This is a genomic window from Flavobacterium laiguense, assembly GCF_003097655.1.
Taxonomy (GTDB): Bacteria; Bacteroidota; Bacteroidia; order Flavobacteriales; family Flavobacteriaceae; genus Flavobacterium; species Flavobacterium laiguense.
In genome coordinates this window covers 1-57,671 of record NZ_QCZH01000018.1, presented here as the reverse complement: position 1 = coordinate 57,671, position 57,671 = coordinate 1, and the positions used below count along the sequence as shown (strand labels likewise).

Here is a 57,671-nt window from a genome sequence, read left to right as displayed (position 1 = left end):
CGTATTCCTTTCAAATTTTCCGATGGCAACCATCAGTAAATAGGAACTCATTGGTTTTTTCATTCGATAATTCCAATGCGTCAGATCTTTATTTTCGATTTTGTTTTTTAAAATACCGTTGGATAACACTTGATATTTGGAATCAAAAGTAACATCCATATTGAAAATCACTTTCTCATTGACATCGTCAAAACTCGGAAACCAATGACTAGTATATTTTCCTTGTCCTTGTGTCCAGATTTGCAAATTATTTGTGGCTTCTGAACCCACAAAATACATCGTTTGTTTGGGTTTTGCCTCGTATGAAAACCGAACGTAATTTTCACCTTTTTGAAACGGATAAATCAATAGCAATTCTTTTCCATTAGTTATAAATGGAATCTTGCTATCATTCAGTACCACTGCTGAAAAGGTCATGTTTTGTGCGTCAATTTTAATGGTATCAATGGGTTTCAACACTTCAAACGTATACTTTACAGCACCACTAACACTTTTATTATTTGGGTTGATGTTAATATGCCCATTAACGGTTTTAAAATCAACCGATTTGGTTTGTTGTGAGAATGCAAATGTGGATAGAAACAGGAAAAGGTATTTCATTAAAATTGAATTTGACGCTTATGTTATCCAAAGTTACAAAGGTTTGACCAACAAATCGAACTAAAATTGTAAGTTTACTACCGAAATAAATTAACACATTACCATTGAAAAAGAAAGCCCTATTTAATTGGAGCAGCGGCAAAGATTCTGCTTTAGCACTGTATAAAATATTACAAGACGAGGAATATGAAATTAGCTGCTTGTTAACGAGTGTTAACCAACAGTTTCAGCGTATTTCCATGCATGGCGTTCGGGTGGAATTGCTGGAACAACAAGCCCAAAGCATTGGATTACCTCTTGAAATTATGCAAATTCCCGAAATGCCAACGATGGAAGTGTATGAGGCCGTTATGCAAAACACACTCTCCAAATTAAAAGAACAAGGGATTACACATTCTGTTTTTGGAGATATTTTTCTGGAAGATCTTAGAAAATACCGAGAAGACAAATTGGCCGAAATTGGTTTTGAGGGAGTATTTCCGCTATGGAAAGTTCCAACTCTCGATTTGATTCAGGAATTCATTGCTTTGGGATTCAAGACCATTGTGGTTTGTGTCAACGAACGCTTTTTGGACAAAAGTTTTGTGGGTCGGGTGATTGATCAAGATTTCATTAATGATTTACCCGAAAATGTTGACGTTTGCGGAGAAAATGGAGAATTCCATTCGTTTACTTTTGATGGACCAATTTTCTCAAAACCTATTGAATTTGAAGTAGGTGAAGTGGTCTATCGCAAATATGAAAAACCAAAAGAGGAAGATTCTTCAGACACGGCTTGCGATACATCTGCATCGGATGCTTTTGACTTCGGATTTTGGTATTGCGATTTATTAGTTAAATAATTATCTAAAAAAGCTCCGTAGTCGTACGATTACGGAGCTTTTTTAGGCTATTTTGCTGAAAATTCAATTAAAAAGTATAAAAGTTTGTATTTTTACTTTTCCTCATACATTTTTAACAATTGTGTCACGGTATTCCAATTTCGAATCGTTGCCGTTACATTTAGTTTTTTCTCGATGTATTTTTGGTCAAATCTTGTTTTTCCAGCTCCCACAGCATATTTAATATAAATTCTGTTGGCATCTATACTTGCTTCATCGGGTTTAAACTGGCTAATTTTTAAATCATTGATATTGTCGCTTCTCAAAGTTGTAGAAACAAACGCCACATACAGTTTCTTAATATCCAACTCTTTTTCCTTCAAAAAAGGATTGTTCCTTAAGCAGGCTTCCAAATCTTCCCTGCCAATAACCACGATAGGCACTTCGTGTCCAAAAGTCTTGAAAATTTCCTGTTTGATTTGGAATCCGACTTTTGCCGAATTTTCCTCTTCAGTATCCACAAAAACATTCCCGGATTGTATATACGTTTGCACATTTTGAAAACCAATAGCTTCTAAAGTTGCTTTCAAAGCGTCCATTTTTATCATATTGTGACCAGAGACATTAATGCCACGAAGAAGTGCGAGATGAGTTGTCATTTTTATTTTTTTAGTTCTACAAAAGTATTGTGTTTATTGGCAATAAATATGAGATCATTAAATTTTCACCTTTACAACCACTTTTTTTACTTTCGATATTTTACCTGCTTTTACTCCAGGTCTATGAAGATCCTCAGGAAAGAACAGAGTAAACATTCCTTCTTCAACTCTAAGCATTGAAGTATCTCCTTCATAGAAAGTATAATCTTTTTCTAAGTTTTCTTCAACAGAAACCTGATCAGTCAAAGGGGTAAATCCCATAAGTTCGACACCCTGAATAACGTATTGAATGTCAATATATTTGTGATGCCCTTCTAAAACACAATCTTGCTCTTCCTTGGTATCATATTCTTGAACGATTGCAAAAACATCATCATTATCAATTTGGTATTTCCCTGGCTCTATTGTGACTAAATCAGTGTTGGTAATAAATTCAAATCCTTTAGCCATTCTTTTGGTAAGGGTACTGTATAATCTGTAATTTTCAATTTTATCAATTACCATTTTGTGTTTTTTTTGATTTCAAAGGTATTGTGAATTATAAGAATTTCCTAAACAATCTCATTTCCAAATTTCCAAACAAAAAACTATCTTCGCTTCAAAAATTAAAATCCGTTTTCATCAGTCTTTTTGCTTTAGTAAATCCGTTTAATCAGCGTACAAGAAAAATGTCCAATAACCTACTAGAAACTCCCATAGAATTCCTCAAAGGCGTTGGTCCCAATCGGGGCGTGTTGTTGCGTAAGGAATTGGGAATTTTTAAATACAGAGATTTAGTCAATTTTTTTCCAAATCGGTATATCGACCGAACTCGTTATTACAAGATTAATGAGTTGCAAAATAATGTTGCCGAAGTACAAATTATTGGCAAAATCATCAATATCAAAACAGTTGAATTTGGTCGAAACCAAAAACGATTGGTAGCCACATTTGTTGACGATACGGGACAAATGGATCTCAACTGGTTTCAAGGACACAAATGGATTAAAGAAAGTTTGAAGCTCAATGAAGTGTGCGTCATTTTTGGAAAATGCACACAATACGGGAACCAATACAGTATGGCGCATCCCGAAATTGAGTTGTTGAGCGAACACGAAAAAAGTTTGCGTTCGGCGATGCAACCCGTTTATCCTTCGACCGAAACCTTAACCAATCGCGGAATAACGAATCGGGTGGTGAACAAAATGATGCAACAATTGTTTCTGGAAACGCAAGCATTGTATAGCGAAACTTTGCCTGCATATTTGACAAGCGAACTCAAGCTGATTCCTAAAAATGCCGCTTTATTCAACATTCATTTTCCAAAAAGTGCCGAAATTTTGGCGAAAGCCCAATTCCGACTAAAATTTGAAGAAATGTTCTTTATTCAGTTGCAATTGATAACTAAAAATTTGATTCGGAAACATAAAATCAAAGGACATCCTTTCACGACAGTGGGAGACTTTTTTAATGATTTTTATAAAAACCACTTGCCTTTTAAATTGACAAATGCACAAAAAAGGGTAATCAAGGAAATAAGAACTGATATGGGAAGCAATGCCCAAATGAACCGATTGCTGCAAGGTGATGTGGGTTCCGGGAAAACCATTGTGGCTTTTATGAGTATGTTACTGGCTCTAGATAATGGTTTTCAGGCTTGTTTAATGGCACCAACAGAGATCTTGGCCAATCAGCATTTTATAGGATTGTCGGAATTGGCAGCTTCCTTAAATATAAACATAAAAATACTCACGGGTTCGACCAAAATTGCAGCCCGCAGAATCATACACGAAGAACTGGAAAACGGTACTTTGCAGATACTCATTGGTACCCACGCTTTGTTGGAAGACAAAGTGAAATTCAAAAATTTAGGATTAGCGGTTATTGATGAGCAACACCGTTTTGGAGTAGAGCAACGATCCAAATTGTGGAAAAAAAACGTTATTCCACCACATATTTTGGTAATGACGGCCACTCCTATTCCCAGAACTTTGGCGATGAGTTTGTACGGAGATCTAGACATTTCGGTTATTGACGAATTGCCTCCGGGAAGAAAACCCATTCAGACCGTGCATCGTTTTGATTCCAATCGATTGAAAGTTTGGAAATTTATTCGGGACGAGATTGCTTTGGGTCGTCAAATTTATATTGTTTATCCTTTGATTCAGGAATCGGAAAAAATGGATTTCAAGGATTTGATGGATGGTTACGAAAGTATTTCTCGAGATTTTCCGTTGCCACACTACTCTATTTCCATACTTCACGGAAAAATGAAACCTGCCGAAAAAGATGCCGAAATGAAACGTTTCTCTGAAGGTAAAACTAACATTATGGTGGCCACAACGGTTATTGAAGTAGGTGTTAATGTACCCAATGCGTCTGTGATGATTATAGAAAGTGCAGAGCGTTTTGGATTGTCACAACTCCATCAGTTACGAGGTCGTGTAGGACGTGGTGCCGACCAAAGTTATTGTATTTTGATGACTTCTTTCAAATTATCAAGCGACAGTAAAACTCGTATGGAAACGATGGTGAGTACCAATGATGGTTTCGAAATTGCCGAAGTCGATTTGAAACTTCGTGGCCCGGGAGATTTAATGGGAACCCAACAAAGTGGCGTACTCAACCTTCAAATTGCCGATATCGTGCGTGACAGGGATATTTTACTTTTGGCACGTAACTATGCCATTACGATTTTAAAAGAAGATGCGCCTTTGCAAAAACCGGAAAATGCAATCCTAAAAGCGGTTTTCATAGAATTGACCAAAAAGAAAAATATTTGGAATTATATAAGTTAGTTTTTTTGAAGTTGCTAAGACATTAAGTTTCTAAGAGTCTAAGATTTAAGGCAACGTTTCTCAGTTTCTTAGCCACTTAGAAACTTAGAATCTTTCCTTACCCATTAAACCTTTCTACTTTTTTATTGTCTTACCCTTTCAGTCCAAAAGGACTTTTTTGGCTAAATATTAATATTTGTATGTACAAACGTTAAATAAAAATTAACAGTTCTACTTTTCACAATTCTAAAACCTAAATTTGTGTTTTCCTTATTAGAAGGATTTGTCAAATTTCTTATACACTCTTAAATATGAAAATAAAAAATATTGTTTATGCCTTATTAGTTATAGGGTTTGGTGGATTTATCGCCTATAGAATTACTTCTAATAATGCCAAAAATAGTGGTTTAAAAGACACAGAAGGAAAAGACAAACCAATGACTGTAACTGGAATTGTGGTTCACCCTAAGACTTTTGATAATACCTTGTCTCTTTCGGGGTCTATTGAGGCCAATGAACAAATTGAACTTCGTTCGGAAGTTTCAGGGATTGTTGAGGGAATTTATTTTCAGGAAGGTAGTAATGTGAGCAAAGGCCAACTGTTATTTAAAGTAAATGATATTGAATTAAGAGCACAATTGGCCCAAGCCAACACAAAAGAAGGTTTGGCTGCCGAAAATGAAAGAAGAGCTAAACTGCTACTACAAAAAGAAGCCATTAGTCAAGAAGAATACGATATTGCTAGAGCCGATCATAAATCAACTCAAGCCCAAAGCCAACTAATCAAAGCTCAAATTGCAAAAACGTCTGTTCGTGCTCCTTTTTCAGGAAAAATTGGACTTCGTTCTATTTCTCCGGGGACTTATATTACACCAACTGTTTTGGTAGCTAAATTAGTGAACAGCAGCAAATTGAAAATTACTTTTTCAATTCCGGAAAAATATGCTTCTCAAGTAAAGACCAATACCGTTTTAAGTTTTACGGTTGAAGGATCTACAGAAAAGTTTACTGCCAAAGTATATGCTATAGAACCCGAAGTTGCCGTTGCCACTCGAACACTGCAAGTAAGAGCTATTACTGAAAACAGCTATGGAAAATTATTGCCTGGAACTTTTGCGAAAGTCACATTGCCCCTAAGTACTATAAATGATGCTATTGCAGTGCCTACAGAAGCGATTATCCCCGTTCAAAATGGTAAGAAAGTATATATTTCTAAAAATGGAATGGCCAAAGAAGTTATGGTAGAAACTGCTACTAGAACGGATGCCACTATCTTGGTTCTTTCGGGCTTGAAAGTGGGAGATACTTTGTTGACAAGCGGGGTTATGTCCTTAAAAAACGAAGCGCCGGTTAAAGTAATAATTAAATAAATTATCAATTTTTAGGTTCAAGTATTCAATCTAAAACCAGCACTCTAAAATCTAAAATTTTTTAAATGAGTTTATCCACTTTAAGCATAAAAAGACCTGTACTGACCATCGTTATGAACTTAACGATTATTTTATTCGGGATTATTGGTTACACTTATCTGGGAGTTAGAGAATTCCCATCGATAGATCCTGCACAGGTTTCAATTAGAACCAATTATACAGGAGCCAATTCGGATATTATTGAATCCCAAATTACAGAGCCTCTAGAAAAAGCGATCAATTCCATAGACGGAATTCGAAACGTTACGTCTTCAAGTGCTCAAGGAAGCAGCACGATTACCGTCGAATTTAATTTGGATAAAAATCTAGAAGAAGCGGCGAATGATGTTCGTGACAAAGTATCACAAGCAATTCGAAATTTACCCCAAGATATTGATGCCCCTCCAGTTGTTTCAAAGGCTGATGCCAATAGCGATGCGATTATTTCGATGACAGTACAAAGTGATACTCGAAGTGCATTGGAACTAAGTGATTATGCCGAAAATGTGATAGGGCAACGACTTGAAACCATACCGGGAGTTAGCGGAATTCAAATTTGGGGACAAAAGAGATATGCTATGCGATTGTGGATTAATCCCGAAAAGCTAGCGGCTTACGGCTTTACGGTTGCCGAAGTTCGGGAGGCTTTGAATAAACAAAATGTAGAATTGCCTTCTGGAAAAATTACGGGTGAGAATACAGAATTAACGGTAAAAACAGTTGGAAATCTTTCTAAACCAGAGGAGTTTAACAACATTATCATTCGTTCTGAAGGTGAAAAAATAGTTCGTTTCAGCGATGTTGGCACTGCTATATTGGGCCCTGAAAATGTAGAAACCAAAATGACACAATCAGGCACTCCCCTAGTCGGTGTTGCGATTGTACCACTTCCGGGAGCCAATTATTTGGATATTGCAAGTGAATTTTACAAACAATTTGAACGCTTAAAAAAGGATTTACCAAGTGATATTAAATTAAATATTGCCATTGACAATACTGTTTTTGTAAAAAAATCAGTGGTTGAAGTAGCAGAAACATTAGGAATATCAATACTATTGGTGATTTTAATTATCTTTTTGTTTTTTAGGGATTGGGCTATCGCTTTTAGACCTTTAATAGACATTCCCGTTTCCTTGATAGCAACATTCTTTATTATGTGGCTTTTCGGGTTTTCGATTAATGTGCTAACGCTACTGGCCATTGTTCTTGCAACCGGATTGGTTGTGGATGATGGTATTGTGGTAACCGAGAATATTTTTAAAAAGGTAGAAGAAGGAATGACACCTATTGAAGCGGCAATAAAAGGATCTAATGAGATTTTCTTTGCGGTTATTTCCATATCCATCACTTTGGCGGCGGTATTTTTACCCGTTATTTTTCTTGAAGGTTTTGTGGGACGATTGTTTCGAGAGTTTGGTGTCGTCATAGGTGCGGCGGTATTGATTTCGGCTTTTGTTTCTTTGACATTAACCCCGATGTTGAATGCCTATTTGATGAAAAGCGGTGAACAAAAAAAATCAAAATTTTATATTCGAACCGAACCTTATTTTGAAAAACTAAACAGCGGTTATGCTGATGCACTTGCCCGTTTTATGAAAAGAAAATGGTTGAGTTTCCCAATCCTTATCATTTGTTTTGGATTGATTTATTTGTTTTTTAATCTTTTAAAAAAAGAAACAGCTCCTTATGATGACCGAAGTGGTTTCGTGATGCGTATGACTACGCCCGAAGGAGCTTCGTATGACTATACGGATCGTTTTATGCAGGAAATTTCAAAGCTAGTCGATGATTCTATTCCAGAAAAAAAAGTGAGTTTGGTGATTACGTCCCCTGGTTTTGGATCTTCTTCTGTAAATAGTGGTTTTATACGTGTTTCATTAGTACAACCAGATCAAAGAAAAACATCTCAAAAGGAAATTGCAGACAAATTGACCAAATGGACTAGCCAGTATTCTGAGGCCAAAACATCGGTAATTGAACAGCCTACTATCGCCGTAAACAGACGTGGTGGATTACCCGTTCAATATATCATCCAGGCTCCAAATTTTGAAAAATTAAGAGAAAAAATTCCATTGTTTATGGAGGAGGCAGCTAAAAGTGATGTTTTCTCTGTTACGGATGTGAATTTAAAATTTAATAAACCCGAAATCAACGTTTCGATCGATAGAGCGAAAGCGGAAAGTTTAGGGATTTCTGTAAAAGATGTTGCCCAGACTTTACAGCTTTCCTTGAGTGGTCAACGTTTTGGCTACTTTATTAGAAACGGAAAACAATACCAGGTAATTGGTCAATTTGAAAGAGAAGATCGGTCTAAGCCTTTGGATTTAACGTCAATGTATGTCAAAAACAACAAAGGACAACTGATTCAAATGGACAATGTGGTCAAGATTGAAGAGCAAAGTAATCCTCCGCAATTGTATCATAATAATAGATATATGTCAGCCACGGTTTCTGCAGGTCTCGCTCCAGGCAAAAGTCTAAGCGATGGAATTGATGCTATGAATGAGATCAAAGTAAAAGTTTTGGATGATTCATTTACCACTGATTTGGGAGGAGAATCCAGAGATTTTGTCGAAAGTAGTTCAAATACTTCTTTCGCTTTCGGACTAGCGTTATTATTAATTTTTCTAATATTAGCCGCCCAATTTGAAAGTTTTATAGACCCTTTTATAATTATTTTGACAGTTCCAATGGCGGTAGCTGGAGCTTTATTTTCACTTTGGCTATTCAATCAAACGTGGAATATCTTTAGCCAGATCGGAACCATTATGTTGATTGGATTGGTAACCAAGAATGGAATCCTGATTGTCGAATTTGCCAATCAATTGCGAGAACAGGGCAAACCAAAATTAGAAGCCATTTTGGAAGCTTCAGAATCAAGGTTGCGTCCTATTTTGATGACCAGTTTGGCAATTTCCTTGGGAGCGTTGCCAATTGCTTTGTCACTTGGTGCTGCCGCTACAAGTAGAATTGGTATGGGAGTTGTTATCGTTGGAGGAACTATTTTCTCTTTGGTACTTACTTTATTTGTAATTCCGGCTTTGTATTTAATGTGGTCTAAGACTCGTAAACATTATCCTGAATTTGATCACATTGATGAATATGAAAAAGAAGTGAAAAAATAGTTTTGATGCAAAATTAACCGCAAAGGGCACAAAGAATACCGCAAAGTTCGCTAAGCTTTGCGTTCATTGCGATTCCTTTGCGTTCTTTGCGGTTAAAAAAAGCTTAATTAGATTTAATTGAAAAGAAATTCTTAAAAAAGAAAACAACCGATAATGATGAACACCAAACTGTTTTTTAAAAGTCTCCTACTGTTTTTCTTTTGCTTTGCAATAGGAAATGCACAAGAAATATTAACACTCGAAAATGCGATTAAAATTGCCTTAGACAACAATTATGAAATAAAAATTGCGGGTAATAATTTAAAAATCGATCAAACCAATGTAGCAATCGGGAATGCAGGAATGTTGCCTTCCATTAGTGCAGTAGTCACAGACAACAATAGCATTCAAAATACCTCACAAACTCGCTCTGACGGTACAAAGATTGAGTTAAAAAACGCCGAAAATAATAGTTTGAGTTATGGAGTTGGTTTAGATTGGACCATTTTTGATGGTTTGAAAATGTTTGCCAAATACGATCAATTAAAAGAATTGCAAAAAATGGGTGATGCCGAATTAAAAATGACCATCATCAATAAAGTGAGTAGTGTCAATTCGGTTTATTATGATTTGATACAGGAACAACAAAAATTATCCGATTTGGATTCTACGATTGTTATTTCTAAAAAAAGGTTAGAATTTACCAAAAACAGATACACTATCGGAAAAGGATCAAAACTGGATGTGTTGAACGCTCAGGTAGATTTGAATACGGATTTGGGGAATCTATTAAAAGAAAAACAAACTTATGCTAATGCCAAAACGCTTTTGAATCAATTATTAGCTAGAGATTTAAATACAGATTTTAAAGTTTCTGATACCATTAAAGTGGATCGAAAATTACAATTGGCTGAACTAATGTCATTGGCAGAGAAGCAAAATCCAGAATTAGAAATTCAAATAATCAATAAAAAAGTATCGGAATTGCAATTGAAACAAATCAAAGGAGAGCGCTATCCAACGGTTAAATTAAATACAGGTTACAATTTTAATGATACAAAATCGAGTCTTGGGTTTAATACGCAATCGTCTGCTAATGGGTTAAATTATGGTTTTACGGCTTCCTTAAATTTATTTGATGGTGATGCGCAAAACAGAAATGAAAAAATAGCCAAAATGCAAATAGACAATTCAAGTTTGGCTATTGAACAACAAACCATTAGTTTGCGTAGCAATTTAACTGTTGCCTTTCAGATTTATTTGACCAATTTGGATTTGATAGATTTGGAAGAAAACAATACAGCCATTTCAAAACAAAACCTTGAAATAACCGCCGAAAAATTCAAAATCGGAACTATTACTTCTGTAGAGTTCAGAGCTGCTCAATTAAATTATATCAATTCCAGAATTCGTTTAAGCAGTGCACAATTTCAGGCTAAATTGTCCGAAATAACATTACGAGAATTGGCGGGTACTCTTAATTTTTAATTATTTTTGGCACAAAAAAAACAGCATGATTTCGTACAACCCTAAAATTTGGTTCGCTTACATCTTTCGTTTTCACAAATCGGATTCTTTTAGAAACTTATTTCCAATATTGCTTTTAATTGTGGGGTATTCAGGAACTGTTGCTTATTTTGAGATAGACTATTTCAAATTAGAGGAAACCAGTCACGTCAAAAACCTCTCTGTAATCCATACTACATTAGGATTTGTCATCTCCTTATTATTGGCTTATCGAATCAATTCGGCCTATGACCGTTGGTGGGAAGGACGTAAATTATGGGGAGCTTTGGTAAATAATAGCCGAAATTTAGCTATCAAACTTTCAGTTATTTTAAAGGACGAGAAGGATTTGGCTTATTTCAGAAAGCTCATTCCAAGTTATGCGTCGATGTTAAACAAACATTTGAAAGATGAAGAAACCAGTATGCAATTGTTTGAGCATGTTGACTTAGCCCTAGATCATCACAAACACAGGCCCAATCAAATTGCCAAAATGCTGTTCCAAAAGATTAATGATTTGTACATTACCCGTAAAATTTCTGGAGATCAATTGATTATTTTGAATAATGAAATTCAATCCTTTACAGATATTTGCGGAGCTTGCGAGCGTATCAAAAACACTCCAATCCCCTATTCCTACAGTACTTTTATCAAAAAATTTATATTTATTTTCGTCTTAACACTACCTTATGCTTATGCATTTACTTTGGGATATTATGTAATTCCTGTTGTGACTTTTATATTTTATGTATTGGCAAGTATCGAATTAATTTCCGAAGAAATTGAAGAGCCTTTTGGATATGATGACAACGATTTGCCTACCAGTAAAATTGCTGAAAATATTAAAAAGCATATTGAAGAAATTCTATAAAGACAGTATTAGAAAATTGTTAAGCTTAGTTACAATTTTGGTACTAACTAACTTTGAACCTCAAGAAACATTGATTATATTTGCAATCTTGAAAAAAACATAAAATGAAGATATCGTACAACTGGTTAAAACAGTTCATTAAAATAGATTGGAAATCCGAAGAAACATCGGCTTTATTAACGGATTTAGGTCTTGAAGTAGAGATAGTCGAAAAATACCAATCGGTAAAAGGAGGACTAGAAGGTATTGTTGTAGGTGAAGTACTTACTTGCACCCCACATCCAGATGCCGATCGATTAAAAATCACAACTGTTGATTTAGGAGATGGCGTACCTGTATTTATCGTTTGTGGCGCTTCGAATGTAGAAGCAGGACAGAAAGTTGCCGTAGCCACTATTGGAACCGTTTTGTATGACAAAGAAGGAAATCCGTTTACCATCAAAAAAGGAAAAATTAGAGGGAGAGAAAGTTTTGGAATGATTTGTGCCGAAGATGAATTAGGTCTTGGGGAAAGTCATGACGGAATTATGGTTCTTGATGAATTAATTCCAGCTGGCACATTGGCATCTACCGTTTTCAAAATCGAAAATGACGAAGTTTTTGAAATTGGATTGACACCCAACCGTGCCGATGCAATGAGTCATTTGGGAACGGCACGTGATTTGAGAGCTGGATTTTTGCAACGAGGAATCAATGTAGAATTGATTACGCCATCTGTAAGTAACTTCAGGGTTGACAAAAGAACTTTAAAAATTGATGTTGATGTCAAAGAAATTCAATTGGCACCTAGATATTGTGGCGTTACTATTTCTGGCATAACCGTTAAAGAATCACCTGAATGGTTGAAAAACAGGCTAAAAGCTATTGGAATCAATCCGAAAAATAATGTTGTCGATGTTACCAATTATGTGTTGCATGATTTAGGACAACCATTACATGCTTTTGATGCTTCAAAAATCAATGGAAAAATCATTGTAAAAACACTTCCTGGTGGAACTAAATTCACCACTTTAGATGATGTCGAAAGAACTTTACACGAAGAAGATCTGATGATTTGTGACGAAAAAGGACCTTTGTGTATTGCGGGAGTTTTTGGAGGAAAAAAATCGGGTGTGACAGAAACAACCAATTCTATTTTCTTGGAAAGTGCTTATTTTAATCCTGTAAGTATTCGAAAATCGGCCAAAAGACATCAATTAAACACGGATTCTTCTTTTAGATTTGAAAGAGGAATTGACCCAACCATTACAGAATATGCCTTAAAAAGGGCAGCCTTATTGATCCAAGAAGTGGCTGGTGGTGAAATTACATCAGATGTAATCAATATTTACCAAAAGAAAATAGAAGATTTTACCGTATTCTTAAACTTTAAAAATGTTGCTAGAATCATTGGGCAGGAAATACCAAAAGACACCATCAAACAAATTTTAGCTTCTTTAGAAATTAAAATAAATAGCGTTTCGGATGCTGGTTTGGGACTGGTAATTCCTTCTTATAGAGTTGATGTACAAAGAGAAATTGATGTAATCGAAGAAATTTTAAGAGTATACGGTTACAACAACATTATTTTTTCTAAAAAATTAAATGCGACTGTTTCTAATTCTCCAAGAAATGAGGATTATAAAGTACAAAATAGTGTGGCAACTCAATTGAATTCACAAGGTTTTCATGAAATGATGGCCAATTCATTGACTACAGCTTCGTATGTTCAACTTTCAGAAACATTGAAAGAGGAATACAATGTAACGATGCTGAATCCTTTGAGTAGTGATTTGGCTACAATGCGTCAATCTTTACTTTTTTCTGGATTAGAAGCGATATCCTACAATATTAATAGAAAAAATTCTGATTTAAAATTATTTGAATTCGGAAAATCATATCATAAGTTTCTTTCCGGTTACGAAGAAATCAAACATTTGACCCTTTTTCAGACAGGAAATAGAAACCAAGAGAATTGGACAAATGCGCAAAAACCTTCTGATTTCTTTTTGTTTAAAGGATATGTAGAAGGTGTTTTGTCCCGTTTAGGTATTTCAAAAATAAAAAGTTTAGCAGTTACTACCGATGTTTTCTCTGAAGGAATTGCTATAGGTGTTGGGAATGAAATTTTAGTGGAATTTGGAGTGGTTAAGAAATCAGTTTTAAAACATTTTGGCATAAAACAAGAAGTTTTTTACGCTGATTTTAATTGGGCTACCGTTTTAAAATTGATGTCCAGCAAAATAAAATATACTGAAATTCCAAAATATCCTGAAGTTCGTAGAGATTTAGCTTTGTTATTAGATCAAAATGTAACGTATGACAATATTTATACGATTGCAAGACAAACAGAGAAGTCCTTATTGAAAGACATTAATTTATTTGATGTATATGAAGGACAAAATTTACCGGATGGTAAAAAATCATACGCATTGAGTTTTACAATTCAAGATAATACCAAAACTTTAGAAGACGCTCAAATTGATAAAATTATGAGTAAACTGATAAAGAATTTTGAGACTGAACTTGGAGCAAGCTTGAGATAAATTCTTTTTTATAGGCATAAAAAATCCAAATTTTCTATAATTGAAAATTAGGATTTTTTTATGATAGAATATGCATCAGAGTATTCGAAATTATCTTGTGTCCTTCCGACGAAGGAGGAATCATATATAGTTATTCAGATAATGTGATTTCTCCTTCGTCGAAATGACAAAAGCTAGAAATTTTAATTAAGCCTATCGCTTAATCTGTGTTTTTTTTTTACAAATTCTTAATCACAAACTCACTTCTTCTGTTTAATTCATGCTGCTCTTCATCACAGGAATCTTCCGGAATGCATTTTACTATTTGAACGGTTTCTCCGTAGCCTTTGGCAGAAATTCTATTTTTAGGAATTCCCTGTTCCAAAATATAGGCTCTGGTTGCATCGGCTCTTTTTTGGGAAAGGTCCAGGTTGAATTTGTCAGTCCCGCGATTGTCGGTATGGGAACCAATCTCGACCACCATTTCTGGATATTTCTTCATTAATTCAACCACACGATTCAAAATTATTTTGGAATCTTTTCGAATGTACCACAAATTGTAATCAAAATAAATAGGTTCGGTTTTAATTATTAATCGGTCTTTATCTTTTACAACATCTTTTTCCGCTGCAACAATAGCTGCCATTTTTTCTTTTTTCTTGGCAGAAGCCAACGCTGTCGCTTTTTGGTCAGCAGCCAGTTTTTCTTTTTTCAATTGTTGAATGGCTACCAAATCTGCCAATCGTTTTGCTTCAAGAGCAATTGCATCCTCTTTTTTCTTTTGATTCAGTGCATTTGTTTCTGCAATTTTCTTTTCTTTTAGCTCAATAGCATCTGCTTTTCTTTTTTGTTCAAGTGCAACCAATTCGGCAGTTTTCAATTGTTGAGCTATAAGTAAATCTGCTACTATTTTTTTATCCAAAGCTGCTTGTTCTTCCTTTTTGATAATTTCCATAGATCGAATTTCCATAGAACCATCATTGCATTTATTTCTTTCGCTCAAAATCTTGAAAGATTTAGAATTCCCGGTATAATTTTCTTTGGTTACAAATATGGAGTAGTTGGCTTCGCATTCAATTGTAAAACTGAATTTTCCATCTGTAGCAGTAATAGCTTTTTCAATTTCTTGATTCACACTATTCTTTAAAACTACTGTTGCATTTTCTACCGCCAAATGAGAATCTACATCGGTAATAATACCTGCAATATATTGTCTACAATCTTCGATAAGTAAATCTTTGGTTTCCTTCAAAGAGTAAATATCATCCTTACCTTTACCTCCAGGTCTATCCGAAGAAAAATAACCTTCCTTAGTTTCAGAATTTATATAATAGGCAAAATCATCATAACCGGAGTTTACCGGAAGGCCAACATTCACCGCTTTAGTAAATGAATTATTTTGGATTTCTGAAACAAAAATATCCAAAGCACCGTAGCCTTCATGCCCGTTAGAAGAAAAATACAATTTGTTGTCTTTGGAAACAAAAGGAAATTGTTCTCTTTTGGCAGTGTTTATTTTATCTCCAAGATTTATTGGATTTCCGTACGTTGAACCGTTTATGGAAACACTATAAATATCAAAAGACCCCAATGTTCCCGGCATGTCAGAGGCGAAATACAATGTCTTCTCATCAGGGCTTAAAGCGGGATGTTCTACTGAATAATCTGCACTATTAAAAGGTAATGCTGCAATATTATTCCACTTGGCATTCACCAATTCGGCTCTAAAAATCTGTATTGTTGAGATTTTATAAGTGTTCTTTCCTCTTCTTCCATTGTTTGAATTATTTCGGGTGAAATACATCGTTTTTCCGTCTTTTGTAAAAACAGCATTCGATTCATGCATCGCTGATTTCAAATCTTTTGAAAAATAGCTAACTATGGAATCATTTGCGTTTGCATTTTTTACAGGAATACTCACTATATTGAGATAGGATTCATTATTCCATTTATAGGTTTTATCAAAAAGATTGGGTTTCTTTTTGACAGCCGCAAAAATTAAGTTTTTACCTAGGATAACCCCTCCAAACTCAGAATTTACAGTGTTCAGTGCTAAATTGTGAATATCAAATCGTTCCCCAATAGCAGTGACATTTTTTAAGTTTTTGATATCCTTCTCTAATTTTTCCAGAGCCTCTTTGTTATTTGAAGCCACAAAAAAATCACGCATCGCTTTATCTGCTTCGGTGTATTTCCCTTTGGCTTTCAAAGTTTGGGCATACCGAAAATAAAAGTCTTCATTGAGATTTTTACTACTTATTAAATAAGCATATTGTTCTAATGCTTTATCATAATCATTGGTATAATAATAACAGTCCCCCAATTTTTGAACCACTTCAAGAGTTTGGTTTTTGGCATTTACTTTTTCGTATAAAGGAATCGCAGCGCTATAATATGTTTTGTCAAATAAACGGTTTGCTCTTTGCAAATCCTGTTGCTGAGCTTGTATGAATTGGATCGAAAATACGATTAGGAGTATATATAAATTTTTCATGTGGAGTTAATGTTTGTTTTTTTTTAGAAAAATCTAGGTGACTTATCGTATCCCTTGCCCAATAAATCCAAATTATACAATAGTCCAATTTCATGTGAACCGGAATCAAATTGGCTAAGATTTGAAATAGTGTAATCGTAGGAATAACCAATTCTTAAATTAGGGGTTACATTGACATTCAGCAATAGACTTACAGAATCATCAAATCGATAGGCAACTCCAAGTTCGAACTTTTCATCATACAATACATTGGCTGTTAAATCAACAGAGACAGGAGCTCCCGTCACGAATATTGCCATAAAAGCAGGCTTCAATTTAAAGATTTCATTGATATCAAAAACATACCCTCCCGTAAAATAAGTGTGAATTTTTTGGGTACCAAGAGAACTAATTTCTTTTCTTTCTTTGATATGTTCTGCAGATAGTAAGTTAGGAGTCGAAAGTCCTACATAGTAATTATCTGTAAAATAATATGCCCCTATCCCAATGTTTGGCACAGTTTCATTTACATTTTCCGCAAATGCCTTATCGGTAGAAACATCACCACTATTCAATTGAAAACCATTAAAGTTGGTGCTTATCGCAGTGAAACCTGCTTTAACTCCAAAGGATAAATTTTGTTTTTCATCCAACTGAAGAATATAGGCAAAATCAGCAAAAAAGTTAGTTTCCTTTTTAGTGCCATCTCCGATATTATCCGAAATTAAAGAAAGACCCGTTTCTATCTTATTATTTATGGGTGTATGTGCAAACAGTGTTAGGGTTTTTGGAGCTCCTTCAATTCCTGTCCATTGTGAACGATAAAAACTCCCAAAATTCAGAATCGCAGGTGTAGCCGTTACATAAGCTGGGTTTACCGCACTCATGTTGTTCATGTACTGAGTGAAATGTGGATCTTGCTGAGCGCTAACCTTTAATATGGAAAGGAAAAAACAAACCAGAAATATTATTTTCTTCATTAGAATAAATTTATAGGTAAAAAAAGAATTATCGATTTAAATAAAGTTGCCCTTGTTTTGGTGGTAAGTTGTCTTTATTATAATGGATAACATAAAAATAAACTCCTGTTGGTGAATCACCATTGTTAAAGTTTGCATTGGAATTTTTGCCATCCCAAGCTGGTTTATTAATATCTCCTTTGAATAACACATTTCCATATCTATTAAAAATTTCTAAAGAGTAATTTGGAAATAAAAATTCGATATCTATAATTTGAAAAGTTTCATTTACTCCATCTCCATTTGGTGAAAATCCGTCAGGAATCATAAAGTTTTCTGAAGTTGCAGTACAGTCTGTAAGCGATACCGTTACTGCCAATGCAAATGAATTACAGTTTGTAATTATAGAAGTGTCAACTCCATAATACGTAAATCCTTCCTCAAGCAAATCCGTATTGGAAAGTAACTTCCCATTTGTTGCAGCATCATACCATTTTAAATTAGCAGAGGCAATTGTATTATTGGTTAAGTTTTGAATAGTTGGTTTGTCAACACCACAAAATTCTTCTCCACTTGTATTTAAAACTGGAACCGTAATGGTATTGATACGGACACTTATTGGTGTAGCATTTGATTCACAACCAGTATCTGCACTTCCTTCTTTTAAATAATAATTTGCGGTAACCAAAAGTGTGTTTGAAGCTAATAGTGTTGCACTTGTGGCTGAATCATACCATTTATATTGATTTCCATTTGGAATCAAATTAGCTACTGTTGCTAGATTTGTTTCGCAAAATTCTTGATTGCCCGCTGTTGGACTACTTGGGATAATCTGCATAGCAAAATTCTTAGAAACAGAATTGATAATTGTAACACAAGTATTCTCGGTATTGGTTAAATCGGTTATGATCAATGTGTTGTTTCCTGTATTTAAAAGATTGGCAGCAGGAATCAAAAAACTGCTATTTCCGGCACTTACAACCAAAGGAATTGTTTGTGAACCGACTGTGTTTGCCCCAGATACTGCATAACTCAAAGTGATGTTTGTTAAAGCTCCCAATCCAGAAAGTTGCACATTTAAAGGTTGGCTTAGACAGCCATCTTTTACTGTTACCACCATATTGGTAACATCTGGTAAAGTATTTACAACTAAAATCTCCGTTAAGGTCGAAGTATTGGCGCAACCAGTCAAGGTGTTTGTAATATTGGTAATTCTAATTGTAGTATTTCCGGTTTTAGGAATTAAATTAGCAGCAATAGGAAACGAGGCCAATCCGCTAGCTACGGATAAAGTTGCAGGAATTGCATTTGCAAGATTACTTCCTGTTAGATTATAAAGAATATCGTAATTCCCATCCGTAAGATTGGAAGTTCCAGAGAAATTTACATTTGCAGCATTACCTTGGCAAATTGGTGCAATTGTTAATGTTGCATTATTGATTTGTGGTGTTGTATTTATAATTACTGCAATCGTTTCTAAGCTAGATTCACAACCCGTTAGAGCATTGACTTCCTTTACATAATAATTTCCAGTTACTAATGGTTTTGTACTAATTAATGGAACGGTTCCTGTAGCCGAATCAAACCATTGGTATTTAATTCCTTGTGGAATTAAATTGGCAACGGTTGCATTTACTGAGGTGCAAAATGATTGGGGATTGATTACAGAAATAACTGGAATAGGATTAACCGTAAAATCTTTAGGACTTAATGTTGGTCTCGAACATCCCGTTAAAGCATTGGTAACATTTGTAATAGTAAAAGTTGTTGCCCCCACATTTGGTATATCGGTAGTTAGAATATCAAAACTGGTTTCTCCGGCAACTACTGTCAATGGAATAGTCTGAGATGGTACTGTATTGAAATTAGAAATATTGTAAGTTATTGCTATAGAAGTTAAAGTACCTAACCCTGTTAGTTTAACCGTTGTAGGTTGCCCCTGACAAACATCTTTTATTGTAATAGCAAGATTGCTTACATCTGGTAATGGAATTACCGTGAAATTTTTTGAAAGTGTCGATGTGTTGGTACAATTGGTAGTTTTATTCGTGATTTTAGTAATTACAATAGTGTTGTTGCTACCAACATTTGGGATCAAAGCATTTGGTATAATAAATGAACCTAAGCCTCCCGTAATACTAAGAACGGCAGGGATTGCGTTTGCGGTATTAGTGCCACTTAAATTGTAAAGAATATCATAATCTCCATCAGTAAGATTAGATATTCCTGAAAAATTTACTTGTTCATCAAAAGTTTGACATACTGAATCTATAGTAAGTGTTGCATTATTAATTCTAGGAATCGGGTTGATTTTTATTACTCCCGAAATTAAAGGAATTATATTGTTACAAATATTAAGTGTTGTGCCACTAACGATATTAGTAACGGTGATGGTATAATTTCCTGGAAGAGAAAAATTATTGGAAGCAATTGGAAATGTCAAAACATTATTCAAAAAACTGCTGTTTTTTGTTATTGGTGACCCATTACCCGATATAATATAGGTCACAGCATAGGTTCCGTCTGGAATATTTGTAACATTTTGTAAAGAGGCAGAAAAAGTAGTTGCAGCTATTTCATTTTCACAAATTGGTGCATTTACTGTTAAAGTTGCTCCTGTATAATCTAGTAATTTTTCAATTGTAATATCCACATTCGATGTTTGATCATCACAAACATTATTATCTGTGAGTACCTTGTAAGTAAAACGATATGTTCCAGGCCCATTGGTATTGTAAATTTTTTGGATGTCAATAGTGGAATCAGTATCATCATTATCGTCGATTTCATCTGTTCCATTTTCACTCCAAACCCCACCCGAGTCTTCCCCTGATAATTGACCATTTAAATTCAAACTGGTGTAAGCACTTAATTCATTAGAGCATAATTCTAAATCAGTAGGAGCTCCAGGTAATGGTGAACGGTAAATTGTTACATATATTTTAGCATCTGGAGGTGCTGCGCAAGAACCAATAGCGGGTATTGAATACGTATATTCGTAAGTAGTGTCATAATTTAACAATGAAGCATTCAATAAATTTTTGGTTAAGCCTAAATTGGTCGTATTTCCAACCCAAGTACCACCCGATTGAGGAGCTAGAAAATCACCATTAAAAGCCTCAAATAAATTATAGGCACGTTTGGTATTACAAATCGAAGCATTGGGTGCAGGTACTCCAGTATATCCACCAATAGTTATGGTTACAATAGCTGTATTATCAGCACATCCGGAAACACCTGTTACTGTATAAGTATAGTGATAAGTACCACTTTTCTTGATTTGTTGTGCATTTAAGAAACCAGTTACTTTATTCAAACCGCCTGATTTATCATCATCTTTCCATGTTCCTCCAGAAGTTGGACTACCTCCTAACCCATTAAAAAGATCTATAGAGGCACTACTTGGGTCAGTAATAAGACAAACATCTGGCAAAGTGGTGTCATTTCCAGCACACTGAGCATTCACATCAATAGAACAGAAAAAAAGAAAAAAAACACTTAGATAGGTGTATAAATTAAATTTGGGAGGGAGAAGTAATTTTGTTACCATAAACTAACTTTGAATTTATTCAAATATAAACTATTTCGGATAAATTAACACAAAATCACCATCTTTTTGATGAATATATTTAGCAAAATAGAATAGTACTTTTTGTTTAAATAGTATTCAAAAAAAAGCCCCGCAAATTGCGGGGCTTTCTATATTCAAAAAAATCAAGAAATTATTTTTTCTCAGATTTTTCCATTTTAGCTTTCAATGCAGCCAATACATCATTGTTATCTCCTAAAGTTGCAGCTGGTGCATTAGTAGATGATGCAGATGAAGTATTTTCAGTTACAGTTTTCACATTTTTCTCTTCTTCTTCACGGAAGATAGCAGTGTGAGATGCAACAACTCTTTTGAATTCTTTGTTGAATTCAATTACTTTGAAATCAGCAGAATCTCCTTTTTTCAATTTCTTACCGTCTTCTTTTTCAAGGTGACGAGTAGGAATGAAAGCAACGATATCCTCTCCAAATTCTACAGTAGCTCCTTTGTCAACAATTTCAGAAATTTCACCTGTGTGGATAGTTCCTACAGCGAATGAATCTTCATACTGATCCCAAGGATTAGCAGTAGTTTGTTTGTGACCTAAAGATAATTTACGTCCATCAACATCTAATTCTAATACTACTACATCAAGTTTCTCACCAACATTTACAAATTCAGATGGGTGTTTGATTTTCTTAGTCCAAGATAAGTCAGAGATGTAGATTAATCCATCAATTCCTTCTTCTAATTCTACGAAAATTCCAAAGTTTGTAAAGTTTCTAACGATACCTGTATGTTTAGAACCTACTGGGTATTTAGAAGTAATGTCAGTCCAAGGATCTTGAGTCAATTGTTTGATACCTAATGACATTTTACGGTCATCTCTATCTAATGTTAAGATAACAGCTTCAACAACATCTCCTACTTTTACGAAATCTTGAGCAGAACGTAAATGAGTAGACCATGACATTTCAGAAACGTGGATTAAACCTTCAACACCTTCAGCAACTTCGATGAAAGCACCGTAATCAGCGATTACAACTACTTTACCTTTTACTTTGTCTCCAATTGCCAATTTAGCATCTAGAGCATCCCAAGGGTGAGCGTTTAATTGTTTCAATCCTAATTGAATTCTTGTTTTCTCATCATCGAAATCAAGGATTACAACGTTTAATTTTTGGTCTAATTCAAGAACTTCACTTGGGTGGTTAATACGACTCCAAGAAAGGTCAGTAATGTGAATTAATCCATCAACACCACCTAAGTCAATAAACACACCATAAGAAGTAATGTTTTTAACAACACCTTCTAATACTTGTCCTTTTTGTAATTGACCGATGATTTCTTTTTTCTGTACTTCAATATCCGCTTCAATAAGCGCTTTATGAGAAACAACAACATTTTTGAATTCGTGGTTAATTTTTACCACTTTGAATTCCATCATTTTGTTTACATATACATCGTAGTCTCTAATTGGCTTAACATCAATTTGAGATCCTGGTAAGAAAGCTTCAATTCCGAAAACGTCAACAATCATACCACCTTTAGTTCTGCATTTCACAAAACCATTAACGATTTCTCCTGTTTCGTTAGCCGAAATAACTCTATCCCATGATTTGATAGTACGTGCTTTTCTGTGTGATAATACTAATTGACCTGTTTTGTCCTCACGGATGTCAATTAACACTTCTACAGTATCACCTACTTTTAATGCTGGGTTGTAACGGAATTCGTTTAATGAAATAACACCTTCCGATTTTGCGTTGATATCAACGATAACGTCTCTATCTGTAATTCTAACAACTACACCATCTACTACTTCTTCTTGATCTGTAGCAATAAATGTTTTTGAAACTAGTTCTTCGAATTCTAATAAGTTTTTCTCATCTACTGCATCGATACCTTCTTCGAAGTTATGCCAGTTAAAATTTGCTAAAAACTCTTCTTGTGATTTTAATTGTTCAGACATGCTGATTGAAAATTTGTATTCTGTGTTCTCTCGAGTTTCTTAAAGCGATAGAAAAAACAGAAGTTGTTTTACATAAATAGTTGATACCTAAAGGAAACTCTTATCCACCAAAAGGTGTGCAAAAGTAATTCATTTATTTAATATGGCAAAATATTTAGTCCGAGATATTAAAGAGTGCTATAAAAAGAAGCAAAAAAAGGTTCAGGAGTGAATTATTAGGCTTTTTTAGAGGTATAGTTCCCGCTGTCATTCCTATCTTTTTATCCCGATGAAAAATCGGGATAAAAAGGATATTCCCTTCCATCGGGGCTAGTTAGTTTATATTGTGATTTACCGGTAATAACAAACCCGACAGGTTTTTGAAACCTGTCGGGTTTGGTCTAAAAGATCAACCTTATTTAATGACTCAAATTCTCCACTTCATTCGGATTGTGCTCATGTTTGAATAAAATGGCAAACGCTATGGCAATAATCAAGGAATAAGCAGCAAAAGCCAACCAAATCATATGCCAATCTTTCATCATAATTACTTTATCAAACAAACCATCGGTAGCAATAGAATTTCCTTGATTTTTTACAAATTCCAACATTTTTGGATTTGTAGTATCCGTTTGTAAAAACGAAGCCAACTCAGTAGTAGTATTAAAAGACTTCGTAAAAAAGCGGTCAATCGCCCAACCCGAAGTAAAACTTCCTAATATTGCTCCTACTCCATTGGTCATCATCATAAACAACCCTTGTGCCGAAGAACGATTTTTAGGATCTGTATGAGTTTCAACAAACAATGATCCTGAAATATTAAAGAAATCAAAAGCCATTCCGTACACGATACAAGACAAAATAATCATCCATAATCCTTGAACAGGATCTCCAAATGCAAAAAGTCCAAAACGCAACACCCAAGCCAGCATACTGATTAGCATGACTTGCTTGATTCCAAAACGTTTCAAGAAAAACGGAATAGCAAGTATAAATAAAGTCTCCGAAATTTGAGAAATCGACATGATGATAGTAGAATATTCCACTACGAACGAATCTGCATATTTTGGAAAATGTTTGAATTCATCTAGAAAAACATCTCCATACGCATTAGTAAGCTGCAAAGCTCCTCCTAAAAACATAGAAAATATAAAGAAAAGCGCCATTTTATAATTGGCAAATAATTTAAAAGACCCTAAACCTAGAGTTTCCATCAAGGAAGTATTCTCTTTGATTAATCTTTGTGGCTTGCATGGTGGTAAAGTAAAAGAGTAAAACCCTAAACCAATCGCCGCAATTCCCGCGATATAAAATTGATAATCGGTAGCCTTGTTTCCTGATAAATTGGTAATCCACATGGCAACAATAAAACCAATTGTCCCAAAAACCCGAATTGGCGGAAAATCCTTAACCACATCTTTATTGCTGTTTTTTAAGGCATTATAGGATATCGAATTACTCAATGCAATAGTTGGCATATAAAAACACATTGCCAAAAGCATGATGTAAATAAAAGTAGTTGGAGTAGTAACCTCAGGCAAATAAAACAATACAGCACCATACAATATATGAAGAACTCCGTATAGTTTTTCGGCATTGATCCATCTATCCGCAATAATCCCCGTAAGAGTAGGCATAAAAAGGGAAGCGACTCCCATTGTACTAAAAACCAAACCAAATTGAGTTCCTTCCCAAGCCTTGGTTCCAAACCAATAATTTGCAATTGTAATCAGCCAAGCTCCCCAAACAAAAAATTGTAGAAAGCTCATTAATGTCAACCTATTTTTAATCCCCATGAATTGTGTTTTTATAAAAAAGTATCAGCTTGTAAAACTACTATTAAAATTGAAATTAGCAACTATTTATTCCGCTTCTATAATATCATTTATTAACTCTAAAACAACATCAAATTGTTCCTTGCGATTCAGGTATGAATTATCGATTTCAATTGAATCTTCTGCCATAACCAATGGTGAATCTTCTCTATGGGTATCAACATAATCACGGTCTACCACATTTTTAAGAACTTCTTCATAAGTAACAGCATCTCCTTTTGCTTGCAATTCATCAAAACGTCTTTGTGCACGGGTGTCTGCTCCAGCGGTCATGAATATTTTGAGTTCTGCATTTGGAAACACAACGGTTCCTATATCTCTACCGTCCATTACGATTCCTTTTTCTTTACCCATTTCCTGCTGTTGTTCTACCAACTTAGCACGCACTTCTGATATTGCAGCTACAGCACTTACGAAACTGGAAACCTCCAAGGTTCTGATTTCGGTTTCTACATTAACATCATTCAAATACATTTCGGCAAAACCCAATTCAGGATTAAATTCAAAATGCAATTTTATAGAAGGTAAACTATTTACCAGTTTTTCTTTGTCCAAAAAATCAACTCCAACACAATTGTTTTGCATCGCAAACAAAGCAACGGCACGATACATAGCGCCAGTATCTACATATACATACCCTAATTGTTTGGCGAGTTGTTTGGCCAAAGTACTTTTTCCAGTGGATGAAAATCCGTCTATTGCTACGATTATTTTTTTCATGTTTTATTATTTTGATTAAAAAAAGGTTTAGACTCTACTTTTTCGATCTATTATCTCTTCTCTATATTCTATTTTCTCTTCTCTTTTTCTAAAAATCATTCTCCCAAATTAATAGCCAATCCAAACAAACTCGTGTTTCCAGCCAAAGTATATTTAGAATAAGAATAATTGAATTTTAGTTTGTTTAGCTTGAGGCCAAACCCTAATGAAATTCCCGAGAAATTACGTTGATCTTGAATTTGTAATTCAGCTCCTCTACGAAAATTATAACCCAATCTAAGGTTAAAGGCTTTTTTTGGAAAAAGTTCAACACCCAAAATTACGTGTCGAAGTGCATTGTTGAAAACAGAAACCTTTTCGTCAGCGACATTGCCATCTATTGAAGTTTCTGCTCGAACGGGATTGGAAAAAGCTAAATTCCATTGTTGCAAATTTTCAACGGTCAAATGCCAGCGTATGGGAACATGCTCTAATTCTTGGGAAACTCCCGCAATAATCTCAAAAGGCAATTGTTCTCTATTGCCGTCGTAGGTAGTAAATTGGGATCCGATATTCATTAAGGTCAAAGCCCAATTCACATCATTTTTCTCGTCAATATATATCATTCCCAAATCAACCGCAGCTCCAAAAGAACTGTAACTCTCCAAAATGGATTCGATAAATTTTGCATTTGCGCCTATATGTAGGTCTGTATAGGGAATGTTATAAGCATAACCAACAGAAAGGGCAATTTCGCTACCTGTAAATTCAGATGTAGGCAAACCATTTTCGTCATATCCATCAAATTTCCCATAATTGATATAGTTTACCCCTGCTTGAAAGGTTTGCAAATGCTGGTCATACGTGTAGGCATAAGAAGCCGTACCGTAAGTAACTTCTTTATAGTAATTCCCATAATTTAATGCCAAATGATTATGCATTTCTTCATTTATTGTGGCAGGATTAAATAAGGCTTCATTGACATCTTCATCGTAAATAGTAATTGTCTTTCCTCCTAATGCTGCTTGCCTGGGTGAAGTGACCAAGTTCAAAAACTCATAAGTGTACTTCCCTCCTATTTGTCCGTAGCTGACAGAACAAATTAGAATTAAAAAGAAAAATAAAAGTTTTTGGGGCATACAATATTTAAAAAAAAGCAAAGTTTAAAATTCCATCCCGATAGCTATCGGGACCAAACTTACGAAAATTAAAAAGATAATTAAGAGAAAGGAAAGTCCAAAAAATAAATCCCAAATTCCAATTATTCTGAGTCTATTCAGATTTGGAATTTGGAATTTAAACTATTAGAATTTATTTTATTTTAATTCTTTAGCATTTTTAACTTTCTCTTTGGTTATGGCTAAATCCAAAACCTCACTCATTTCTTTCACATAATGAAACGTAAGCCCTTCTAAGTATTCTGGTTTAATTTCATCAATATCACTTTTGTTTTCATGACACAAGATGATTTCTTTGATATTGGCTCTTTTGGCAGCCAATATTTTTTCTTTTATCCCTCCCACTGGCAATACTTTTCCACGCAAAGTAATTTCTCCAGTCATAGCCAAGTTTTTCTTCACTCGTTTCTGGGTAAACAATGAAACTAAGGAAGTCAACATCGCAATTCCGGCGCTAGGTCCATCTTTTGGAGTAGCACCTTCTGGAACGTGTAAGTGAATGTTATATTTAGCAAGTATTTCTGGATACAATCCCATTAATTCAGCATTAGCTTTAATGTATTCTAAAGCAATTGTAGCCGATTCTTTCATTACCGTTCCTAAATTTCCTGTAATAGTCATTGTTCCTTTACCCGGAGAAATCAATGATTCTATAAAAAGAATGTCACCACCAACACTTGTCCAAGCCAAACCTGTAACGACACCAGCAACTTCATTACTTTCGTATTTATCTCTTTCTAATCGAGGTACGCCAAGCACTTTTACAATGTCTTCGTCGGTTACTTTTTTGTTATACTCCTCCTCCATGGCTACCGATTTTGCAGCATTACGAACGATTTGAGCAATCTTGTTTTCCAATCCACGAACACCAGATTCACGGGTATAACCTTCGACAATTTTTTCTAATTGCTTTTTTCCAATACTCAAATCTTTGGCTTTCAAACCGTGAGCCTCCAGTTGTTTTGCAAACAAATGTTTACGGGCAATTTCTACTTTCTCCTCAATAGTATAACCAGACATTTTTATAACTTCCATACGATCTATTAATGCTGGCTGAATGGCTGACATATTATTAGACGTAGCAATAAACATCACTTTAGACAAATCATAGCCCATTTCTAGGAAATTATCATAAAAAGAATTGTTTTGTTCTGGATCTAAAACTTCTAATAATGCCGAAGAAGGATCTCCATTATGGCTAGAGGATAATTTATCAATTTCATCTAAAACAAATACGGGATTGGATGTTCCTGCTTTCTTTAAACTTTGAAGAATTCTACCGGGCATAGCGCCTATATACGTTTTTCTATGACCGCGAATTTCAGCTTCATCACGCAATCCGCCCAATGAAATACGAACATATTCTCTACCCAATGCTTTTGCAACAGACTTACCAATTGAAGTTTTACCAACACCTGGAGGCCCAGTTAAACAAATAATTGGTGACTTCATATCATTTCTTAATTTAAGTACTGCAAGATGTTCAATCATTCTTTTTTTGACATCTTCCAATCCGAAATGGTCTTTATCTAAAACTTTTTGAGCATGTTTTAGATCGAAATTATCTTTAGAAAATTCGCCCCATGGCAACTCTAAAAACAACTCTAAATAATTTCTTTGAATACCAAAATCAGGAGCCTGTGGGTTCATGCGACGCATTTTTGACAATTCCTTATCAAAATGTTTTTTTGTCGTTTCGTCCCACTTTTTGGTTTTGGCTTTCAGACTCATTTCATCCATTTCTTCCTCCTGCGAAACTCCTCCCAATTCTTCCTGAATGGTTTTCATTTGCTGGTGCAAGAAATATTCTCTTTGTTGCTGATCTAGATCAAAACGAACTTTAGACTGAATGTCATTCTTCAATTCAAGTTTTTGCAACTCAACATTCATATAGCGCAAAGCCTCTAAAGCACGATCTTTTAAGCTATTAATCGATAATAAATCTTGTTTTTCCTTAACAGATAAATTCATGTTAGAAGATACAAAACTTATTAAAAACGAAGGACTTTCAATGTTTTTTATAGCAAATGTCGCCTCAGATGGAATATTTGGACTTTCATTTATAATCTGAACAGCCAATTCTTTTATCGAATCAAGAATTGCATTGAACTCGGAGTCTTTTTTTGTTGGTCTTTTTTCGCGAACATCTTTAATTTTAGCCGTAAGATAGGGTTCTTCCGAAACAACTTCAGTTATTTCAAAACGCTTTTTTCCTTGTAGGATTACCGTAACATTACCGTCAGGCATTTTTAAAACCCTAAGAATTCGAGCTACAGTTCCTATTTTATGGATATCATCTTTTGTAGGATCCTCATCTTCTTCGTTGATTTGAGAAACTACACCAATTACTTTTCCAGCAGCATTGGCATCATTTATCAATTTTATCGATTTATCTCTTCCTGCCGAAATTGGAATAACCACTCCAGGAAACAAAACGGTATTTCGCAATGGTAAAATGGGTAAAGAATCCGGTAATTCTTCATTATTCATTTCCTCCTCATCTTCTGGAGTCAATAACGGAATTAATTCGGCTTCAGAATCAAATTCTTGAAGTGACAGATTGTCAATAGTAAGTATTTTATGATTTGACATAGTATATTTTAAGTCTTTTTGTCATTAATTTTTTAATTCGGAACGCAAATATAAGGCATCACAACAACATTTTGAGATAATATTGATGTATAATACAGTATTATATTTAGGACTAAAATAGGGCAATCATTGTGCCAAAATCAATTGGATTAGAAATATTCTCTTATTTTAATTCCTGTATTTGTAAACTCTCAAGTTATTTATTAAAAATAAATCATTAAAAAAATTAAACTATTTTTATAAAACTGTAACAAATCAAAAAACGAGGGGTCTTTATAATAAATCATTAACTAGTATTTGAGCTTAACCAACCAAAATATCGAAGAATTAATTTCGCTTTGCAAAGAGAATAATCAGAAAGCACAATTTGAGATTTATAATCGCTATTGCAAGGCGATGTATAATGTGGCCTATCGAATTGTGAAAGACGAGCATTTTGCCGAAGACGTCATGCAAGAAGGTTTTTTGAAAGCATTTACTAAAATAAATGATTTCAAGCAAGAAGTTGCCTTTGGTGCTTGGTTGAAACGAATTATTATAAATTACAGTATTGATTTTTACAAAAAAAACAATCCATTTAAAACAGAAGATTTTGAAAAAACACTTTATAAACTAGAAGAAACGGAAACTGATTTGGACAATGATTTTGATTTTAATAATCTAAAAGTCAAACAAATTTTGGACACGATTCAATCCTTAAAATACAATTATTCTATGATTTTGACCTTATTCTATATTGAAGGTTATGATCAAGAAGAAATAAGCGAAATTCTTAAAATTAGTTATCCCAATTGTCGTACAACTTTAAGCAGGGCTAAAGAAAGTTTAAGAAAAAAATTAAATGAGATATGAAGAATGAAAATGAAAAATTAGATCAATTATTTGAAAATTTAGAAAATCAATGGGATGTTCATGAAATAGACAGTCAACATATAAATCGATTTTCAGCAAAATTGGCTCTTAAAAAACGAAAAAATAGCTTTGGCTTTATCTATGCTATAGCCGCATCGGTGGTTGTTATGCTTGGGATTACTTTGTTTTATACAAATGATGATAAACCAAAAGAACTGAAATTTGCTTCTAAAGAAACCAAGCAAACCGATTCGATTTTTACCGTTTTGATTGAGCATCAGTTAGATCAAATTAAAGCTAAAGAATCACCAGAAAATGAAAAAATCATTAATGATGCCCTCAAACAAATGAAAGCATTAGATAGTGATTATGAAAAAATTAAACATGAATTAGAAATCAATGGGGAAAGTAAACCTATCATTTACGCCATGATAAGTAATCTTCAAACCCGAATTTCTTTTCTTCAAAATGTATTACAACGCCTTCAAGACACTGAAAAACTTAAAAAATTAGACCATGAAAAAACAATATAACGTATTCCTATTCCTATTTTTAATTCCCTTTTTAGGGTTTTCTAATGATGATTTTACCTATTCAAAACAACGAAACATCAAAAAAGTATATACTGTAAACAGCGACGCTGGTATTAACATTGACAATTCTTATGGAACTATTTTTGTTACCACTTGGGAGGAAGACAAAATAGAAATTGATGTTCTGATTAAGGTTAGTGGTGATAACGAAAAATGGGTCAATCAAAAATTAGCTGGAATCGATGTTGATTTCATTGCTTTAAAAAGTATGGTTACAGCAAAAACCGTTTTTGTAAACACCAATACTAAAAGTAACGGAAGAAATAACAACTTTGAAATCAATTATACCATCAAAATCCCTAGAAACGGAACCGTAAAACTAAACAACAAATACGGCAATATCATTACTTCCGATCTCTTTTCTACAACTGATATTAATTGTAAATACGGAAAAATTAATTTAGGAAAGTTAAACGGGAACAGTAATGCAATCCAGATTGGGTATTGCTCCAATTCAAGTATCGAGTACTTTAAAAATGGGACAATAACTTCTAAATATTCGGAATTAAAAATTGATGCAGTTTCTAAGCTCGACTTGCTTTCGGAATATTCTGAAATTGATATCATTGAAGGTAATGATGTGAAGTATAATAGCAAATACGGGAGTGTGAAAATTCAAAAAGTAAATTCATTAGATGCAAATGGTAATTATTTGACTATTGATATTGGTTCTCTATCAAATCAATTGAAATTATACACTAAATATAGTAACGTTTCTATTGATGCTATTCAAGCCAAAGCCAATAATGTTACCATCGTGGCTGGTTATACTGGAGTAGATATAGGTTTTGAACCCAATTATGTTTTCGATTTTGATGTGACGGTAAAGTATGCTAATTTTAAATATGACAAGGAGTTGGATGTCAGTTCTAAAGAAGAAACCAGTTACACTAAAAAAATGAGTGGATTTTACAAGAAGAAAGGTGTAAACAAGGTTATTATCAATTCAGATTACGGTAATGTAAAAATGTTCAAAAACCAATAGTAGTTTCAATCACAATATCAAGTTCAATAAATCAATCTTTAATTTTAATCAATCAAAATGAAAAAATCAATTCAATTAGTCACTTTATGCGCTTTATTTTTGACAACAATTGTAAATGCACAATGGTCAAATAAAAAAGTAAAAGGTAATGGAAAAGTAACTACCGAAAAGCGAACTACTGCAGGGTATGACGAAATAAATGTGTCGGGTTTCTTTGATGTGGTTTTGGTTTCAGGAAAAGAAGGTGCGATAACCATTCAAGGAGAAGAAAATTTACTACCTTATGTAAAAGTTGAAGTCGAAGGAAATGTGTTGAAAATTCATACCGAGAAAAATGTAAATATCAGCACCAACAAAGGAATAGTTCTGACAGTACCTTTTGAACAAATTAGTTTTGTTTCGCTTTCGGGTTCTGGAGATCTTAAGTCTAAAAGCACTATTGTTGGTTCAACTTTTAAAGCCAAATTATCAGGTTCTGGTGATTTAACTTTAGATGTTAAAGCTACTGATTTTGAAACCAACCTAAGCGGTTCTGGAGATGTTGTACTAACTGGAAGTTCAGATGTTTTTTCTTCCAAAATATCCGGTTCAGGAGATGTTGATGCAGTTAATTTGGTCACCAAAAATTCAAATTTAACGGTCTCTGGTTCGGGCGACATGAAAGTAAATTGTAGCGAGAGTTTATATGCCCGAGTTTCTGGTTCTGGAGATATCGCTTATAAAGGCAATCCTAAAACAAAAGACACCAAAGTCAATGGCTCTGGTGAGATTTCGAAAATGTAATCAGAATTTAATTTTAGCTAAAAAAAATACCGCAGATTCGCAGATGGAATAATACAATCGGTGAATCTGTGGTAAAATTTTATTTTGAGTCATCGAATTAAATCAATTCGAATAACTTAAAATCAGTGTTGCTTTAGAGATTATTAAGCCTCTTTTTTGGTACACGTCTTAATAAAAATATACTAATTACAAAAAAGACTGCCAAAATAACAATCGCCATTCTCGGGCTTCCGGTGATTTGATCAATAATACCATAAACACACATCCCAATTACGATTCCTATTTTTTCTGCAACATCATAAAAACTAAAGAACGAAGTAGTATCATCAGTCTCAGGCAATAATTTTGAATAGGTGGAACGTGACAAAGATTGAATTCCTCCCATTACAAATCCAGCAACTGTTGCCATAATATAAAAATGCATTGGCAATGTTATAAAAAAGGCAAGCCCACAAAATACAGCCCAAATACTATTAATAAAAATTAAGGTTGGAATATTTCCGAATTTTTCCGAAGCTCTTGAAGTTATAATAGCTCCGATAACAGCAACTAATTGTATTAATAAAATGCAAATAATTAATCCGATGGTGCTCTCTTCTTTAGATGACCATTGAATTTCCTGAGCGCCAAAATAAGTAGCAACCAGCATAACGGTCTGTACTCCCATGCTAGAAACAAAAAAACCTCCTAAATAACGTCTCAAAGGGATGTTTTCATTTAATAGTAACCAAACCTTTTTCAACTCTTTGAATCCATTAAAAACAACAGACTTCGTTAATTTCCTCGCTGCTTTATTATTTCCTTGTGGTAAATAATAATAGGTGTATTGACTGAATAAAATCCACCATACTCCTACCATTATAAAAGAATACCGCATGGCTTTCATTGCTGCTTCACCTTCAGCTCCTGTAATACCAAAAAGTTTTGGCTTCATAACCATCGTCAAATTGATGACCAATAAAATCACACTTCCTACATATCCTAATGAATACCCTTTGGCACTAATTTTATCTTGTTGTTCTTCAAAAGCAATATCTGGTAAATAGGAATTATAAAAAACTAAACTTCCCCAATATCCTATTAATCCGAAGAAATAAAAAACAAGTCCTATATAAATACTTTCAAGATTAAACCAGTACAATCCCATACAAGATAATGCCCCTACATAGCAGAAGAATTTCAGAAATGATTTTTTATTTCCAACATAATCAGCAATACCCGATAATAAAGGAGAAATAAAGCAAATAACTAAAAACGCAGCTGCCGTAATAAAACTAATTAAAGCCGAGTTTTTTAAATGAAGTCCAAAAACATCAATGTAATGATCACGATCTGAAAATAAAGCTTCATAAAATATTGGAAATATAGCCGATGCAATTGTAAGTGTGTAAACCGAATTTGCCCAATCGTAAAATGCCCATGCGTTTAATAGCTTTTTACTTCCTTTTTGTAATTGTTCCATACTTTACTGTTTTTAGTAGTGCGAATATATCTATTTTAAAATAATTCTGTTTTAATAATTAAAAATACAATAAAAAAAGCGTTGATAAATACCAAGATTTATCAACGATTAAAGTGTTTATCTATTTCTTACAAACTAGGCAACTTTAAATACTACTACACTCAATGGAGGCAGTAATAACGCTGTTGAATATTCTTTTCCGTCATAAGGAGAAGTTTCAATTAATAATTTATTGGTGTTTTGAACTCCACTTCCTCCAAATTCAATGGCATCGCTATTAAATACTTCTGTAAGTTTTCCTTTCTTGGGCAAACCAATTCTGTAATTTTCTCGGATTACTTGTGTAAAATTAAGAACTACAATTAAATCATCTTTGGGATTATTCCCTTTTCGGATAAAAGACATAACGGCATTCTCATGGTCTGAATAGTTAATCCATTCAAAACCTTCGGGGCTGAATTGTTTTTCATGTAAAGCAGGCTCTGTTTTGTATAATTCATTCAATTTAGTAATCAATAATTTGACACCATTATGAAAAGGATATTGTAATAAATGCCAATCTAAACTGCTCTCAAAATTCCATTCGCTGCTTTGTCCAAATTCAGATCCCATAAACAATAATTTGGTTCCAGGATGCGTAAACATATAGCCATAAAGTAATCGCAGATTGGCGAATTTTTGCCATTCATCACCGGGCATTCTTCCTGCGATAGATTTTTTACCATACACTACTTCGTCATGAGAAAGCGGTAGCATAAAATTTTCGGTATAGGTATAGGTCATGGAAAAAGTCAAATCATTTTGATGGTACTTTCTATACACTGTCTCTTTTTGGAAATATTCTAAAGTATCGTGCATCCAACCCATCATCCATTTCATTCCAAAACCCAATCCTCCATTAAATGTAGGTCTGGAAACCATAGGAAAAGAAGTGCTTTCTTCAGCAATGGTCTGTACACCCTCAAAATTTGAATAAACCGCTTCATTAAAGTCTTTCAAAAAACTTATGGTATCTAAGTTTTCTCTACCTCCGTAAATATTAGGTTCCCACTCCCCTTCTTCTCGTGAATAATCTAAATACAACATAGAAGCAACAGCGTCTACTCTAAGTCCGTCTACGTGATAATGTTGCAACCAAAACAGTGCATTACTGATTAAAAAGGAACGTACTTCATTTCGTCCATAATTAAAAACCAAACTTTTCCAATCAGGATGATAGCCTTTTCTACGATCTGGATGTTCAAAAAGATTAGATCCATCAAAAAATCCTAAACCGTGAGCGTCATCAGGAAAATGGGAAGGAACCCAATCCAAAATAACGCCAATACCCGCTTGGTGCAATTTATCGACAAGTACCATAAAATCTTGTGGTTCCCCAAAACGAGAAGTTGGTGCAAAGTATCCTATTAATTGATAACCCCATGAAGGATCATACGGATATTCCATTACTGGCATGAACTCTACGTGGGTAAATCCAGTTTCTTTTACGTATTTTACAAGATCTTCTGCAAATTCTAAATAAGTCAAAAAACGATTTTCTTCACCCTGTCTTTTCCATGAACCCAAATGCACCTCATAAACCGAATAGGGTTTATCCAAGTCATTATGCTCTTTGCGGGTTTCCATCCAATTGGTATCTTTCCACTTATAATCAAGATCCCAAATTACGGAGGCTGTATGGGGTGGCTTCTCACAGTAAAAAGCGAACGGATCTGCTTTTTCAGTCATTAGACCTCCATTATTCGATTCTATTCTATATTTATAGAGCGTTCCTTTCTCAATTCCGGGAATAAACCCTTCCCAAATACCGGATGAATCCCAGCGCACTTGCAATTCATGCTCTCCTTGCCTCCAATGATTAAAATCACCAACTACCGAAACCGTTTTTGCAGATGGAGCCCAAACAGCAAAATAAACTCCTTTTACTCCATTAACTTCAATTATATGAGCCCCTAATTTTTCGTAAAGTCTAAAATGTTTCCCTGCTTTGAATAAATCAATGTCAAAATCGGTAAAAAGCGAATGGGTTTGTACTTTGTTCATTTTTATATTTTGTTATTTTTTTGTTGAAAATTGAAATCAACTAATTTTTACTTAAAATTCATTATACTGGCAATTCCTCTCAATGGAATTACAGACCATCGTGGCCTAGAATTTAATTCATAACCCAATTCATAGATCGCTTTTTCGAGTAGACAATATTTCAATAAAAAATCAATTTCTTTTCGGTATCCAATATTTAAATTGCCTGCTTGCGCCACTTCGGTATAAGTATTGATAAAAACACCCACGAAATATTTAAATAGAATTTCTCCAGCCTGAAAAAGTTCTTCCTGTTCGAATGGATATTTATCCGGATTACTGAAAATCGTAGCATAAATAGCATAATGAAAAGAGCGAAACATTCCAGCAACATCTTTCATTGGAGGTTGTTTTACTTTTCTATCTCGAATTGTACTCTCTGGTTCTCCTTCAAAATCAAGTATATAAAAATCATCCCCGTTTACTAAAACTTGACCTAAGTGGTAATCCCCATGAATACGAATACGTTCCGATTTCATTTGAGTCCAATCAAAATCAATGAAAACTTTTCGAATCTCTTTTTTATGATCCAAAAATTGATTGGCCAATTCCAATGCTAAACCGTCTAATTTATGTAAATTATTTTCTAAAATATTCAAACGATTTTGAAACTGATAGGTCAATCTGTTCTTTAACCAAACCGAATAATCCCCATTATAGGTAAGCGGAGTAAAAGCAGTTTCATGGGTGTCACTGCCCAAGGCGATATGCATTTCGGCGGTTCTGGTTGCCAATGTCTTAATTCGAAGAAATATACTCAATCCAGCCCAATCAATAATTTCGTGGGGAACATCATTTATTTTTAATCGTGTAAATAATTCAATATCCGGAAGCTTGCTTATTGTTATTTTTTTTAGTTTTAAATTTTCAAAGATTTGATCTACTTCTTCAAGCATAAATTTCCATGCATCCCCTTCATTGGGAACCAATTCTTGCATCAAAGCTAAAGTAATATCTCCTTCACTCATTTTTACGCTAATGCTTCCGGTATAAGCAGGGGAACTTTTAAAATCCATCCTTTCAGTGAGAAAACGACTAATTTCATAATCTGGATTCATACTGATATATATCCTCCTGAAAATTTTTAGAACTAATGTATCGTTATAAATAATAGAAGTATTACTCTGTTCTACTCCCATAAACTTTGAAGAAATATATTCTTTAGCTTCAAATTTTTTCCCTTTGTGAAATTTCACTTTTGGATCTTCTATTTTTTTCGAATGAATCAATTTGTCAAACAATAATTTTCTGAAATCTTCTTGGTGTAGTGCGTCAACAAGATAACCTTCTTTATCATTCATTTTAACTGGAGCAATTATAGTGTTGGTGTCCAGTTGTTCTTCAGGCATAAAAGCTAACGGCATAAAATAGTGCTGATAAAACGCCTCTTTAAAATTCACTTCCAATAAAACTCCATAATAAGTGTTGTCATTGGAAGCTATTTTAAAAGAATCAACAACTTCAATATATTTTATGGTACTGGCTTTTCCGCCATACCATCGTTTATTTATAATGTAATTCTCTAAAATATCAGATGCAAAAACTTTAATAAAACTATCGTCTTCAAAAGCATTATTCCAATCAGTATTAAAAACAAATGTATTTTGAAATTCCGCTACGTTAATTTTATCTACCATTATTTCTGTATTTTAAATAAATGAAAAGGCAATTCGGGTGAAAGTTCAACATAATTCCATTCTTTGTCCCATAAATAAGTATTTCCAGTTATCAAATCAGAAACATGAATGGCTTGGGTTCCAAGTTCATTTACAGGTAGTTTTACCATCGCTTTACCGGTATGAAAGGCATCTAAACTTACTACCATCAAAGTTTCATTTTGCTTATCGTCATCAAATTTGTAGTAAGCAATCACTTGATCATTATTGGTGTCACAAAAAACAATATTATTCGTTTGCTGCAAAGACGCTTCCTCTTTTCTAATGGCATTGATACGGCTAATTATGGAGGTTAGCTTGTTTTGTTTATCCCAATCCCATTTGTAATATTGGTATTTTTCAGAATCTAAGTATTCTTCTTTTCCATGTGCCATTGGGGTACAAACCATATATTCAAAAACAGGACCATAAATTCCAACACTTGAACTTAATGTCGCTGCAAGGAAATATTTATGCAAATGCACCGATTCATTACCACTTTGTAATGCATAAGGATTGATATCTGGAGTGTTGGGCCAAAAATTAGGTCTGTAAAATTCTTTTTGTTCTGTTTGTGTTAGCTCCTCAACATATTCGGTTAATTCTTTTTTAGAATTTCGCCATGTAAAATAGGTGTACGATTGACTAAAACCTTGCTTTGCCAATTCATTCATGATTTTTGGGCGTGTGAAAGCTTCTGCCAAAAACAAAACGTCAGGATGTTTTTTCTTGATTTCTGAAATCAACCAACCCCAGAAATAAAAGGGTTTAGTGTGCGGATTGTCAACTCTGTAAATTTTAATATTGCATTCTTCAATCCAAAATAAAGCAACGTCTAATAATTCTTTCCAAAGATTTTTCCAATCGGTACTTTCAAAATAAATAGGTTGAATATCCTGATATTTTTTAGGCGGATTTTCGGCATATTGTACCGTTCCGTCCGGTCTCCATTTAAACCATTGTGGAAAATCTTTTACATAAGGATGATCTGGAGCTGCTTGAAGAGCATAATCCATAGCAACTTCAATCCCTAAATCTTGTGCCTTTTGTACTAATTGTTTAAAATCTTCTATAGAACCTAATTCTGGATGTGTTGATTTATGTCCGCCATGATGAGAACCAATTCCCCAAGGAGAACCTACATCTCCAGATACCGCATGGGTAGCGTTGTTTTTTCCCTTTCTGTTTACTTCTCCAATTGGATGAATTGGCGGAAAATATAAGGTGTCAAATCCCATGGCAGCAACACGTGGCAATAGTCTTTCGCAATCTTTAAAAGTTCCATGTTTGCCTTTTTCGGCTGATGCAGATCGTGGAAAAAACTCATACCAAGTGCTGAATAATGCTTTTTTGCGATCGACATAAACTTTAAGTTCATTCGATTTATTTTCTAATAATCGAATGGGATATTTTTTGAATATTCGAGTTAATTCATGAGATTTTGCTTCTTTTACCGCATTTTCATATTCTGATTCGGTTGTAAAATAATGGTTTAAACGATTCAGATATTCGTTTTCGGAAGCATCAACAACATTAAGAATGGCACGAACATACTCCGCACCTTCTAACAATTCAGACTTCACCTGTTGATTATCATTAATCTTGCGTTCGGTGCCATGTTGCCAGTTTAGCGCATAGTCTACCCAACCTTCAATGCAATAGGTATAAAATCCTTGTTTTTCAACTTTGAATTCAGCGATCCATTCGTCATTATGGGCTGGAGTCATTCGAACTTCTTGCCAATTATTTTCGGTTTCATGTTTGAATTTTACACAACATTCTAAAACGTCATGTCCGTCGGAAAATACGGCAGCAGTAACCACTACTTTCTGTCCAACAATTCTTTTTATGGCAAAATTACCACAATCTAATTGTGGGGAAACATTTTCAATTATTATTCGGGTTTGATTCTGCATTTTATACTTTTTTGGTACTTAAAAATAGTAAATATTATTGATTCATAAAATAAATATTTAATTTGTAGTGGATTGCGTGAGGGATTACTTCACTTAATTTTTATTTTCATATGAGTTCAGTGAACTTCGTTTGTAGTGGAGCTCTTTTTTTATCCCGTTTTTTTTACGGGATAAAAAAAAGCGGGAACGGAAAGCCCGACCCGTAGTTTTTACGGAGGGTCACGCCCACACGAGCGATAGCGAACTGACGAAGTAAATTAATGCTGTTATTCGAAGAATTTTGGCATTATTATTTAACAGTAAAACCATCCGGAATAATTGCTCCTTTTCGAATAACAACTATCCCTTCCTTGATGCAATACAATTCATTTGTAGTATCGGCTAGATGTTTTCCTCCTTTTATATAGACATCATTTCCAATCCTGCAATTTTTATCCACAATCGCATTATGTATGAAGCATCTTTCCCCTATGCCAATTAATGGTCTATTATTTTTTATATCTTCATTGATGTCATCAATATGTTGGTATAAATCATTACCCATAACATAGGAATGTTGAATAACCGTATCCGCTCCAATTCGGGTTCTGTTTCCAATAACCGATTTGGTAATTTCTTTAGAATGAATAATACAACCTTCAGAAATCAATGATCTCTCAACCATTATTTTATGAAACTTGGATGGCGATAATAAACGGGGTCTTGTGTAGATTTTATTATCATTATCAAACAAATTGAATTGTGGTATATCATCGGTTAAACCAATGTTAGCTTCAAAAAACGAGTCGATATTACCAATATCTGTCCAATATCCTTCGTATTGATAACTCAGTACTTTCTTGTTCTCAACGGCTTGCGGAATGATTTCTTTACCAAAATCCTTTGTGTCTGGATTTGACATTAATTCGATTAATAATTTCCTATTGAAAATATAGATTCCCATTGAAGCCAAATACTCTTTGCCTTGACTTTTCATGTCGTCACTTACCTCAGATTTCCAATCGGGTAATAATTCTTTTGCAGGTTTTTCGATGAATGATTTAATAAAATTTTCTGAATCCGTTTTTAAAATTCCAAATTCAGGGGCATCTTTATCGTTTACGGGTAAAGTAGCAATAGAAAGATCCGCTTCGGCTTCAATATGATCGTCAAGCATATCATTAAAATCCATTTGATACAACTGATCTCCAGAGAGAATCAAAGCATAATCAAACTCATGGTTCAAAAAGTGTGGCATGCATTGTCTTACGGCATCGGCTGTACCTTGAAACCAAGTGGGATTATCGGGAGTTTGTTCGGCGGCCAAAATATCAACGAACGACTGACTAAAAATACTAAAGTTATAGGTGTTCTTAATATGGGCATTTAAAGAAGCTGAATTGAACTGTGTCAAGACAAACATTCTATAAATATCCGAATTCATACAATTTGAAATTGGAATATCAACCAATCTGTATTTCCCCGCTATCGGCACAGCAGGTTTAGACCTACTGGCTGTTAATGGAAATAATCTAGAACCTTGTCCACCTCCTAAAATAATAGCAATAACATTTTTTCTTTTAGTTTTCATTTCGTTTAGTAATAATTAAATTATATAATTCTATATATTCTTGACAAACACGTTGCCAAGAATGATCAGTATTCATTCCTTTTATTCTAATTTTATTGATGCTTGATTGGTCTTCATATAACTTTAAGGCTCTTTTGATAGCGTCGCAAATATTTTCAACAGAAGCTTGATCGAAGCATATTCCGTTTCCGTCATCTTCAAAGTCAGCAACTGTATCTTTTAATCCGCCAGTTCTTCTCACCATGGGTATTGTACCATATCGCATGGAATACATCTGATTCAAACCACAAGGTTCTACTCTCGATGGCATTAATAGAAAATCAGATCCAGCGTATGTTTTATGGGCTAATACTTCGTCATAACCAATAAAGACATTAAAAAAACCTCTATAATCCTGAGATAATTCAGTAAGTTGGTTTTCAATTTCAATATTTCCAGAACCTAAAACCAGAATATTAATAGCTTCACTATTTTCAGATAAGGCCAGTACTGACGCTTGTGACAATAAATCTGCTCCTTTTTCATCGAATAATCGACCGATGAAACTGAAAAGCGGTTTTGTGGGATCTAAATTAAAACGCGCACACAATTGCTCTTTATTCTCCCGTTTTCCTTTTTCTTGTGTTTCTATATTATAATTTACATCCAACATCGGATCTATTTCAGGATCCCAAATATCATCATCAATTCCGTTAAGAATCCCTTTAGACTTGTAGCGAACCTTTTGAAATAATGATTCAAGTCCATTTGCCGAATAATTGATTTCATTGAGATAACTAGGAGAAACGGTTGTAACGGCATCGGCACATTTTATCCCTGCTGCCAATGAATTGATACAGTTACCCCATTCTAATACATTTACATGTACCAAATCGAATTCTGGCAAATAATGCAATTTATCAAAACCAAATTGTCCTTGATACAAAGCATTATGGATGGTAATCACAGTTGCTATATTTCTTAGCTTCTCATATTTATAACTATAAGTTATCATAAAAGGGATTAAACCAGTATGATGATCATGGCAATGAATTATATCAGGAACTGATCCTCTACCAATAATCCAATCTAGAGTTGCAATTTGAAAAGATAAAAAACGCTCAATATCATCTTTATAACTATATATATTTGGCCTGTCAAAAAGTTCGGGGATTTCAATTACATACAATTCAAATCCCAATTTGTCTGAAGTCTCTTTAAGTACACTAAAAGGAAAGTTAAATTTCCCTAATTGTAAAGTACTCCAATGAACACATACAAAATTATTTTCTTTTCTAAAGGTGTTATCATAACAAGGAATAACAACTCGAACTTGAGTTTCTGTGTTACTTTGATATTTTGGTAAGGCTCCAACCACATCGGCTAGACCTCCCACTTTTGCAGCAGGATAACATTCTGCTCCAATGTGAAATATTTCCATTTATGATGTTTTATAGATTTTAACCAAAATAATTTGATTTTTTTATGTAAAATTTAAATTTTAATTGAAAAAACACAACAATATAAAATTAAATAAACTTTAATTTTACATTACTTTTATGTTTTAAATTTAACAAAAAAAAGTAAGATAATCTCTTCGTTTTTAATATTTATCAATATGGCAATAAAACCTTCAAATCATACAAGACCTTTAGAAATTCCTAGATTTATAGTGCTTTCCAGTAAGGTTATCGCTTTTTTCTCTACAAGATTAGTTACTGTTTATGCTTTCAAACTATTTACGACTCCAATACGACATAAAACTCCAAAACGAGAAATGGAGATGGATCAAAAAAGTATTCAAACGCTAATTACCGTTCCAACCATAAACAAAAAAATAGTGGTTTACCAATACGGTGTAAGTGAAAAAAAAGTTTTATTGGTTCATGGCTGGTCCGGAAGAGGCACCCAATTGTGTAAAATAGCCGATGAGCTATTAAAATCAGGTTATTCAACTGTTAGTTTTGATGCTCCAGCACACGGGAAATCCCCCGGAAACTCATCAATTATGGTTGATTTTATTGATTCAATACTTGAAATTGATAAGCTATATGGTCCTTTTGAGATCGCTATTGGACATTCATTAGGAGGTATGTCTGTGTTAAATGCCATAAAAAAAGGCTTTTCTGTTAATCGTGCTATCATTATAGGAAGTGGAGACATTGTTCAAGACATAATTGATGATTTCATTAAAAAATTAGAATTAAAACCAGAAATCAGTACTCAATTATGCTTGTACATTGAGAATAAGTATGGAGGAAGCATGGATGATTACAGTGCTTACAGAGCAGCCTCAAAAACGGAGATTCCCACTTTGGTAATACATGATGAAAATGACCCCGAAGTTCCTGTAAAAGCAGGAAATCATATTCACAAATATTTAAAAAATGCGGAATTAATGATAACAAAAGAATTAGGACATAGAAAGATACTTGCCGATCATCAGGTGATTGAAAAAATCATTAATTTTATAAAAAAATAACTATTCAAGAGATTCTAAGACATTAAGTTGCTAAGATTTATGCGGATAAATAATTTTCTTGAAAATTGAGAAATAATACACCCAAGTTTAGAAAAAAGCTCAAAACCTTTTTTCTAAACTTAGAATCTTTGCAACTTAGTGTCTTAGTAGCTGAAAATTTTAAAAATTAAAGACTATGAATTATCCTTTTATAAAATCCAAAAAAGAATGGGAAGAAATATTGGGTTCTGAGAGATACAAAATTCTTCGCGAAAAAGGAACTGAGTACCCACATACAGGAAAGTATAATTTACATTACGAAAATGGGACGTATTGTTGCGGTGGATGCGGGACTCCCCTATTTGAAAGTAATTCTAAGTTTGATGCACACTGTGGTTGGCCTTCATTCGATGAATCGATACCCGGAAAAGTTGAATATATTGTTGATGATACGCATGGGATGAAACGAACCGAAATAGTTTGCGCTAATTGCGGCGGACATTTAGGTCATGTTTTTGAAGATGGTCCAACTAAAACGGGGCAACGCTATTGTGTTAATTCTTTATCTATTGATTTTAAAGAAAAATAGATAGATTATTATTCAAAAACTGTTTTAAATAAAAAAAGCTTTACGAACCGTAAAGCTTTTTTGTTTAAAACAAGAATGTATTAGAATGCAACATTCCATCTTGGTAATTTACCATTTTCGTCTAAGAAATTTTGTAAAATTTGACCTTCCACACTTGTTGGGATAGATTTTTCATTTGCATTGAATGTTTCGAACCAAAGTACTTCAAGTCTGTCAATGTTTTCGATTTTCATTTGTGCAGGCCAAGAATATTTTCTTCCTGTTTTTGCAAACTGATGACCGTTTACGATTTTGTCTTTTAGACCTCCGTTTTTGCTTTTTAAAGTTCCGTCGTTTTGAACAGTTCCTGTAGAGGAAACCATTATTAATTCTTTAGAATCTACACCTGCAGCATAAACAAGGAAAATACCACTTCCTGATTCTGATGCATTACATACTTCTTCTAAACTATCATCCTGTGTAAACGTAAAATGTCCTTTTACTGTAAACTTTTCTAATTCTTTATACATATTTTTAATTTTCCACTAAGGAACAAAGACCCAAAGTGATTGTTTATAATTACTTATTTTATCAAACAACATAAATTAAGAAAAAGCTCCATCTCGTTTATTCAACTTGACGGAGCTTTTATAATTTATTATTTAACCTATTGGAAATTAACCCAATACTTCTTTTACTTTTTTACCAATCTCTGCTGGAGAATCTACTACGTGAATACCACATTCTCTCATGATTTGTTTTTTAGCTTCAGCTGTATCATCAGAACCTCCAACGATAGCACCTGCGTGCCCCATTGTACGACCTGCTGGAGCAGTAACTCCTGCGATAAATCCAACAACTGGTTTACGGTTTCCATCAGCTTTAATCCATTTAGCAGCATCAGCTTCTAATTGACCACCAATTTCACCAATCATAACGATACATTCTGTTTCTGGATCATTCATCAATAATTCAACAGCTTCTTTTGTAGTTGTTCCAATAATTGGATCTCCACCAATACCGATAGCAGTAGTGATACCCAATCCTTGTTTTACAACTTGATCAGCCGCTTCATACGTTAAAGTTCCTGATTTTGAAACAATTCCAACAGTTCCTTTTTTGAATACAAAACCTGGCATAATACCAACTTTAGCTTCACCTGGAGTAATTACACCTGGGCAGTTTGGACCAATTAATCTTGCGTTTCTTTCTTTTACATAACTGTTTGCTTTAATCATATCAGCAACAGGAATTCCTTCTGTAATAGCAATAATTACTTTTATACCAGCATCGGCAGCTTCCATAATGGCATCAGCAGCAAAAGCAGGTGGTACAAAAATAATAGTTGTATCAGCGCCAGCTTGTTCAACGGCATCCTTTACTGTATTAAAAACAGGAAGGTCCAAATGAGTTGTTCCCCCTTTTCCTGGAGTAACTCCTCCAACAACGTTTGTACCGTATTCAATCATTTGCGAAGCGTGGAAAGTTCCTTCGCTACCTGTAAATCCTTGAACTATTATTTTGGAATCTTTATTAACTAAAACACTCATGATATATTTTTTATGTAGTTTTTAAAATTGTGTTGCAAAAGTAAGGTTTTTGTAATTATTCTTTACTTTTTTAATAAAAATAAATTACAGAATCTGACTCATTTGATAGCCTTTGTATAATTTATTGTCTTTTAATTCCCAAACAATCATAATATGAGCCAATAACATTTCTTCTCTTGGGTTCTCAATTGTTTTTACAAAATGAGAAAAACGTACCGAAACTAAATTATTCTCCTCAATTATGTGGCTTATTCTTACCTTAGTACGAACATAGGCTCTACTAATTTCATTGGTGAATTTCATTAAAGCATCATAATCCATTTGTATAAATCCTTTGCTACTATTCCATTCTAATGAAAAATCGGGATGTAGATATTCTTTCATTATCTCAGGATTGATAATGGCATCCGATTTATAAAAGCTTTTGACAATTTCTTTAGCAGACATATTACTTCAATTTTTTTAAAATTTCAGGAATCTTTTTAATATTAGCCAGTTGTTTCAATTTTTCTCTTGATTCTTCTATTGGAGTTCCAAAATAACTTTTTCCTCCTTCGACTGACTTAGTAACTCCAGTTTGACCCAAAATTACTGCGTTAGCCCCAATTGTAATACCGCTTGTTGTTCCCACCTGTCCCCAAATAGTAACTTCGTCTTCAATAATAACACAACCGGCTATACCAGTTTGTGAAGCAATTAAGCATTTTTTTCCAATGACAGTATCGTGTCCTATGTGTACTTGATTGTCAATTTTTGTTCCTTCGCCAATGATGGTATCTCCTGTTACCCCTTTGTCAATGGTACAAAGTGCTCCAATCCCCACATTATCTTTGATGACAACCCTACCGCCTGATAGCAATTGATCATATCCTTCGGCTCGTTTTTTATAATAAAAGGCATCGGCCCCAAGAATGGTACCAGCATGAATGATTACATTATTTCCGATCACAGTATGATCGTAAATTGACACATTGGAATGGATTAAACAATTTTCACCAATGACCACATGGTTTCCTATAAAAGAATTGGGTTGAATTATAGTTCCTGCTCCTACTTTGGCGGAAGCCGAAATAGAAACATTGGCATATTGAAAAGGTTTAAAATGACGCGTTAATGTATTGAAATCTCTGAATGGATCATCAGAAATCAACAATGCTTTTCCTTCTGGACAATCTACTTTTTTGTTTATTAATACAACTGTAGCTGCTGAATCTAAAGCTTTATCATAATATTTTGGATGATCGACAAATACGATATCACCCGATTCTACAACATGAATTTCATTCATGCCGTAAATTGGAAAAGAAGCATCACCAACAAATTCACATTGAAGTAAGTTTGCAATGTCTTGTAAAGAATAAACCTTTGGAAATTTCATAAATTTAATATTCTGTATATAAAAAATCCGTATTTAGTTTAAACAACTGAATACGGATTTTTAGAAAACTATGCTTTTACACGTTCCATATAAGAACCTGATGCTGTATCAATTTTTATTTTGTCACCTTCATTGATAAACAAAGGTACATTTACGGTAGCTCCAGTTTCAACAGTAGCCGATTTTGTAGCATTAGTTGCTGTATTTCCTTTTATACCTGGTTCAGCATAAGTAACTTCAAGTATTACAGATGCAGGCATGTCTACAGAAAGAGGTAAATCTGTTTCTGTATTGATACTTACCATAACATTTTCTCCTTCTTTTAATAAATCTGGAGAGTCAAGAATGCTTTTATTTAATGAAATTTGTTCAAAAGTTTCAACATTCATGAAGTGAAATAAATCACCTTCAGGATATAAAAATTGAAATTTATGATTTTCAACTCTTACTTCTTCAATTTTATGACCCGCAGAAAATGTGTTATCTAATACTTTACCATTGCTCAAACTTCTCAATTTGGTTCTTACAAATGCAGGTCCTTTACCAGGTTTCACATGTAAAAATTCAATGATTTTGTAAATATCATTATTGTATTTGATGCACAATCCGTTTTTAATATCTGATGTAGATGCCATTTTTTTTATTTTAGATTTAAGAATTTAGATTCTAAAAAAAGAATCAATCTTCTTTATTAATTATTTAATGTATACTTTTAATATTGTATAATGTAAACTAGAAATCTTAATTCAAAAATTAATAGTTCCCGGAATATCCCTTCATTACGCCTCTAGATGAATTTCTGATAAAATCTAAAATTTCATCACGCTCTGGAGTAGCTTCCATTTCAGCTTCAATGATGTCCATCGCTTGAGACGTATTGTAATTTTTTTGATACAGAATTCTGTAAATTTCTTGAATTTCTCTAATTTTTTCGGTTGTGAATCCTCGTCTTCTTAATCCAACAGAATTAATTCCAACATAAGATAATGGTTCCTTTGCCGCTTTTGTAAAAGGGGGTACATCTTTTCGAACTAATGAACCTCCAGAAACCATTGCGTGGTCACCAATATGAATAAATTGATGAATGGCAGCCAAACCGCCAATAACCGCATAGTTACCAACTATTACGTGGCCAGCAAGAGCAACTCCATTTACAATAATAGCATTATCCCCAATATGGCAATCATGTGCAATATGTGCAGTAGCCATAATTAGGCAATTATTTCCAAGTGTAGTTTGACCTGAAGCTATTGTCCCTCTATTTATGGTAACACATTCTCTGATGGTACAATTATCTCCGATTATGGCCAAAGAATCTTCCCCTCCAAACTTCAAATCCTGAGGGACTGCTGAAATTACTGCTCCGGGAAATATATTGCAATTCTTTCCAATTCGCGCTCCTTCCATTATGGTTACATTAGAACCAATCCATGTACCGTCTCCAATAACTACATTATTGTGAATGGTTGTAAAAGGTTCAATAACTACATTTTTGGCGATTTTCGCACCTGGATGAACGTATGCTAACGGTTGATTCATCTGCTTTTTTTTATATTATTATTGTTTAGAATAAAAGCCATTAAAACTATTTAAGGCCAATTAATCTAAATCTATTGTTTTCTTGCAATTTGTGCCATTAATTCGGCTTGAGCTACTAATCTACCATTTGCATAAGCATTGGCTTGCATGTGACAAATTCCTCTTCTTATAGGAGTAATTAAATCACATTTGAAAATTAGAGTATCACCAGGTAATACTTTTTGCTTGAATTTCACATTATCAATTTTCATGAAAAATGTCAAATAATTTTCTGGATCCGGTACAGTGCTTAAAACAAGGATTCCTCCTGTTTGTGCCATTGCTTCAACGATTAATACACCTGGCATAACTGGAGCGTTTGGAAAATGTCCTACAAAGAAATTCTCATTCATTGTTACATTTTTCATTCCTACAACATGACTGTCAGACATTTCTATGATTCTATCAATCAATAAAAATGGAGGTCTATGAGGTAGCACTGCCATGATTTTATGAATATCCATCAAAGGCTCTTGGTTCAAATCATATGTAGGAACATAATTTCTTTGTTCATTTTTTATGATTTTTCCCATTTTTTTTGCAAATTGAGTATTTACAAAATGTCCCGGTTTGTTGGCAATAATTTTTCCTTGAATTTTTGTTCCAATTAAGGCTAAATCTCCAATTACATCAAGCAATTTATGTCTTGCAGCTTCATTTGGATAATGCAACGTAAGATTATCTAATATTCCATTTGGTTTAACGGTTATCTCGTCTTTACCGAATGCTTTCTTTAAATTTTCCATTGTAGACTCTGATATGTCTTTGTCTACATATACAATGGCATTATTTAAATCACCACCTTTTATCAATCCATTTTCTAAAAGAGATTCCAATTCGTGCAAAAAACTAAAGGTTCTTGCATTTGAAATTTCTGTTTTAAACTCAGAAATAGTCTTCATAGTTGCATTTTGGGTTCCTAAAATTTTAGTTCCAAAATCTACCATAGCAGTCACACTGTAGTGATCGCTTGGCATAACCATAATTTCACTTCCTGTAGCTTCATCCGTAAAAGAAATTACTTCTTTTACAACATATACATTTCTGTTTAGTTCTTGTTCTATAGTACCCGCTTGTTCTATTGCCTCAATGAAATATTTCGAAGAGCCATCCATAATAGGCAGTTCAGAAGCATCTAACTCAATGATGATATTATCTAAATCACTCCCCATTAAAGCTGCCAATACATGCTCGGGAGTTTGTATTTTTACACCTAATTTTTCTAAATTGGTACCTCTTTGGGTATTTACAACATAATTTGCATCTGCTTCAATAACCGGTTGACCTTCTAAATCTACACGAACAAACGTAAATCCGTTATTGACTGGAGCAGGTTTAAAAGTCATTTTAACTTCTTTTCCTGTGTGTAATCCAACTCCAGTTAGTGAAATTTCTGTTTTGATGGTCTTCTGTTTAACCATTGTTTCCATTTTTTTGGTTTAATATTTGTTTTTTTAACTCCTCTAGTTCCTTGACCAATTTTGGTAAATTCTTAAAATGAATATACGATTTGCTATAATCAGAATATCCAAATGTAGGACTTCCTTGTAAAACCTCATTGTCTTTTATATTTCTTCCTACTCCAGATTGAGCTTGAATACGAACATTATTACCTATTGTTAAATGACCCGCAATACCCACTTGACCTCCAATCATACAGTTTTCGCCTACTTTGCTAGATCCTGCAATTCCGGTTTGAGCTGCAATAACTGTATTTTTGCCAATTTCTACATTATGCGCAATCTGAATTTGGTTATCAATTTTAACTCCTTGCCTTATTATAGTAGATCCCAATGTTGCTCTGTCAATTGTTGAGTTCGCACCAACCTCTACATTATCTTCTATAATTACATTACCAATTTGGGGAATCTTACTATACGTACCATCTTCATTTGGGGCATAACCAAAACCATCAGCTCCAATAATGGTTCCAGAATGTATGGTGCAATTATTACCAATTACGGTTTCTGAATAAATTTTAGCGCCAGCAAAAATAATAACATTATTTCCAATAGTAACGTTATCTCCAATAAAACTACCAGGATAAATTTTAACATTGTCACCCAAAATCACATTATCTCCAACATAACTAAAACTGCCTAAATATAGATTTTCGCCGTATTTTGCACTTTCAGAGATAGTAGAAGGCTGTTCAATTCCACTTTTATTTAATTTTACTTGATTGTAAAACTCTAATAATTTAGAAAAAGCTTTATAAGCATCTGCTACTTTAATAAGAGTTGTGGATATTGGAGATTCCGGCACAAAAGTATCATTAACAATTGTTACAGAAGCCTTTGTGGTATAAATATAATTAATGTATTTGGGATTCGATAAAAAAGTAAGTGATCCTTCAGAACCTTCTTCTATTTTAGACAATCGAGAAACTTCAATATTGGGATCTCCAACAATTTCTCCTTCTAATATTCCTGCTATTTGTTCTGCTGTAAATTTCATTTTATAGGATTGTATTTTTCATAGGCATTCAATTGTACTTGTTATAAAGTGCTATCAATGTTCAATAAAAAATAGTTTGGCTCGTTTCGAAGTGACAAAAATATAAAAAATAGGTTTTAAATCTTATTTTTATACTAGTTGTTTTGGAAAACAAATATAATACTTGGTTACTAATTTAGATAATGATTTCAAATTCAGCTGATCTGAGGCTTCAACGACATCTTCAATTGTTAGATCTTTATTCAATATTCGGATGGGTTCGGCTACTTTACTATAGGCTTGACTCTTTATTTTGCCTTTAAATATAAAATAATTAGATTCTGTAAGAGAAATATTATTTTGAATTGAAAAACGTTCTTTCTGAATCAATAACTCTTCCATTGACACTTTATCATTGGTCAATTTTATTTTTAATAGATCTCTGTTGATAATCATTTTACTCAAAGTAGAAAGTATGAAATCCTCTTGATTTTGCCAAGATTTCAAGGCGCTTATTATGTCAAAATCATCCAATTGAGCAAACAATGACAATGTTTTGGTATCAAAGGTTTCTAAATTTACTTTATTTTGCATAAAAAACAACAAAGGCTCACTACACGGTAGAACAAGACCTCTTTCGGTCAATTCTTTGGCACGTTTTAAAATCTTGGTCAAAATTAACTCCGCAACCAAACTTGTTTTATGCAAATATACTTGCCAATACATTAATCGTCTGGACATCAAAAATTTTTCGACAGAGTAAATTCCTTTTTCTTCAATAACCAATACATCATCAACCACATTCATCATCTGGATTAATCGTTCAGAATTGACATTTCCCTCAGAAACACCAGAATAAAAACTATCCCTTTTTAAATAATCCATTCGATCCATATCAAGCTGACTCGAAATAAGTTGCAGCATGAATTTGCGATGATAATCTCCCTTAAAAACCTGAATTGCAAGGCTTAATTGACCGTTGAATTCATTATTTAATTGTTCCATGAATAATAAAGAAATTTCTTCATGATGTACATCTTCCACGATACTGCTTTCCATAGCGTGTGAAAAGGGTCCATGTCCAATATCGTGCAATAATATGGCTATATACAACGCATTTTCTTCCTCCGAACTTATGGAAACTTCTTTAAAACGCAATACCTCGACCGCTTTTTGCATCAAATGCATGCATCCTAAGGCGTGATGAAAACGAGTATGATTCGCTCCTGGATACACTAAATAGGACAAACCCATTTGTGAAATACGTCTTAAACGCTGAAAATAAGAATGTTGAATTAAATCGTAAATTAAAGGATTTGGGATGGTAATAAACCCGTAAATTGGGTCGTTGAATATTTTAAGTTTATTAATTTGAGACACTTTCTATACTTTTTAGGTCAACAAATATAAGTAAAATAGCGAGTGATTAAGGTCTTATATCAATCCTTTTAGATTGTAGTGTAAATTTTGCAATTTTAAAGTAATTTAAAAATTCACACCAATTCCACAGATTAGCACAAATTTTCAATATACCGAATGTTTAATTTGTGGACCCCCGAAAACTTTTGAGGGTGAAATCTGTGACAAAAAAAACATCTTTTTAGGTATCATCTTAAGATAATCATAATTCATTTAAACTAAAAAATAAATCAGCCGTTTTTATTGCTTATTTTTAGCACTGGTTATCATTAAAATAACAATGTTTCTCCTTTTTAATAATCAATTTTATACTATTTTTAATATTTATTAAGTTCTATACAACTAAATTGCACTAAAATTAAATATAAATGGATACCATAAAAATACTTTGGGTTGATGATGAAATCGATTTGCTCAAACCCCACATATTATTTCTAGAGAAAAAAAACTACCATGTTACCACTTGCAATAATGGTCGTGATGCTATTGATATTTTTGATGAAAACAACTTTGATATTGTTTTTCTAGACGAAAATATGCCGGGAATGAGTGGTTTGGAAACGTTATCTGAAATGAAGGAGAAAAAATCTTCTATTCCTATGATAATGATTACCAAAAGCGAAGAAGAATATATCATGGAGGAAGCCATTGGTTCTAAAATTGCCGATTATTTGATAAAACCAGTGAATCCAAATCAGATTTTATTGAGTTTAAAGAAAAACCTAGACCATTCGCGATTAATTTCTCAGAAAACAACATTAGATTATCAAAAAGAATTTAGAAAAATCACTATGGAAATGGCTATGGTCAATTCCTATGAAGATTGGATTGAATTGTATAAAAAATTGATTTTTTGGGAACTCGAACTAGAGAATATTGATGATCAAGCTATGATTGAAATTCTAGAATCCCAAAAAGTGGAAGCCAATTCTCAATTTGGAAAATTTATAGAACGAAATTACGAAGATTGGTTTGCACCAAAAGCAGATAAACCCGTACAATCTCATAATTTATTCAAAGAATTAGTGGTCCCAGAAATCCTTAAAAAAGACAAGCCGATCCTTTTTGTGGTGATTGATAATTTACGTTACGATCAATGGAAAGTAATAGAAAGTGTGGTTGCTAATTTTTACAAACTCGAAAAAGAGGTTCCTTATTACGCCATTTTACCAACTGCAACACAATATGCAAGAAATGCCATTTTCTCTGGATTGACTCCACTCGAAATGGAAAAACAGTTTCCTCAATATTGGAAAAATGACCCCGAAGAAGGTGGGAAAAATTTATTTGAAGCCGAATTTTTAACAGCCCAATTAAAAAGATTAAGGCTAAACATCAAAGAAGATTATTTTAAAATCACCAATTTGGCTGGAGGAAAAAAGCTGTCCGAAAATTTCAGGTCATTAAAGGACAACAATCTTGTGACGGTGGTGTATAATTTTGTAGACATGCTTTCCCATGCCAAAACCGAAATGGATGTGGTAAAAGAATTAGCTTCAGATGACAAAGCCTATCGCTCTTTAACATTGAGTTGGTTTAAGAACTCTCCATTGCTGGAAATTATTCAACAAGCCCAGAAATTAGGTTTTAAATTGATTTTGACAACCGATCACGGTACAATCAATGTAAAAAACCCATCAAAAGTAGTGGGAGACAAAAACACAAGTCTTAATCTTAGATACAAAACAGGACGCAGTTTGACCTACGAACATAAGGATGTGTATGCCGTAAAAGAACCCAAAAATATTGGCTTGCCGACCATAAATATGAGTAGTTCCTATATTTTTGCGAAAAATGATTTGTTTTTGGCTTATGTAAACAATTACAACCATTATGTTAGTTATTATAAAAACACCTATCAACATGGCGGAATATCATTGGAAGAAATGATTATTCCTTTTCTTGTTTTTAACCCTAAATAAAGAAGTGGTCAGTGTTCAGTTTTTTAGTGATCAGTTATTATGATGATGAATAACTTAATAGCGACTAGTTAATCTGTAAAAAATAAGATTTAATAAGTGCCATTAATTCTGACTGAACACTAAAAAAAAAAAACTGAACACCGAGACGACCGATAAAACTGAATACTAAAAAACTGAACACTGAACACTAACTCATGACTATCACATTTTCTATCGATCAACTTGCAGCAGTTGCGCAACAAATATTAGATCAAAACCCAAATAAAGTAATCCTTTTTAATGGAGAAATGGGTGTTGGAAAAACAACTTTAATCAAACAGCTTTGTAAAACTCTTGGTGTGAAAGAAGCAACAAGTAGCCCAACCTTTTCTTTAGTTAACGAATATCAAACCGCTAAAAATCAAACCATTTATCATTTTGACTTTTATAGACTTAACAAAGAAAGTGAAGCACTTGACATGGGAATAGATGATTACCTGTATTCCGGAAATTGGTGCTTTATAGAATGGTCAGAAAAAATAGAGAATTTAATTCCAGAGCAGCATTCAGTCATTACCATTGAGCTGCTTGCTGACGGAAATCGCTCTCTTGAATTAACATAAAATCATTTTTCATGAAACTAGATCCAAATGCTGTAGAAATTATTCCATTTTCTATTGATTTAAAGGAACCCATAAAAATTTTAAATTTAGAATGGCTTCATAAATATTTCAAAGTAGAACCAAAAGACGAAAGAATACTTTCGGATCCACAGGGAGAAATAATCGACAAAGGCGGAATGATTTTTTATGCCAAATATGCCGATAAAATAGTTGGTACGGTTTCGTTATTAAAAATAGATTCAACTACTTTCGAATTGAGTAAAATGGCTGTTTCTGATGGTAATCAAGGTTTGGGTATTGGCAAAAAACTGATGATTCATTGTTTGGCTGTAGCCAAAGAAAAAGGCTTCCAAAAATTAATTCTGTACTCCAATAAATCCTTAGCCCCCGCAATACACTTGTATGAAAGTTTTGGATTTGTAGAAATTCCTGTAGAAGAAGGTGTTTATGAGCGAGCCGATATAAAAATGGAAAAAGACATAGATTAAATTGAAATAGTTTTCAGTTTTCAGTTTTCAGTTTTCTTCCGATAGTTATCAGGACAATTTTCAATCCATAAAGGAATTAATTAAAGAATATTTCTAAAGCAGACTCACTTTTTTACAAATATTGTTAAGAAAACAAATTACAATGTTTACAGACAACTCTGAAAACTGCGACTACGACTGAAAACTTAAAACTAACGGAATAGTTACGAATCTTTTTTGTAAATTGTACCTCTAATTTCATTACATCAATGTCAATAAGTCCATTTACAAAAGAACAATTACTGCCTCAAGAAGAAACACTTGAAATTGCAAGACAAAAAAGCCAACTTTTCATAGGTATCCCAAAAGAGACCAGTTTTCAGGAACGCCGTATTTGTCTTACTCCAGATTCAGTAAACACACTTACCTATCAAGGACATAGGGTAATGATTGAAGCTGGAGCAGGTGTAAGTTCCAGTTATAGCGACAAAGAATATAGCGACGCTGGTGCTGAAATTACTCTGGATACAAAAAAAGTATTTAGTTGCCCGATGATTCTAAAAGTAGAACCCCCTACTGTTGCCGAAATTGAAATGATGAATCCGAAAACGATTTTAATATCGGCAATTCAATTAAAAACCAGAAAAAAATCATACTTTGAAGCATTGTCTCGAAAAAAAGTTACGGCTCTTGCTTTCGAATATCTAAAAGACGAAGACGGCTCCTACCCTGCCGTAAAATCGCTAAGTGAAATTGCAGGAACCGCCTCCATTCTTATTGCTGCCGAATTAATGATTACCAATGAATTTGGAAAAGGATTACTTTTTGGAAATATTACAGGAGTTGCCCCTACCGAAGTTGTTATTATTGGTGCGGGAACAGCAGGTGAATTTGCCGCAAAAGCAGCTATTGGTCTTGGCGCAAGCGTAAAAGTTTTTGATAATTCTATTACAAAATTACGTCGTTTACAAAATAATTTAAACCAACGCATTTTTACATCTACCCTTCAACAAAAAGCATTACTAAAAGCACTAAGACGCTGTGATGTTGCTATTGGCGCCATGAGAGGCAAAGAGCGTTGCCCTGTTGTTGTAACCGAAACCATGGTAGAACACATGAAGAAAGGAGCTGTGATTGTAGACATAAGCATTGATACAGGTGGTTGTTTTGAAACTTCGGAAGTGACAACGCATGAAAAACCAACCTTTTTAAAGAGCAATGTATTGCATTATTGTGTACCCAACATTCCTTCGCGTTATTCTAAAACGGCATCCCTTTCTATAAGCAATATTATTACTCCTTATTTATTGCAAATTGCCGAAGATGGAGGCATTGAAAGTTCTATACGTTGTAATGCCGGCTTAAAAAATGGTGTTTATTTATATCATGGCATCCTTACCAATAAAGCCATAGGAGACTGGTTTGATTTACCCGATAACGATATTAATTTAATTGTTTTTTAAGCAAACTTTGCCATACCTTTGCCGAAAAATTAAAATATGAATTTCATACAACGTTTTGCTTACTATTTAGTGGGTTTGATAATGGGTTTGTTTGTCGTTGCGGCAATATTTAGCGGAAAAGACACCCGCTGTAATTATTTTCCAAACGCCAGAGTTTTGAATGATTTAAGTACTAAGCCTTTCTTTTACTCGGATAAAGCTTCGAAGATTCTTTCAGAGAAATGGGTCGACACAACCGATATAAAAAATACTTTAAAAATGGGCGATGTAGATTTTGATAAAAGCAACGTACCGTTAAAGAAAGGAAAGTTATATATAATAGATGGAAAAACTATTAAAAACCAACAAATCACTCTTAAAGTAATTAATTATTCAGACAAAGCCGTTTTAGAGGATATTGTCAAAAAATAAGTTCAAAAAGCTCTTCTGGAAAAACCGGTCAAATTGACCACCCCATTCCAGTGTAAATTGACCACCAGTTTCGGAGTAAATTGACCACCACTT

The 57,671-nt window shown here is 33.8% G+C and carries 44 protein-coding genes (1 of these 44 running past the window's edge); 18 read left to right on the top strand and 26 right to left on the bottom strand.

The features are described from left to right. Nucleotides 1-600, bottom strand: the start of a protein-coding gene (locus DB891_RS13610; protein WP_116764129.1) for a M1 family metallopeptidase. It extends 1,464 nt beyond the left edge of the window; 600 of the gene's 2,064 nt are visible here — the first part of the coding sequence; it begins with the start codon at nt 598-600; its stop codon lies off the left edge, out of view. A gap of 104 nt (nt 601-704) precedes the next feature. Here DB891_RS13610 and DB891_RS13605 point away from each other — a divergent pair, with 104 nt between their 5' ends. Then, nucleotides 705-1,442, top strand: a complete 738-nt coding sequence (locus tag DB891_RS13605; RefSeq protein ID WP_116764128.1) for a Dph6-related ATP pyrophosphatase — start codon at nt 705-707, stop codon at nt 1,440-1,442. A 92-nt stretch (nt 1,443-1,534) separates the two neighbouring features. Here the strand turns inward: DB891_RS13605 and DB891_RS13600 are convergent, their stop codons facing one another. Beyond that, nucleotides 1,535-2,080 carry a DUF1697 domain-containing protein gene (locus DB891_RS13600; protein ID WP_116764127.1) on the bottom strand — a complete coding sequence of 182 codons (546 nt, stop codon included), beginning with the start codon at nt 2,078-2,080 and terminating at the stop codon, nt 1,535-1,537. Between the two features lie 57 nt (nt 2,081-2,137). Beyond that, nucleotides 2,138-2,584 (bottom strand): YhcH/YjgK/YiaL family protein, encoded by a 447-nt coding sequence (locus DB891_RS13595; RefSeq protein WP_116764126.1) that lies wholly within the window; start codon nt 2,582-2,584, stop codon nt 2,138-2,140. A 116-nt stretch (nt 2,585-2,700) separates the two neighbouring features. On the opposite strand from DB891_RS13595, the gene recG reads away from it, so the two are divergent. From recG to pheT, 6 genes are all read left to right on the top strand, one after another. Continuing rightward, nucleotides 2,701-4,857: an ATP-dependent DNA helicase RecG gene (recG, locus tag DB891_RS13590; RefSeq protein ID WP_223256108.1), complete on the top strand. Its 2,157-nt coding sequence runs from the start codon at nt 2,701-2,703 to the stop codon at nt 4,855-4,857. Nucleotides 4,858-5,147: 290 nt separating this feature from the next. After that, nucleotides 5,148-6,206 (top strand): efflux RND transporter periplasmic adaptor subunit, encoded by a 1,059-nt coding sequence (locus tag DB891_RS13585; protein WP_116764125.1) that lies wholly within the window; start codon nt 5,148-5,150, stop codon nt 6,204-6,206. A 65-nt stretch (nt 6,207-6,271) separates the two neighbouring features. Then, nucleotides 6,272-9,370, top strand: a complete 3,099-nt coding sequence (locus tag DB891_RS13580) for an efflux RND transporter permease subunit (protein ID WP_116764124.1) — start codon at nt 6,272-6,274, stop codon at nt 9,368-9,370. Nucleotides 9,371-9,526: 156 nt separating this feature from the next. Then, nucleotides 9,527-10,837, top strand: coding sequence for a TolC family protein (locus DB891_RS13575; protein WP_116764149.1), 1,311 nt, complete (start codon nt 9,527-9,529; stop codon nt 10,835-10,837). A gap of 25 nt (nt 10,838-10,862) precedes the next feature. Further along, a complete protein-coding gene (locus DB891_RS13570) occupies nt 10,863-11,726 on the top strand; it encodes a bestrophin family protein (protein ID WP_116764123.1) in 864 nt (287 codons plus the stop codon). A 104-nt stretch (nt 11,727-11,830) separates the two neighbouring features. Continuing rightward, nucleotides 11,831-14,251, top strand: coding sequence for a phenylalanine--tRNA ligase subunit beta (pheT, locus tag DB891_RS13565; protein ID WP_116764122.1), 2,421 nt, complete (start codon nt 11,831-11,833; stop codon nt 14,249-14,251). A gap of 217 nt (nt 14,252-14,468) precedes the next feature. Here pheT and DB891_RS13560 read toward each other — a convergent pair whose 3' ends face one another. The 8 genes from DB891_RS13560 to lon form a co-directional block, all read right to left on the bottom strand. Next, the gene (locus tag DB891_RS13560; RefSeq protein ID WP_116764121.1) at nt 14,469-16,724 is read right to left on the bottom strand and encodes an OmpA family protein; all 2,256 of its coding nucleotides are present in this window, start codon (nt 16,722-16,724) and stop codon (nt 14,469-14,471) included. A gap of 23 nt (nt 16,725-16,747) precedes the next feature. Next, nucleotides 16,748-17,683 (bottom strand): PorP/SprF family type IX secretion system membrane protein, encoded by a 936-nt coding sequence (locus DB891_RS13555; RefSeq protein ID WP_116764120.1) that lies wholly within the window; start codon nt 17,681-17,683, stop codon nt 16,748-16,750. Between the two features lie 28 nt (nt 17,684-17,711). Then, nucleotides 17,712-21,212, bottom strand: a complete 3,501-nt coding sequence (locus DB891_RS13550; protein ID WP_116764119.1) for a gliding motility-associated C-terminal domain-containing protein — start codon at nt 21,210-21,212, stop codon at nt 17,712-17,714. Between the two features lie 172 nt (nt 21,213-21,384). Beyond that, nucleotides 21,385-23,163, bottom strand: coding sequence for a 30S ribosomal protein S1 (gene rpsA, locus DB891_RS13545; protein ID WP_116764118.1), 1,779 nt, complete (start codon nt 23,161-23,163; stop codon nt 21,385-21,387). A 398-nt stretch (nt 23,164-23,561) separates the two neighbouring features. Next, nucleotides 23,562-24,938: a nucleoside permease gene (locus DB891_RS13540; protein ID WP_116764117.1), complete on the bottom strand. Its 1,377-nt coding sequence runs from the start codon at nt 24,936-24,938 to the stop codon at nt 23,562-23,564. Between the two features lie 66 nt (nt 24,939-25,004). Then, nucleotides 25,005-25,697: a (d)CMP kinase gene (cmk, locus tag DB891_RS13535; protein WP_116764116.1), complete on the bottom strand. Its 693-nt coding sequence runs from the start codon at nt 25,695-25,697 to the stop codon at nt 25,005-25,007. A 95-nt stretch (nt 25,698-25,792) separates the two neighbouring features. Continuing rightward, on the bottom strand, nt 25,793-26,815 hold the full coding sequence (gene porQ, locus DB891_RS13530) for a type IX secretion system protein PorQ (RefSeq protein WP_116764115.1): 1,023 nt from the start codon (nt 26,813-26,815) through the stop codon (nt 25,793-25,795). A gap of 177 nt (nt 26,816-26,992) precedes the next feature. Beyond that, complete coding sequence (gene lon / locus DB891_RS13525) at nt 26,993-29,446, bottom strand: endopeptidase La (RefSeq protein WP_116764114.1); 2,454 nt, start codon at nt 29,444-29,446, stop codon at nt 26,993-26,995. 297 nt (nt 29,447-29,743) lie between these two features. On the opposite strand from lon, the gene DB891_RS13520 reads away from it, so the two are divergent. From DB891_RS13520 to DB891_RS13505, 4 genes are read left to right on the top strand one after another with little or no spacing between them, the layout of a single operon-like run. Next, the gene (locus DB891_RS13520; protein WP_116764113.1) at nt 29,744-30,298 is read left to right on the top strand and encodes an RNA polymerase sigma factor; all 555 of its coding nucleotides are present in this window, start codon (nt 29,744-29,746) and stop codon (nt 30,296-30,298) included. Next, a complete protein-coding gene (locus DB891_RS13515) occupies nt 30,295-30,831 on the top strand; it encodes an anti-sigma factor (protein ID WP_116764112.1) in 537 nt (178 codons plus the stop codon). The genes DB891_RS13520 and DB891_RS13515 overlap by 4 nt, the downstream gene beginning before the upstream one ends. After that, entirely contained in the window at nt 30,815-31,876 is a 1,062-nt protein-coding gene (locus DB891_RS13510; RefSeq protein WP_116764111.1) for a hypothetical protein, read from the top strand. Before DB891_RS13515 ends, DB891_RS13510 begins: the two co-directional genes overlap by 17 nt. A gap of 57 nt (nt 31,877-31,933) precedes the next feature. Next, a complete protein-coding gene (locus DB891_RS13505; RefSeq protein WP_116764110.1) occupies nt 31,934-32,659 on the top strand; it encodes a head GIN domain-containing protein in 726 nt (241 codons plus the stop codon). 133 nt (nt 32,660-32,792) lie between these two features. Here DB891_RS13505 and DB891_RS13500 read toward each other — a convergent pair whose 3' ends face one another. The 6 genes from DB891_RS13500 to DB891_RS13475 form a co-directional block, all read right to left on the bottom strand. Next, a complete protein-coding gene (locus DB891_RS13500; protein WP_116764109.1) occupies nt 32,793-34,121 on the bottom strand; it encodes an MFS transporter in 1,329 nt (442 codons plus the stop codon). Nucleotides 34,122-34,256: 135 nt separating this feature from the next. Further along, nucleotides 34,257-36,164: a 1,4-alpha-glucan branching protein GlgB gene (gene glgB / locus DB891_RS13495; protein WP_116764108.1), complete on the bottom strand. Its 1,908-nt coding sequence runs from the start codon at nt 36,162-36,164 to the stop codon at nt 34,257-34,259. 47 nt (nt 36,165-36,211) lie between these two features. Then, nucleotides 36,212-37,840, bottom strand: a complete 1,629-nt coding sequence (locus DB891_RS13490; protein ID WP_116764107.1) for a maltokinase N-terminal cap-like domain-containing protein — start codon at nt 37,838-37,840, stop codon at nt 36,212-36,214. Then, nucleotides 37,840-39,774, bottom strand: coding sequence for an alpha-1,4-glucan--maltose-1-phosphate maltosyltransferase (locus DB891_RS13485; protein ID WP_116764106.1), 1,935 nt, complete (start codon nt 39,772-39,774; stop codon nt 37,840-37,842). Before DB891_RS13485 ends, DB891_RS13490 begins: the two co-directional genes overlap by 1 nt. A 289-nt stretch (nt 39,775-40,063) precedes the next feature. Next, entirely contained in the window at nt 40,064-41,344 is a 1,281-nt protein-coding gene (locus DB891_RS13480) for a glucose-1-phosphate adenylyltransferase (RefSeq protein WP_116764105.1), read from the bottom strand. Continuing rightward, nucleotides 41,334-42,764, bottom strand: a complete 1,431-nt coding sequence (locus tag DB891_RS13475; RefSeq protein WP_116764104.1) for a glycogen synthase — start codon at nt 42,762-42,764, stop codon at nt 41,334-41,336. The genes DB891_RS13480 and DB891_RS13475 overlap by 11 nt, the downstream gene beginning before the upstream one ends. Before the next feature lie 177 nt (nt 42,765-42,941). Between DB891_RS13475 and DB891_RS13470 the strand changes: the two genes are divergently transcribed. Together DB891_RS13470 and msrB are read left to right on the top strand one after the other, a co-directional pair. Then, the gene (locus tag DB891_RS13470) at nt 42,942-43,805 is read left to right on the top strand and encodes an alpha/beta hydrolase (protein WP_116764103.1); all 864 of its coding nucleotides are present in this window, start codon (nt 42,942-42,944) and stop codon (nt 43,803-43,805) included. 175 nt (nt 43,806-43,980) lie between these two features. After that, nucleotides 43,981-44,373 carry a peptide-methionine (R)-S-oxide reductase MsrB gene (msrB, locus tag DB891_RS13465; protein WP_116764102.1) on the top strand — a complete coding sequence of 131 codons (393 nt, stop codon included), beginning with the start codon at nt 43,981-43,983 and terminating at the stop codon, nt 44,371-44,373. 80 nt (nt 44,374-44,453) lie between these two features. On the opposite strand, the gene DB891_RS13460 is transcribed toward msrB, so the two are convergent. The 9 genes from DB891_RS13460 to DB891_RS13420 all read right to left on the bottom strand — a co-directional run bounded on the left by DB891_RS13460 (nt 44,454) and on the right by DB891_RS13420 (nt 52,674). Next, entirely contained in the window at nt 44,454-44,882 is a 429-nt protein-coding gene (locus DB891_RS13460) for a hypothetical protein (RefSeq protein WP_116764101.1), read from the bottom strand. A gap of 147 nt (nt 44,883-45,029) precedes the next feature. Then, on the bottom strand, nt 45,030-45,902 hold the full coding sequence (gene sucD, locus DB891_RS13455) for a succinate--CoA ligase subunit alpha (protein ID WP_116764100.1): 873 nt from the start codon (nt 45,900-45,902) through the stop codon (nt 45,030-45,032). A gap of 84 nt (nt 45,903-45,986) precedes the next feature. Beyond that, nucleotides 45,987-46,349, bottom strand: a complete 363-nt coding sequence (locus DB891_RS13450; protein WP_116764099.1) for a nuclear transport factor 2 family protein — start codon at nt 46,347-46,349, stop codon at nt 45,987-45,989. Nucleotide 46,350: 1 nt separating this feature from the next. After that, nucleotides 46,351-47,280: a UDP-3-O-(3-hydroxymyristoyl)glucosamine N-acyltransferase gene (locus DB891_RS13445; RefSeq protein WP_116764098.1), complete on the bottom strand. Its 930-nt coding sequence runs from the start codon at nt 47,278-47,280 to the stop codon at nt 46,351-46,353. A gap of 68 nt (nt 47,281-47,348) precedes the next feature. Continuing rightward, nucleotides 47,349-47,915, bottom strand: coding sequence for an elongation factor P (gene efp / locus DB891_RS13440; RefSeq protein ID WP_116764097.1), 567 nt, complete (start codon nt 47,913-47,915; stop codon nt 47,349-47,351). A 118-nt stretch (nt 47,916-48,033) separates the two neighbouring features. Then, nucleotides 48,034-48,819, bottom strand: coding sequence for an acyl-ACP--UDP-N-acetylglucosamine O-acyltransferase (gene lpxA / locus DB891_RS13435; RefSeq protein WP_116764096.1), 786 nt, complete (start codon nt 48,817-48,819; stop codon nt 48,034-48,036). 71 nt (nt 48,820-48,890) lie between these two features. Next, nucleotides 48,891-50,279, bottom strand: coding sequence for a bifunctional UDP-3-O-[3-hydroxymyristoyl] N-acetylglucosamine deacetylase/3-hydroxyacyl-ACP dehydratase (locus DB891_RS13430; RefSeq protein WP_116764148.1), 1,389 nt, complete (start codon nt 50,277-50,279; stop codon nt 48,891-48,893). Further along, nucleotides 50,272-51,315, bottom strand: a complete 1,044-nt coding sequence (gene lpxD, locus DB891_RS13425) for a UDP-3-O-(3-hydroxymyristoyl)glucosamine N-acyltransferase (RefSeq protein ID WP_116764095.1) — start codon at nt 51,313-51,315, stop codon at nt 50,272-50,274. Before lpxD ends, DB891_RS13430 begins: the two co-directional genes overlap by 8 nt. 129 nt (nt 51,316-51,444) lie before the next feature. Then, on the bottom strand, nt 51,445-52,674 hold the full coding sequence (locus DB891_RS13420; RefSeq protein ID WP_116764094.1) for an HD domain-containing protein: 1,230 nt from the start codon (nt 52,672-52,674) through the stop codon (nt 51,445-51,447). A 407-nt stretch (nt 52,675-53,081) separates the two neighbouring features. Between DB891_RS13420 and porX the strand changes: the two genes are divergently transcribed. From porX to DB891_RS13395, 5 genes are all read left to right on the top strand, one after another. After that, nucleotides 53,082-54,635 (top strand): T9SS response regulator signal transducer PorX, encoded by a 1,554-nt coding sequence (gene porX / locus DB891_RS13415; RefSeq protein WP_116764093.1) that lies wholly within the window; start codon nt 53,082-53,084, stop codon nt 54,633-54,635. Between the two features lie 194 nt (nt 54,636-54,829). Further along, nucleotides 54,830-55,237: a tRNA (adenosine(37)-N6)-threonylcarbamoyltransferase complex ATPase subunit type 1 TsaE gene (gene tsaE, locus DB891_RS13410; RefSeq protein ID WP_116764092.1), complete on the top strand. Its 408-nt coding sequence runs from the start codon at nt 54,830-54,832 to the stop codon at nt 55,235-55,237. A gap of 11 nt (nt 55,238-55,248) precedes the next feature. Next, nucleotides 55,249-55,725, top strand: coding sequence for a GNAT family N-acetyltransferase (locus tag DB891_RS13405; protein WP_116764091.1), 477 nt, complete (start codon nt 55,249-55,251; stop codon nt 55,723-55,725). 248 nt (nt 55,726-55,973) lie between these two features. Beyond that, nucleotides 55,974-57,167 carry an alanine dehydrogenase gene (locus DB891_RS13400; RefSeq protein WP_116764090.1) on the top strand — a complete coding sequence of 398 codons (1,194 nt, stop codon included), beginning with the start codon at nt 55,974-55,976 and terminating at the stop codon, nt 57,165-57,167. A 36-nt stretch (nt 57,168-57,203) separates the two neighbouring features. After that, a complete protein-coding gene (locus DB891_RS13395) occupies nt 57,204-57,578 on the top strand; it encodes a DUF4258 domain-containing protein (RefSeq protein WP_116764089.1) in 375 nt (124 codons plus the stop codon). The last annotated feature ends 93 nt before the right edge of the window (nt 57,579-57,671 follow it).

Bases quoted from the DNA above. Each gene is read 5' to 3' on its own strand.
- DB891_RS13585 (WP_116764125.1), top strand. From the start codon at position 5,148: ATGAAAATAAAAAATATTGTTTATGCCTTATTAGTTATAGGGTTTGGT.
- porQ (WP_116764115.1), bottom strand. From the start codon at position 26,815: ATGCCCCAAAAACTTTTATTTTTCTTTTTAATTCTAATTTGTTCTGTC.
- tsaE (WP_116764092.1), top strand. From the start codon at position 54,830: ATGACTATCACATTTTCTATCGATCAACTTGCAGCAGTTGCGCAACAA.
- lpxD (WP_116764095.1), bottom strand. From the start codon at position 51,315: ATGAAATTTACAGCAGAACAAATAGCAGGAATATTAGAAGGAGAAATT.
- DB891_RS13490 (WP_116764107.1), bottom strand. From the start codon at position 37,840: ATGGTAGATAAAATTAACGTAGCGGAATTTCAAAATACATTTGTTTTT.
- msrB (WP_116764102.1), top strand. From the start codon at position 43,981: ATGAATTATCCTTTTATAAAATCCAAAAAAGAATGGGAAGAAATATTG.
- DB891_RS13575 (WP_116764149.1), top strand. From the start codon at position 9,527: ATGAACACCAAACTGTTTTTTAAAAGTCTCCTACTGTTTTTCTTTTGC.
- DB891_RS13450 (WP_116764099.1), bottom strand. From the start codon at position 46,349: ATGTCTGCTAAAGAAATTGTCAAAAGCTTTTATAAATCGGATGCCATT.
- DB891_RS13505 (WP_116764110.1), top strand. From the start codon at position 31,934: ATGAAAAAATCAATTCAATTAGTCACTTTATGCGCTTTATTTTTGACA.
- rpsA (WP_116764118.1), bottom strand. From the start codon at position 23,163: ATGTCTGAACAATTAAAATCACAAGAAGAGTTTTTAGCAAATTTTAAC.
- lpxA (WP_116764096.1), bottom strand. From the start codon at position 48,819: ATGAATCAACCGTTAGCATACGTTCATCCAGGTGCGAAAATCGCCAAA.
- DB891_RS13475 (WP_116764104.1), bottom strand. From the start codon at position 42,764: ATGGAAATATTTCACATTGGAGCAGAATGTTATCCTGCTGCAAAAGTG.
- porX (WP_116764093.1), top strand. From the start codon at position 53,082: ATGGATACCATAAAAATACTTTGGGTTGATGATGAAATCGATTTGCTC.
- DB891_RS13515 (WP_116764112.1), top strand. From the start codon at position 30,295: ATGAAGAATGAAAATGAAAAATTAGATCAATTATTTGAAAATTTAGAA.
- efp (WP_116764097.1), bottom strand. From the start codon at position 47,915: ATGGCATCTACATCAGATATTAAAAACGGATTGTGCATCAAATACAAT.
- DB891_RS13595 (WP_116764126.1), bottom strand. From the start codon at position 2,584: ATGGTAATTGATAAAATTGAAAATTACAGATTATACAGTACCCTTACC.
- DB891_RS13555 (WP_116764120.1), bottom strand. From the start codon at position 17,683: ATGAAGAAAATAATATTTCTGGTTTGTTTTTTCCTTTCCATATTAAAG.
- DB891_RS13405 (WP_116764091.1), top strand. From the start codon at position 55,249: ATGAAACTAGATCCAAATGCTGTAGAAATTATTCCATTTTCTATTGAT.
- DB891_RS13540 (WP_116764117.1), bottom strand. From the start codon at position 24,938: ATGGGGATTAAAAATAGGTTGACATTAATGAGCTTTCTACAATTTTTT.
- cmk (WP_116764116.1), bottom strand. From the start codon at position 25,697: ATGAAAAAAATAATCGTAGCAATAGACGGATTTTCATCCACTGGAAAA.
- DB891_RS13510 (WP_116764111.1), top strand. From the start codon at position 30,815: ATGAAAAAACAATATAACGTATTCCTATTCCTATTTTTAATTCCCTTT.
- DB891_RS13485 (WP_116764106.1), bottom strand. From the start codon at position 39,774: ATGCAGAATCAAACCCGAATAATAATTGAAAATGTTTCCCCACAATTA.
- DB891_RS13430 (WP_116764148.1), bottom strand. From the start codon at position 50,279: ATGGTTAAACAGAAGACCATCAAAACAGAAATTTCACTAACTGGAGTT.
- DB891_RS13470 (WP_116764103.1), top strand. From the start codon at position 42,942: ATGGCAATAAAACCTTCAAATCATACAAGACCTTTAGAAATTCCTAGA.
- DB891_RS13445 (WP_116764098.1), bottom strand. From the start codon at position 47,280: ATGAAATTTCCAAAGGTTTATTCTTTACAAGACATTGCAAACTTACTT.
- DB891_RS13570 (WP_116764123.1), top strand. From the start codon at position 10,863: ATGATTTCGTACAACCCTAAAATTTGGTTCGCTTACATCTTTCGTTTT.
- DB891_RS13395 (WP_116764089.1), top strand. From the start codon at position 57,204: ATGAATTTCATACAACGTTTTGCTTACTATTTAGTGGGTTTGATAATG.
- sucD (WP_116764100.1), bottom strand. From the start codon at position 45,902: ATGAGTGTTTTAGTTAATAAAGATTCCAAAATAATAGTTCAAGGATTT.
- DB891_RS13480 (WP_116764105.1), bottom strand. From the start codon at position 41,344: ATGAAAACTAAAAGAAAAAATGTTATTGCTATTATTTTAGGAGGTGGA.
- DB891_RS13460 (WP_116764101.1), bottom strand. From the start codon at position 44,882: ATGTATAAAGAATTAGAAAAGTTTACAGTAAAAGGACATTTTACGTTT.
- DB891_RS13400 (WP_116764090.1), top strand. From the start codon at position 55,974: ATGTCAATAAGTCCATTTACAAAAGAACAATTACTGCCTCAAGAAGAA.
- pheT (WP_116764122.1), top strand. From the start codon at position 11,831: ATGAAGATATCGTACAACTGGTTAAAACAGTTCATTAAAATAGATTGG.
- DB891_RS13550 (WP_116764119.1), bottom strand. From the start codon at position 21,212: ATGGTAACAAAATTACTTCTCCCTCCCAAATTTAATTTATACACCTAT.
- DB891_RS13560 (WP_116764121.1), bottom strand. From the start codon at position 16,724: ATGAAAAATTTATATATACTCCTAATCGTATTTTCGATCCAATTCATA.
- DB891_RS13600 (WP_116764127.1), bottom strand. From the start codon at position 2,080: ATGACAACTCATCTCGCACTTCTTCGTGGCATTAATGTCTCTGGTCAC.
- DB891_RS13500 (WP_116764109.1), bottom strand. From the start codon at position 34,121: ATGGAACAATTACAAAAAGGAAGTAAAAAGCTATTAAACGCATGGGCA.
- lon (WP_116764114.1), bottom strand. From the start codon at position 29,446: ATGTCAAATCATAAAATACTTACTATTGACAATCTGTCACTTCAAGAA.
- glgB (WP_116764108.1), bottom strand. From the start codon at position 36,164: ATGAACAAAGTACAAACCCATTCGCTTTTTACCGATTTTGACATTGAT.
- DB891_RS13580 (WP_116764124.1), top strand. From the start codon at position 6,272: ATGAGTTTATCCACTTTAAGCATAAAAAGACCTGTACTGACCATCGTT.